The sequence below is a fragment of the Achromobacter sp. genome (genome assembly GCF_057314935.1).
In genome coordinates, this window is the sequence record NZ_DBHKZA010000038.1 from 1 (window position 1) to 55,789 (window position 55,789).

Consider the following 55,789-nt stretch of genomic DNA (forward strand, 5'->3'; position numbering starts at 1 on the left):
GGCCCCGGCTCGAATGCCGTCGGATAGCTTCCGCACTTCGTCCAGCGCCGCGTCGATCCCGCCCGTTGCCAACACGTCCACCAGCCGCGTGCCGACGGCGACCAGGTCGGCATGGCGGCTGACGGCGCGCGCCTGCTCGGCGGACCGTACGCCGAACCCGGCGGCGATAGGCAGCGGCGTCCGGGCTCTTACGCGTTGCAGGGACTGGGCGATGGCGTCATCGGAAGGCAAGGCGCCGCCCGTGGTTCCCGCCAGCATGACGTGATAGACGAAGCCGCTTGCTCCGCGCAACACGGCATCCAGCCTGGCGGCGGGCGTCGTCGGGGCCGTCATCCGGATGATGTCGATGCCGTGGGCTTGCGCCTGCCGGCCGATCTCGCCGGCGTGGTCCGGCGACAGGTCCACGATGATCAGCCCATCCACGCCAGCCCGGCCCGCGTCGGCCATGAAGGCTGCCACGCCGACCTGCAGCAAGGGGTTCAGATACCCCATCAGCACGATCGGGGTTTGCGGATCCTGCTGCCTGAACGCTCGAACCAGATCGAGGGTCCGCCGCATCGTCTGGCCGGCGCGGATCGCCCGGTCGTTGGCCAATTGAAGGACGGGACCGTCCGCCACGGGGTCGCTGAACGGCATGCCGAGTTCGATCACGTCGGCGCCGGCGGCGGGCAGGCGATGCAAGAGGCGCAGGCATTCGTCGTACGACGGGTCACCTGCCGTGAAATACGCGGCCAGTCCCGCTCGGCCGGCGGCCCGCAGCGTGGCGAGCTTATGTTCCAGACGGCTCATGTCGATGCTCCGGAAAATTGCAGGACGGTGTTCAGGTCCTTGTCGCCGCGTCCGCTCAAGCAGACCACGATGGTCTTGTCCGCATCCAGGCGCGGCGCAAGCTGTCGGGCATAGGCCAAGGCATGCGCGCTTTCCAAGGCAGGGATGATCCCTTGCTTCTGCGTCAGCCAACGGTAGGCGTCGACGGCTTCGTCGTCAGTCACCGAGACATAGTTCACCCGGCCCGTGTCGTGCAGCAGGGCGTGCTCCGGCCCGACACCCGGGTAGTCCAACCCCGCCGAAATCGAATGCGCGTTCGTGATCTGGCCGTCTTGATCCTGCAGGAAGTAGCTGCAACAGCCGTGCAGCACACCCATCCGGCCCGCGCCGATGCTGGCTGCGTGATGCGCGGTATGGACGCCATGTCCGGCGGCTTCGACGCCGTACAGCCGGACTTCGGCATCATCCAGGAACGGATGGAATAGGCCGATCGCGTTGGAGCCGCCGCCGACGCACGCGATCATCGCGTCAGGCAAGCGGCCTGTCTTCTCCAGGATTTGCGCGCGCGTCTCTTCGCCGATCACCTTTTGGAATTCCCGGACGATCCAGGGGTAGGGATGCGGTCCTGCGCCCGTCCCCAGCAGGTAGTACGTGTCGTCCGGGTGGGCGATCCAGTCGCGGATGGCCGCATTCATCGCGTCCTTCAGCGTTGCGCCTCCCTCCGGTACGGCCCGCACTTCTGCGCCCAGCATCTTCATGCGGGCCACGTTGGTGGCTTGGCGTTCGACATCGACCGCACCCATGAAGATCACGCATTTCAGGCCGTACAACGCGCAGACCGTGGCCGTCGCCACCCCGTGCTGGCCGGCGCCGGTCTCCGCGATGATCCGCGTCTTGCCCATTCGCCTGGCCAGCAGGATCTGGCCCAGGCAGTTGTTGATCTTGTGGGCGCCGGTGTGGTTCAGGTCTTCCCGCTTCAGGAAGACGCGGGCGCCGCCAAGGGATTCAGTGATCGCGCGGGCATAGAGAAGGGGGCTGGGCCGGCCGACGTAGTCGGCCAGCATCGACCGGTATTCGTTCCAGAATGCGCCGTCGTCCAGAACGTCGCGGTAGGTCCGCTCCAGGTCGTCAAGCGCCGGGATCAAGGTCTCGGGCATGTACCGGCCGCCGTATTGGCCGAATTGCCCAAGGGTGTCGGGGGATGCGGGGTGGGAAGCAAGAGACATGGCGTTAGCCCGTTGAACACGTTGCATCTATAGTATCGAGACGATTTCCTGTGATAAATCATAGATTTCTTGCCTGGGATTATTAGATTTTCTAATATTTAAGGCATGCGTACCCTTCCTCCCATGAACGCGCTGCGTGTCTTCGACAGCGCCGCCCGGCACTTGAACCTGTCTCTTGCCGCCGACGAGCTGCGGGTGTCGCACAGCGCGGTCAGCCAGCAGATCCGGCAGCTGGAAACCTGGTTGGGCGGCAAGCTGTTCGACCGCCATTCGGGGGGCGTGCGGCTGACCGCGGCGGGCCACGACCTGATGCGCGCCTGCCAGCCGGCCTTCGACATGCTCGAACAGCGCTGCGTCGCGCTGCGCGGCAGAACGGGATCCGCCGATGTGGTCATCGGCGCCCCGGCCAGTTTGCTGTCCAACTGGATCATTCCAAGGCTCGAGCACTTCGAGAGCGAGCATCCCGACATCCAGGTCAGGCTGCAAACGGCAACCGATATCGCGTTGTTGGAACGTGGGGTTATTGACGTGCTGATCGTTGCCGAGGTGCACGCGTCCACGACGATCGGCGCCTTGCGGTTGTTCCCCGAGGCGATCGGGCCGGTCTGCGCGTGCGAGCTGGCGCATCGGGTCGCCATGCCGGCCGACATGTTGCGCATGCCGCTGCTGCAGACGTCTTCGCGGCCCCGAGCGTGGGAGCAGTGGGCCGCCGCATGCGGATTGGCAGAGGCCCCGGCGCTGGCGCCGCCCAAGCATCAGTTCGATCAACTGGGCCACATGCTGGACGCCGCGGCAGTAGGTCGGGGCATCGGCATTGCGCCGGAAATGCTGGTGCAGGCCGATATCCAGGCAGGCAGGCTCGTCGCGCCCCTCGGGTTCAAAGAAACGGGAGGATGGTTTAGCCTGTACTTCCGCGCGGACGCCAGTGCCGCCGTGGCAGACCTGAAGCGCTGGTTGAAGACCGAGGCGGCATCGGAAGCCGCTTGCCCTCCATGACCCAGAACATCTACGACACGCCCGAATTCTTCGAAGGCTACAGCCAGATGGCGCGTTCGGTGCACGGTCTGGACGGCGCGCCAGAATGGCCGGCATTGCGTGCGCTGTTGCCGGACGTGCGCGGCAACCGGGTGGTGGATCTGGGCTGCGGCTTCGGCTGGTTCTGCCGCTGGGCCGACGCGCAAGGCGCGGCCGAGGTAGTGGGCATCGACGTGTCCCAAAACATGTTGGATCGGGCTCGGGCGACGACCCAGGCGCCCCGGATTTCCTATGTGCACGCCGACCTGGAGCGCTTGCAGTTGCCCTGGGGCCGCTTCGAGCTGGCCTACAGTTCGCTGACTCTGCACTACATCGAGCATCTGGCAGACCTGTTCGCCACCATCCATCGCGCGCTGGTGCCGGGCGGGCGCTTCGTGTTTTCGGCGGAGCATCCGATTTACACCGCGCCTGCTCGGCCGGGCTTTGCGGAGGATGCGGCCGGCCAGCGGATCTGGCCGTTGAACCAATATGCCTTGGAAGGCCCGCGCACGACCGACTGGCTGGCAAAGGGCGTGATCAAGCAGCATCGGACGCTGGGCACCTACCTGAATCTGATGATCGACGCGGGCTTCGCCATCCGGCATGTGGAGGAATGGGCGCCGACGGCCGAGCAACTCGCGGCGCAGCCGGCGCTGGTTCAAGAGCAGGACCGGCCGATGATGGTGCTGGTTGCCGCCAGCCGATAAGCGGATGTTGCCGCCGGGCATCATGAAATATTTGGTTTCACAATACCGGCTTGCGCTATCTATCTAGTAGTAGGTAAGATTCATCCATCGACGCAGCACACCAAACAAGCCGCTGACGCCGGAACCAGAAATACAGTAGGACCGCTTTTTTATTTCCCTAGTTATCTACCTATAAGTAGATAGTTTAAACCGAAACCCGCATCGAATCCGTTATCTGGAGATCAACCATGAAGACCCTCGTATCCGCCCTGATCCTGTCCGCTTCCTTCATCGGCGCCGCCCAAGCCGGCGAGCTGGACTATCCGCCCGCCCTGAATACCGAAAGCACGGTCACCCGCGCCCAGGTGCAGCAAGAGTTGGCCGCTGCGCGCGCCAATGGTGAGCTCGTGTCCGGCGAAGAAGGCTACGCCGCTACCGCGTTTGCCGCCGTCGGCAACGATAAGACCCGTGCCCAAGTGAAGCAGGAACTGGCCGCCGCCCGCGCCCAAGGCCTGACCGAAAGCGGCGAACTGGATTACCCGCCCGTTCAAGGCTGAGTTTTTGAAGTCTTATTTTTGAGGCCGTATCTATCTAGCGATAGATAGCTTTCAGCCCAACGCCCTGATGCAGCACTAATCCTTACTGGAGATCAACCATGAAGACCCTCGTATCCGCCCTGATCCTGTCCGCTTCCTTCATCGGCGCCGCCCAAGCCGGCGAGCTGGACTATCCGCCCGCCCTGAATACCGAAAGCACGGTCACCCGCGCCCAGGTGCAGCAAGAGTTGGCCGCTGCGCGCGCCAATGGTGAACTCGTGTCCGGTGAAGAAGGCTACGCCGCTACCGCGTTCGCCGCCGTCGGCAACGACAAGACCCGTGCCCAGGTGAAGCAGGAATTGGCCGCCGCCCGCGCCCAAGGCCTGACCGAAAGCGGTGAACTGGACTACCCGCCCGTGCAAGGCTAAGCAGGATGCCGGCACATGCGGACCCCGGGGGCGGGATGTTTCCCGGCCGGGGTCCGCACGGGCGTTTTGGACCGCACCTAGGGCGGCCCCCGATGACGAACCGACCTATTAGTAGGTAATATTCAGCCATGGACACTCCGACCCCCAACACCACTCGAGACCTGCTGCTGGCCCACGCCGAGAAGCTGATCCGCACGCGCGGCTGCAATGGTTTCAGCTACCGCGACCTGGCGGAGCATGTGGGCGTGAAGACGTCCAGCATCCACTATTATTTTCCCGGCAAGGACGACCTGCTCTATGAAGCGGTCGAGGCGTACAGCGCACGCGCGCTGGGCACGGTGCGCGCCATCGACACCACGCAGCCCGCGCAGGCGCAGCTGGAGCAATACCTGTCGATGATGGAATCGCGCGCCTGCGGCGCCGGTGAGCTCTGTCTGGGCGGCATGCTGGCCGCCGACATCATGAGCTTGTCCGATCGCGTGCGCGGCGCTCTGCAGGGCTTTTTCCGTGCGCACGAAGCGTGGCTGGCCCGCGTGCTGGCCGAAGGCGCTGCGCAGGGCACGTTGAAATTCTCCGGCACGGCCGACGCCGCGGGCCGGGCCGTATTCGCCACGGTGCAAGGCTGCCTGCTGGTGGCGCGCCTGTTCCAGCAGCCGCCTGCGTTGTGCGAGGCGATCAGCGCCTTGTATGTGGAATGCGATAAGGTGAACGGCAACCAGGCGGCGCAGCCCGCCGTGGACGCATAGCGAAGACGCGCTCCGATCACCGCGATAAACCGTACGGCCGCCCGGCTCCCGCAGGCGGCCGTTGCTTTTGGCGGGCTCAGGCTTGCAGCGCCCGCGCCATGTCCACGCTGGTGCGCTCCTGCATGCCCAGATCGCGCATGCGTTGCAGGAAGGTGGCTTGCGCGTCGGTGAAACCGGCGACGGGGCTCATGCAATCGGTCAGGAGCACGATGCGCGACAGATTGCCGCCGGGCAGGTGTTCGGCCAGGTGTTCCACCGTGGCGCGCACGCAATGGCTGCCGGCTTCTCCGCCAATGATGATCAGGTCCGAGCGGTCCAGCGACCCCAGCAGGCTGCGGTTGAGCTGGCTGCGGGGATCATCGGGATCTGGCACTTCGGCCATCAGCGCGCTGTAGTGTTCCGTCCAGGGGTTCGTGCCTTTGGGCACCTTGCGCACGATGAACTGGTCCGCGTCTTCCCAGCGGCTGTACGCCGCGCGCACGTCCGCATGCACGTTGTGCCCCCAGGTACCGATCTCGCAGTGCACTGGCCACACCATCAGCGTGTAGCGGCCGCGCACCTCCAGTTCGTCCAGATAGGTGAGGGTGCGCGGCAGGTCGTCGATGTGGCGCGGGTGGAAGGCGCCGGCGCGCACTTCTGCGGCGGTGATCGGCGTGAATGGCGCGACGGGCTGGCCGTCGCCTGTGCGCCAGAACGTGGGGTGCGCGACATCCAGCCGGTGGTGCGAATCCAGCGTCACCGTGATGGAAGTCAGCGCATGCGCGGTGGCATCGATGAAGCGCGCCAGCCGTTGCATGTCGGCGTGGGCACCCGCCACCGGCAGCGCGGGCTGGCAGGGGTTTCCGGTCAACGGGTCCGTGGGCAGATAGGCCTCGGGCAGGTCGCAGAAATCGTTCTGCGGATCGACGATCAGTAAGTGGACGGAACGCGGCATGGCTGGATTCGATTGGGCTATCCCGGAATATAGACCGGGATGCCGCTTGTTCACTAGAACAGCACAAGGTGTTCGGCGCAGTCGGGCAATTGGCGCAGCAGCGCGCGCCATTGCCGCCACAGGTGGGCCAGGGCGCCGGCGGCGATGGCTGCGATCAGAATCCACATGGCAAGCTCCGAATATAAATTCGCACGGTCGTGCGAAATTAGGGCCAAGAAACGCCGGCCTACGCCGGCGCGGTTCAGTTATTCAACGTAGGTGAAGCTGCGGTAGGTCGAGATCAGCCGCTCATACGCCGCCCGCACACGCGCGGGCGCCTTGGGGTCCCGCAGGAAGCGGGCGTCGTGCATCAAACCGATCATCAGGCTATAGACCTCGAACACCAGTTGCTCGGGGTCGGTGTCCGGCCGCACGTGGCCCGCTTCCAACGCCTGGTTGACGGTGCGGACCATGGCCGCGCGCCAGCGCCGCAGATTGTCTTCCAGCACGGCGCGCAGCGGCGATTCCACATCGTCGTATTCGAAGGCGCCGGCGACATAGATGCAGCCGGTAAGCAGTTCGACGTTGCTGGCGCGGTCCACCCATAGCGAGACGAGCGCGTTCAGCCGGGGCAGCCCACGGGGATGCGCCATGGCCGGCGTGAAGACGGCGGCCACGAAGCGGCGGTCGTATTCGTCCAACACCGCTTGCTGCAAGGCTTCAAGCGACCCCACGCGTGAGAACACGCCGCTCTTGCTGATGCCCAGATGCTTGGCCACCTGGCCGAGAGACAGGCTTTCCATGCCTTGCGCGGCGGCCATGTCCACGGCCGCGTCCACAATGGCCGCGAAAGTCAGTTCGCTCTTCTCGGTTTTGGCTGTCATGAACGTGAATTTAGCACGACCGTGCGAAATAACGGGATTAATTAATCGGGGCAGGATCGGCAGCCGAAAAAAAACGGACCGCCGAGGCGGTCCGTTTCGATGGCAGAGCGGCGTGGTGCCGTCAGGCGGCCGCGGCCTTGAATTGCAGGCGGTACTTGTGCAGCAACGGTTCGGTGTAGCCGTTGGGCTGGGTCAGCCCTTCGAACACCAGCGCGCACGCCGCCTTGAATGCCAGCGAGGTGTCGAAGTGGCCGGCCATGGGCTGGTAGGCTGCATCGCCGGCGTTCTGGCCGTCGACGACCTTGGCCATGCGCTTGAACGTTTCCATGACCTGGTCCTGGTTGGTCACGCCGTGGCGAATCCAGTTGGCGATGTGCTGGCTGGAGATGCGCAGCGTGGCGCGGTCTTCCATCAGGCCCACGTTGTGGATGTCGGGCACCTTCGAGCAGCCCACGCCCTGGTCGATCCAGCGCACCACATAGCCCAGAATGCCCTGGACGTTGTTGTCCAGTTCTTGCTGGATGTCGGCCGCGGACCACTTGGAGCGGTCGCCCACCGGCACGGTCAGCAGGCCGCCCAGCAGCTCGTCGCGGACGTCGGCCAGCTTGGTGCGTTCCAGCTCTTTCTGGACCGCCTGCACGTCGACCTGGTGGTAGTGCAGCGCGTGCAGCGTGGCCGCCGTGGGCGAGGGAACCCAGGCGGTATTGGCGCCGGCCTTGGGATGCGCGATCTTCTGTTCCAGCATGGCGGCCATCAGGTCCGGCATGGCCCACATGCCCTTGCCGATCTGGGCGCGGCCGCGCAGGCCGCTGTCCAGGCCGACCAGCACGTTGTTGCGTTCGTAGGCGGTGATCCAGGCGGTGGACTTCATGTCGCCCTTGCGCAGCATCGGGCCGGCTTCCATGCTGGAGTGCATTTCGTCGCCCGTGCGGTCCAAAAATCCCGTGTTGATGAAGGCCACGCGCGAGGCGGCCGCGCCGATGCACGCCTTCAGGTTGATGCTGGTGCGGCGCTCTTCGTCCATGATGCCCATCTTCAAGGTGTTGCGCGGCACCTTGATCAGGTCTTCGACGCGGTCGAAGAGTTCGCTGGCGAATGCGGCTTCAACGGGGCCGTGCATCTTTGGCTTCACGATGTAGACGGAACCGGTGCGCGAATTCAGCTTGTTCTTGCGGTCTTGCAGCGCGGCCAGGCTCGTGACCACGGCGTCCAGGATGCCTTCGGGGATCTCCAGGCCGTCGCGGTCCAGGATGGCCGGATTGGTCATCAGGTGCCCGACGTTACGCACGAACATCAGCGAACGGCCGTGCAGGGTCAGCGAGGAGCCGTCCGGGCGCGTATAGACGCGGTCGGCGTTGAGCTTGCGCGTGAAGGTCTTGCCGCCCTTGGTGACGGCTTCGGTCAGGTCGCCCTTCATCAGGCCGAGCCAATTGCGGTAGATGTGGACCTTGTCGTCCGCATCGACTGCGGCGACCGAGTCTTCGCAATCCATGATGGTGGTCAGCGCCGCCTCGACCAGCACGTCCTTGACGCCGGCGGCGTCCGTGCTGCCGATGGCATTGGCGCGGTCGATCTGGACTTCGAAGTGCAGCCCGTTGTTCTTGAGTAGGATGGCGGTGGGCGCCGAGGCCTCTCCCTGGTAGCCGGCGAATTGCGAGCCGGACTTCAGGCCGGTGGCACCGTCGGCCAGCGCCACGCGCAGTTGGCCGCCTTCGACCGTATAGCCGCGGGCGTCGGCGTGCGAACCTTGGGCAAGCGGCGCGGCGGAATCCAGGAAAGCGCGGGCGCGCGCGATGACGGCGGCGCCGCGGTCGGCGTTGTAGCCCTTGCCGGTATCGCCCGGGGTGGCGGGAATGGCGTCGGTGCCGTAGAGCGCGTCATACAGGCTGCCCCAGCGCGCGTTGGCGGCGTTCAGCGCGTAGCGCGAGTTCGACATCGGCACGACGAGCTGCGGGCCGGCCTGCTGCGAGATTTCGGTGTCGACGTTGTCGGTCGTGGCTTGCACGCTGGCCGGCTGCGGCAGCAGGTAGCCGATGCCTTCCAGGAACTTGCGGTAGGCGGCGGGGTCGGCGATGGGGCCGGGATGGGCGCGGTGCCAGGTATCCAGTTCGGCTTGCAGGCGGTCGCGTTCTGCCAGCAGCGCGCGGTTCTTCGGGCCCAGATCGTGGACCAGGGCGGCAAAGCCTTGCCAGAAGCCGTCGGCATCCAGGCCGGTGCCGGGCAGGGCTTCCCGTTCGATGAATTGGTTGAGATTGGCCGCCACTTGCAGGCCGTGGTGCTGGATGCGTTCAGTCATGCGGATCTCTAGCGTAAAAAGGGCTGGCCGACGCCGGGCGCCGGGCGAATCTGTCCTGACATCATCGTTCGCACCTGCGGCAATGTCCATATCAAAACCAGCTGGTCATACCAGTTTATTTTTACGCGCTCCGGCAAGGTGGCTATTTTTATGGTTTTATATCAGCTACTTACAGAGGCAGGGCCAAGCGGCTGGGACCGGAAGAACGCTTGGTCATACCACTGGTCCGGAGAGTGCATGTACGCGGAAACCGAAGAAAAACCCCGTCAGGTGGCGGACGAGGTCGCTGAACGGATCGAACGCCTGATCCTGGACGGCGTGCTCAAGGCGGGGCAGGCCCTGCCGTCCGAACGGCGCTTGACCGAAAAGCTGGGCGTGTCGCGCACGGCGTTGCGCGAAGGGCTCAAGCTGTTGCGGGCGCGCGAGATCATCCATACCGCGCAAGGCAAGGGATCGTTCGTGGCCCACATCTCGAAGGTGGATGCCGGGCCGCTGATGCACTTGTTCAACTCGCAGCCGCGCACCCTGTACGACCTGCTGGAAGTGCGTTCGCTGCTGGAGGCGGAATCCGCGCGACTGGCGGCCATCCGCGGCACCGAGGCGGATTTCATCATGATCCGCCGCCGCTATGACGAGATGGTCAGCGCGCAAGGCACCGCCACCGACACGGCCACGCACGCGCATCTGGACCACGCGTTCCATCTGGCCATTTGCGAGGCTTCGCACAATCCGGTGCTGGTGCACACCCTGCAGTCGCTGACGGATTTGCTGCTGGGGTCGGTGTTCGCGTGCGTGAACAACCTCTATCACCGCGAACCCGAAAAACGCCAGATCGACCGCCAGCACACGCGTCTGTTCAATGCCGTGATCGGGCGCCAGCCCGAATTGGCGCGCAAGGCCGCCGCCGACCATGTCGACAGCGTGCGCCAGAGCCTGGCCGAAATCGAACAGGAAGAGCAGCGCCTGGTGCGCGCGACGCTACGCCTGGAAGGCTGGACGTAGCGTCCGCGCCGCGGCGGGAAAGTCCCGGCGCTTAACGGTCGGCCGTGGCGCAGCCAGCCAACGCCAGCGGCTTGCCCGCGTAGATGCGGCCGAAGCGGTTGTTCAGCAACGCGTCCAGGTCGATGGCTTCCTGGCCCACGAATCCCTGCTGCGGCAACGCGCCTTGCGCCACCAGATCCAGCGCGGCGCAGATGCCTGCGGCCGTCGACAACTGGATGGCGCTCAAGCGATGACCGTCCACGTCCGCGCCGAACACGCGGATCGGGTACGACTCTTCTTCCAGGCGCCCGTGGCGGTGGCCCGATGCCGAGGCCTGGATCACGATCACATCCTGTTCCGTGGTGGGAATGGCCGACTCGAAAATGTCCTTGAGCAGATCGCGGCGGTCGCGCAGGCGCAGGTCATTGAGCAGCAGCTTCATGATGTTGCAATGGCCGGGATAGCGCACCGACTTGTAGTCCACGTTGCGCGCGCGGCCCAACAAGGTGGCGGGCAGGGTGCCCAGGCCGCCCGAGGTGTTGAAGGCTTCGTATTCCACGCCGTCCAGCGCGAAGGTCTCATAGCCCTCCAACGCGGGCACGCTGGTCAATTGCCCATCGACGATGGCTTCGCACGGGTTGCAGTATTCGTTGATCAGCCCTTCGGTGCTCCACGTCAGGTTGTAGCGCAGGCTGTTGGACGGATAGCGCGGCAGGGCGCCGACGCGCATGCGCAGATCCAGCAAGGTGTCGAAGCGTCGCGCCAGCGCGTTGCCGACAATGCCGATGAAACCGGGCGCCAGGCCGCATTGCGGCATCAGCACGCTGCGCGCGTTCTCCGCCAGCGCCTGGATGGCATGGGTGCTGGCGACGTCTTCGGTCAGGTCGAAGTAATGCACGCCGGCTTTCGCGCACAGGCCGGCCACTGCGGTGGCGCGATGGAACGGCAGGGCGTTGACCACGGCATAGGCGCCTTCGATCGCACGCGCCACCGAAGCGTCGTCGCTGATCTGGCGCGTCTCGCAGCCCAATTCGGCCAGGACGGCCAGGCGGGCGGGGTCCTGGTCGGCAACCAGCACGGAATAATCGCCGCTGCGTTCCAGCATCAGGGCGATGGCGAAACCGATTTTTCCGGCGCCCAGCAGAACGATGGGACGGTTGAGGGTGGACATGGTGCGACTCCTGCGATGAGGGGGGATGGGTTGGCCTCATCCTATGCGGGAGCGCTGTCGATTTGTAGATCTGAAAGTGTCGTAACGGCTTAAGTTAACGTCGTTATGACTTAATACGATGTCGAAACGTCAAAAACAAAGCCCTCCGGCTTGGGGCCGAAGGGCTTTCGAGGGGTGATCACAGGGCCTTTGGCGGCCCGGGGATCAGCTGCCCATGGGGGGGTAGTCCATGTTGCCGAAGGTGACCAGGCCTTCTGCCTTGGCTTGCGCCAGTTGCGATTGCACCTGGGCGCGGGTCAGCGACGTGGCGGCTTCAGCGGAAGCGACGGGCGGGTAGTCCAGGTTGCCGAAGGTGACTTCGCCAGCGGTCTTGGCTTGCGCCAGTTCGGCTTGCACTTGTTGCGAGGTCAGGCTGGACTTCTGGGCGATGGCGGCGGGGTAGCCCTCTTCGCCAAACGTGTATTGGCCCGAAACCTTGGCTTGTTGCAGTTCGGCTTGAACCTGGGCGCGCGAGGGGCCTTGGTCGGCTTCAGCGGCTTGGGCGCCAGCAGCCAGAACGGACATGGACAGCATCAATGCGGTAGCAAGGGTTTTCATAGCAGACCTCCGGTGTCTTGTGAGCTTGGGATCCGAACCTCTGGCCTCATTGCTGGGGGTTCGCTTGCTGTGTCCCGATGAGATGCATTCTGTGCTCAAACAACCCTGGGATAAACCCTTATTACCTGAAAACATCTTTCCAAAATCTGTACTAATTGATTTGGATTCTTCCAAATGACACCATAGGTGGCGATATTTCCATTTGATGACGCAATAGGTGGTGGTCCGGATGGGGCCGCGCGACGCCGTCGGGGGGAGCAAAAAAGACGCAGCCCCGGGACGGGCCCGGGGCTGGCAGGGGAAACGGCCTGGCGATGCAGGCGTTAGCGGTTCAGTTCAACCAGCGCGGCGTTGTATTCGGACTGGGCTTCTTCCAGCTTGCGTTGCGCCTTGTCGATCTTGTCCTGCTTGCCCTTGGCGCGCGCTTCCTTCAGTTCCTGCTCGCGTTCGGAGACCTTGGATTGCTTGTCGCGCACGTCGGCCTCGCGCTGCGACTGCAGGCGGCTGTCGGTGCAGTGGGCTTTGGCTTCCGCCAGGGCCTTGCGCAGGCCGGCTTCGCGGCGGGTGTTGTTCTGCGCCTGGGCGGCGGCGATGTCGTTCTCGATCTCGCAGAACTTGGCCGCGCAACCGCGCTGCGCCGAGCAGTCGGTGGCGGCTTGCGCGGGCAACACGCCGAACAGGGCGCATGCGGCCGCGGCGGCGGTCAGGGATTTGATCAAAGAGGGCATGCGGTGTCTCCGTAAGCGTGGCGGGGACACCATGATCGCGCGATCGGGCGTTGCCGGCAATGCGCGGGGTCAACCGCGCCGCCGCCGGCAACGGTTCAAGGGATCAGCGTGCCGGCGAGCGCGGCCACCACCAGCAGCGCGCCCAGCCACAGGTTGGCGCGGAACAGCATGAAATTGCGGTCGGGGCGCTGGATGTCGAACACCTTCAATTGCCACGCCAGATGCACCGCAACGGCGGCCATGCCGACCTGATACGCCCACGACAGGCCCATGGCGTAGCCGCCCCAGGCCCACAGCACGACGGTGGCGACATAGAAGCCCCCGATCCACAGCTTGCCCTGGTCGCCAAAGCGCATGGCGGTGGAATGCAGTCCCAGGCTGCGGTCGTCGCGCACGTCGACGTAGGCGTAGATGCTGTCGTAGCCCACCTGCCAGAGCACCGCGCCGAACCACATGGCCACGGCGGCCAGCGGCACGTGGTTCTGCGTGTCGGACCAGGCCATGAGCATGCCCCAGTTAAAGCAGATGCCCAGCACCACCTGCGGCCAGTAGGTGACGCGCTTGCACAGCGGGTAGATGAAGACGAAGGGCAGTACCGCCACGGCCAGCCAGCGGCTCATTTCGTTCAGGAAGAACAGCAGCGATCCGCACACCACCAATTGGCCCAGCAGGAACCACACGGCGTTCTTCATCGTCAGCTGGCCGCTGGTCAACGGCCGAAAGCGCGTGCGTTCGACGTGCTTGTCGAAGTTGCGGTCGCACATGTCGTTGACGGTGCAGCCGATGCCGCGCATCAGCAGGGCGCCCAGCGAGAAGACGATCAGCCGCTGCAAGTCGGGCACGCCGCCCGCGCTCTGGACGAGCGCGGCGATGGCCGGCAGCAGCGTCAGCCACGTCCCGATGGGGCGGTCCAGGCGGCACAGGCGGGCGTAGGGCCGCCACGACTTGGGCAGCCAGCGTTCGACCCAGTCGGTGAAGACGATGTCGCTCAAGTCGACGGGAGGTTGTTGCGGAGCGCTCACTGTCACGGTCGGAAAATGGTCGGGAAAGCCGACAGCATAAAACAACGGCCGGGCATTCCGCCCGGCCGCCCCAATATTCCGCCGTGCCGAGTGCCCCTACGAGGCACTTCCCCCATAAGCCGCCATTGCAACGTAAGCGGGGCCGCACGGATCCGGCTCCGCCGGTCCGTAGCGGCGCCCCCTGGGGGGAGGCGCCGCAGGCGCTTCGGGGGGGCTTACTCCCCTTTCAGCAGCTTGCCCAGGATGGCGATGCCGGTGCGGATCTTGTCTTCCGGCACGGTGGCGAAGCTCAGGCGCAGGGTGTTGGCGCGGGCGGCGCCGCTGTAGAACGGGGCGCCCGGCACGAAGGCCACGTTCTGCGCGATCGCCTTCTCCAGCAGCTTGGTGCTGTCGATGTGCTCGGGCAGCGTCAGCCAGATGAACATGCCGCCTTCCGGCTTGGTCCAGGTGACGGTGGACGGGAATTCGCGCTTGATGGCTTCCAGCATGCAGCTGCCTTGGGCACGGTAGATTTCGCGTACGTTGGGCAGGTGCTCTTCCAGGAAGCCGTCCTTGACGATTTCATACACGGCCATCTGCGTCAGCGTGGGCGTGTGCAGGTCGGTGGCTTGCTTGGCCTGCACCAGCTTGTTGATCAGCGGACGCGCGGCGGCGATGTAGCCCAGGCGCAGGCCCGGGGCCAGCACCTTCGAGAACGTGCCCAGGCGCACCACGTTGGCGCCGTGCTCGGCGGCCAGCGCGATCAGGCCCGGCTGCGGTTCGCCGGCGTAGCGCAGTTCGCCGTAGGGATCGTCTTCGACGATGGTCAGGTTCAGTTCGGCGGCGCGTTTGACCAGCGCGATGCGGCGCTCCAGGTTCAGCGTGCGGCCCGTGGGGTTCTGGAAGTTGGGCAGCGCATACAGGAAGCGCGCGCCGTCGGCCAGTTCAGGGGTGATGGCTTCCGGGATCAGGCCGCCTTCGTCGGTGGGCACCGGCACGAACTTGGGCTGATACAGGCTGAAGGACTGCAGCGCGCCCAGGTAGCTGGGGTCTTCGACGAGGACCTTGCTGTCCTTGTCGATCAGTACCTTGCCCAGCAGGTCCAGCGCCTGTTGCGAACCCGAGACGATCAGGATCTGGTCGGCGGCGACATTGGCGCCGGCGCGGTTCAGGTCGTCGGCAACCCATTGGCGCAGCGGCGCATAGCCTTCGGTCGGGCCGTATTGCAGGGCCGCGCGGCCGTTGGTGGCCAATACCTTGTCGAATGCAGCACGTACCACTTCTACCGGGAAGCCGCCGGGCGCCGGCAGGCCGCCAGCGAACGAAATGACTTCGGGGCGCTCGGTGACCTTGAGGATCTCGCGGATGGCGGAGCTGGTAAGTTGCTGAGCGCGTTCCGAGAAGGAAAACGCAGGTTCGAAAGGCTTGTCCATGGATTGCTTCTTGATCAAGAAGGGTAAAAGGGAGAGGCTTGTGAGGGGGACTGCGGTAAAAAACTATTGTCCCATACGGTAGCAGCCCGGCCCCTTTAACGCGCGGAACCCCTAAAATCACCTGCATCGATAACCGCCTGTACAGTTACATTTGACGCCATGTTTGAAGCTGCCCCGATCGTCGCCGATTCCAAAGCTGCCCTGTACGCCGAGCTGGCCCTCCAGGCTCGCGCCCTGCTGGAAGGCGAACCCGACCGCATCGCCAACGCCGCCAACCTGAGCGCGCTGGCCTACCAGGCCCTGCCCGACCTGAACTGGGCGGGCTTTTATTTCTTCGACGGCACCGAGCTCGTGCTGGGTCCGTTCCAGGGCAAGCCGGCCTGCGTGCGCATTCCGCTCGACCGCGGCGTGTGCGGCGCGGCCGCCAGCCAGCGTCAGACCCAACTGGTGCCTGACGTGCACGCGTTTCCGGGCCATATCGCCTGCGATGCCGCCTCGCGTTCCGAAATTGTCGTGCCGCTGGTGCATCAGGGCGAACTGATCGGGGTGTGGGACGTGGACAGCCCCGTACCCGGCCGCTTTGACGAAGACGACCGCCAGGGCATGCAGGCGCTGTGCGCCGTGTTCCTGGCCAGCCTGGGCTGAACGAGCGGTGCGTTTGCGGCCGTTGACACGGCGGCGGGCGCCCGGTAGATTTCTGCATCCGTCGCTTATCGCGCGTTCCATTCATTCATGATTCATCAGGCCTTCCAATCCGCTTCCTGCATCCGCGCCCTGGGCGTGGTGCTGGCTGCTGCCGGCCTGAAATCCAAAAAACAGCCGCTCATCTGACCGGAGCATGCTGTTCCGTCAGATGGGCGACGGAACAGCGGCCTCCTGGCGGCGCATTGGCGCCTCCGCGCGCACCCCCTGATATCCCGAGCACTTCTGTACGGCACCCACCACGGTCCGCTTACATCGAAGGAGTGTTCCCATGTCATCGCAATCTTCACTTTTCCAGGGCGTCTGGGTACCGCTGGTGACGCCGTTTTCCGGCGGCGCCGTGGACGGGGGCGCCTTGCGCCGCCTGGTGCGCCACTATGCCGCCGCCGGCGTGGACGGGCTGGTCGTGTGCGGCAGCACGGGCGAAGCCGCGTCGCTGGATGACGCCGAGCAGCTGGCCGTGCTGGACGCGGTGCTCAACGAGGCCGGCCGCCTGCCTGTCGTCATGGGCCTGGCCGGCAACCACCAGGGCCACGTCATGCAGCGCCTGTCCGCATTCGGCACCCGGCCGCTGGCCGGCATCCTGGCGCCCGCGCCGTACTACGTGCGCGCCGGCCAGGAGGGCGCCGCCGCGTATTTCCGCTGCCTGGCCGACGCGTCGCGCTTTCCCCTGGTGCTCTACGACATTCCCTACCGCACCGGCACGACGCTGGACACGGCGACCCTGCTGGCGCTGGCCGCGCATCCGAACATCGCCGCCATCAAGGACTGCGGCGGGTCGCTGGAGAAGACGCTTGCGTTGATCGCTGACGGCCAGATGAACGTGCTGGCGGGCGAAGACCTGCAGTCGCTGTCGACGCTGTGCCTGGGCGGCACCGGCATGATCGCCGCCGCGGCGCACATCCGGCCCGATCTGTTCGTGGCCATGCACCAGGCCGTGCGCGCGCAGCAACTGGACCTGGCCCGCCGGCTGTTCCAGGCGTTGGTGCCGGTGATCCAGCTGGCGTTCGCCGAGCCGAATCCGGGCCCGCTGAAGGCGCAACTCGGGCGTCAGGGGTTGCTGAGCGAGGAACTGCGCCTGCCGATGCCGGCTGCAAGCGCGGCTTTGGCGGCGCGCATGGATGCGGCGGTTGCGGGCTTGAACCGCCTATATCCCTGCCAGTAGCCGGAAGTTAGGCCGTTGCCGGGGCGCCGTCAGCCAGCTTTGTGGTGCCCGGATTCATTTTGTAATAAATGGCTTACCGGGATGCTGACGGATTGCTTATGATGCGGCCATTCTCAGGGTGAAACCAAACGTTTATGGCCCAAGCTTTTGAAGCCTTGTCCGCCTGGCAGGTAATGCTGGCGGGGCTGCTGTTTTTTGGCGGCATCTATCTGGTCTTCGGCGCGGCGACCTGGCTGCTCACGCAGCACGTGTTGCCGGCGCTGGGCATGGGACGGCCGCTGGACCCGCGGCCGCTGGCGCCGGGCCAGCTGCGGCGCGAGTTCGCCCAGTCGGGGCTGTCCATCCTGTTGTTCGGCACGGGCATGATCTTCCCGTGGGGCCTGCTGCAACTGGGCTGGGCGCACCTGGACCCGGATCCCAGCTGGCAGAAGGTCGTGGTCGAGATCCTGGTGCTGGTGGCCTGGAACGACGTGCATTTCTGGGTCAACCACCGGCTGCTCCACACCAAGCCGCTGCGCCGCTTTCATCTGCCGCATCACCGTTCGGTTGTGACGACGCCGTTCTCCACCTACAGCTTTCATCCCATCGAAGCCCTGATGCTGGGCAACGTGATCCTGCTGCCCATGCTGCTGCATGATTTCAGTTTCTGGGCGTTGGCGTCGGTGCCGCTGTTCAGCCTGTTCTTCAATTGCATCGGGCACGCCAATTACGACTTCTTCCCCAAGGTGTCGTATGCGCACTGGTTCGCCGCCAGCCGCCGGCATCATCTGCACCATGCCTGCTACAACGGCAATTACGGTTTCCAGTTCACGTTCATGGACCGCCTGTTCCGCACCCGGCTCAACGCCGAGGCGGCGGCCCCGCAGCTGGACGCGTTCCAGCGTCGAGAATCGCTTGGCGGACGGGCGTAGTCCAACGCTTCGGCTGCCGTCGCTGCGCAACGGACGCGACTGGCAAAGCCTGGCTTATCTGGCGGCGCTGCCCGCGTTGGCGGCGTGGCAATGGGTCTACGGATTCTGGTGGCCGCTGTACGCGCTGATGCTGTTTTTGACGCTGGGCATCGGCGTCATCCATCACAACCACACGCACATCAGGATGTGGCGCGGGCGCTGGACCAACCGTGCCACCGATTTCTGGATCACGCTGCTGCAGGGGCATCCCACGTTCGTGTTCTACCCCGCGCATGTGGCCAATCACCACCGCTTCAAGCACGGTGCGCGCGACGTGGCGCGCACCTACCGCTTCGGCGGCGACACGAACCACCTGTGGGGTTACCTGATCCATCCGCTTCAGGCCGGCTGGGTGCTGTACCCGCTGTTCTTCGCGTGGCTCGCCCGCTTGCGCCGCCATTGGCCGGGCGCATGGCGCTACTGCATGGCGCAGTACGGGGTGTGGCTGGGCTTGTGGGGTGGCCTGATGGCGGTGAACCCCGTGAAGGCGCTGGTGTTCGTGATCGTGCCGCAGCTGCATGGGCTGCACTGGCTGCTGGCCACGAACTACCTGCAGCACGCGCACGCCGACGGGGGGCCGCGGGCGGTCGCCGGGCTGAACTACGCACGCAATTTCGAAGGGCTGGTCAACCCGCTCCTGTTCAACATCGGCCTGCACACCGCGCACCACGAGCATCCGCGCGCGCACTGGTCCGACCTGACCCGGCTGCACCGCGAGCACTATCGCCAACACGTCGATCCCGCGCTGAACGAAAAGGGCCTTACGCCCTACATGTTCCGCGTCTTCGTGCTGGGCACCTTCGTGCCGCGATTGCGCAGCCGTTCCCGCATGGCGCCCGAGCACATCCGCTAGCGCCGCATCCACACTCCCACTAGAGACCCGCCACATGCCTATCGCGTTCAATCGTGTCTACCTGGAGAGCGCCGGCTATTTCATGCCGGGCGAGCCCGTGTCCAACGACGCCATGGACAGCTACATCGCGCCATTGAACCGGATGTCCAGCCGCATCAAGAGCCGCATCCTGGCCGAGAACGGCATCAAGCACCGCTACTACGCCATCGACCCCGAGGGCGCCACCGTATTCACCAACGCCCAACTGGCCGCCAACGCGATCCGGGATTGCCTGCGGCGCAACGACAGCGACCTGTCCGCCGTGTCGCTGCTGACCAGCGGCTCGTCGGGCGGCGACGCGTTGATGCCGGGCTTTTCGAACATGATCCAGGGCGAACTGGCCGCGCAGCCGATGGAGACGCTGTCGGTGCATGGCATCTGCGCCGCCGGCGTGTCGGCGATCCAGGCGGCCGCGCAAGGCGTGGAAATGGGCGGACACGCCAGCGCCCTGGCCGTGGCCAGCGAACTGCCGTCGCGGCTCTTCAAGCGTTCGCGCTTCGCGGCGCGTGGCTACGACGCGGATTTCGATGCGCACTTCCTGCGCTGGATGCTGTCGGACGGCGCGGGCGCGCTGCTGTTGGGCAATACCGGCCGCGCGCTGCCTGGCGCGTCCAATGGTGTGCGGCTCAAGCTGAAGTGGGTGCACCAGCGATCGTTCTCGGGCGACTATCCGGTGTGCATGCAGCTGGGGCTGTCGGCCGACCGGCAGAAGGGCCACCTGGACTATCCGTCCTGGAACGAGGCCGAGGCCGATGGCGCGCTGTCCTTGCGCCAGGACATCCGGCTCTTGCCGCACCTGTTCGACATCGGCATCCACGAGTACGCGAAGCTGGTGCGCGACGGTTGGCTGGACCCGGATCAGGTGGACCATTTCCTGTGCCACTACTCGTCCGAAAAGTTCATTCCGGTGGTCGAAGACCTGATGGAGAAAGCGGGGCTGGTGATTCCGCGCGAGCGCTGGTTCAGCAACCTGGCGTGGCGCGGCAACACCGGCGCGGCGTCCATCCTCATCATGCTGGCCGAATTCCTGGAGACGCGCGAGGTCAAGCCGGGCGAGCAGATCTTCTGCTACATCCCTGAGTCCGGCCGGTTCATGGCCGCCTACATGCTGCTGGAGGCCGAAGCCGTGCATGCGCCGCTGGCCGTCGCGGGCGCCAAGGCAGCGGGGGCGCCTGCGGCTGCGCGCGATGACGCGCAAAGCGGCGACGCCGATGCGATCGCGCCGCCGCATGACCCTGACCTGGCGCCGCAAGGGCTGGGCCAGTTGCTGACCGAGCTGGCCGCCATCTGGCACGACTACCGTTCTCGCGTCTGGCGCACGCCGGTGGTGCGCCGTTTGCGCAACCGCCAGTTCCAGACAGCGGATTACCTGAACTGGATGGAGAACTGGATCCCGCAGGTGCGCGAAGGCAGCAAGTGGATGCGCGAAGGCGCGGCCTCGCTCTCCGAGCAGTACGCGCCGCTGGCCGCGCTGATCGACATGCATGCGGGCGAAGAGCAGAACGATTTCCAGATCCTGTTCCAGGATTACCGCAACGCGGGCGGCGCGGTGGACAGCATCGACGCGCTGCGCCGCAATCCGGGCGGCGAGGCGTTGAACGCCTATCTGCACAGCCTGGCCGCCACGCGCGACCCGATCGGCCTGTTGGGCGCGATCTACATCATCGAAGGCACGGGCCAGCGCATCGTGCCCGCGCTGTTGCCGCTGCTGAAGGCCAGCCTGACGCTGCCGCCCGACGCCTTCCGCTTCCTGGAGTACCACGGCCACAACGACGAGCACCACCTGGCGCGCTGGCTGTCGGCGGTGGAGCTGGCGCTGGACTGCGACGAGGACGGCCGCGCCGAGCAACGCATCGTGGATACCGCGCGCCGCACGGCCGCGTTGTACCTGATGCAATTCCATCACGTGATGGAGGGCGAGACGGCATGAGCAAGGAACCCGAATTCCTGACCCGCGCGCACGATCCGGCTGACCCCAGCCCCTGGCTGGCCTTGTACCTGGACCGCAGCACGCCCTTGCCGGACAAGGTAAAGAAAGCCTGGCTGACGGATTCCAGCTGCGCGTCGCGCCAGTACCTGCTGCCGTTCCTGCGGCCGCTGGCACGCGCCTTCATCATCCTGATCCAGGTGGTCAAGACGTTCCTGCCGCGCCGCTGGTCGCATTCGAAGCTGCTGCACCGCATCCTGGCGTGGGGGCTCAAGCGCTTCGTGTCGCCTGAGGCCAACTGGCTGATCCTGCGGCACTTCCATCTGGGCGCGCAGGCGTTGGCATTCATCGCCGCGAATTCGCCCGTGCCGATCACGACGCACCCGCTCGAACCGCTTGAAATCGACGACCTGAAGGACGAGCTTTTCGTCAAACACGACCTGAACCTGTTCAACTTCGTCATCCGGCTGAACCAGGCGCTGCGCGAGGCGGGCGTGGAAATGCATGCGCCCGCGTCCGTCGATTTCTCGATGATCAAGGACCCGCCGCTCAAGCTGGAAGACATGCCGCAGGGCAGGCTGAATTTCCTGGACCTGCAAAGCGCCATCGAACTGTTCACGCCGCTCTACCAGCTGATGCTGACCGACAACGATTTCTGGCGCGCGGCCAATTCCCTGCAGCTGGACGAAACCATCGGCATCTATGCGGCCAAGCTGCTGGGCGCGCCGCAGCATCTGATCCTGGTCAACAACAGCCATCCGCTGGTGCCCATGTCGACGTTGCGCGCAGGCTACCGCCTGGTGCTGCACGGCCTGTCGACCGAGATGCTGCATAGCCTCCTGATGGAGATGAAGGCCGCGCAGCAGGGGGCCGAGCCGCCGGCGCCGATCGCGTAGGCGCGCGGCGCGCCGCAAGCGCCGGTTTGCGCCAGGGCGACTTGGTGTAGACCCTGCGTTACACGGAAAAACGCCTGCGTTATATTGCGACCCTTGTTCGGCGAGCCGCGCCGGACCGCGTTCGCATCGCGTGATTCTCCGTTGCGTGAGTCTTTCTTTCCGGAAGTCCCTCTTATGCCGCAGCCTATTGAAGTCATCGCCACCGTCTTGTTCGCCGTGGCGGTCCTTCATACCTTTTCGGTTCCCGTTTTCGCGCGCCTGGCGCATCGCGGCGGCCCGCATGCGGGGTTCTGGCATCTGTTCTCGGAAGTCGAGGCCGTCTTCGGCGTATGGGCCTTTGCGCTGATCGTGACGATGGCGGCGCTGTCGGGGCCTGCCACCGCGGTCAACTACATGGACACGCGCAACTTCACGGAGCCGCTGTTCGTCTTCGTGATCATGGTGGTGGCGGCCAGCCGGCCGATCCTGGAACTGGTGGGGCTGCTGGTGCGCATCGTGGCGCGCGTGCTGCCCCTGCCGCGGGAGCTGGCCACGTTTTTCGTCGTGATGGCGCTGGTGCCGCTGGGCGGCTCGTTCATCACCGAGCCGGCCGCCATGACGCTGGCGGCCATCCTGCTGCGCGACGCGTACTTCCGCACCAGCGGGCGCGCCGGATTCAAATACATGACCTTGGGCGTGCTGTTCGTGAACGTGTCGATCGGCGGCGTGCTGACCTCCTACGCCGCGCCGCCGGTGCTGATGGTGGCGTCCACCTTCGGCTGGGATTCGACCTTCATGGTGCAGCACTTCGGCTGGCGGGCCGCCGTCGCCGTCTGCCTGAATGCGGCCTTGCTGACCTTCATCTGCCGCAAGGCGCTGATGGAGCGCTCGGTGGGCACGGGCGGCGGCGTGGACGCGCCGGAGGGGGCGGATTCACGTCCCCCGGTGCCGGCCATCGTCATTCTCGTGCACCTCGCCTTCCTGGTGGCCGTGGTGCTGACCGCGCATCATCCGGCGATCTTTCTGGGCCTGCTGATGATGTTCATCGGTTTCTCGGAAGCCTACAAACGCCACCAGAACCGCCTGCTGATCAAGGAAGGCCTGATGGTCGGCTTCTTCCTGGCCGGGCTGGTGGTGCTGGGGGGCCTGCAGAAATGGTGGTTGCAGGACCTGCTGGGCGGGCTGGAGCCATTCGTGCTGTTCTGGGGCGCCACGGCGCTGACGGCCATCACCGACAACGCGGCGCTGACTTACCTGGGGTCGCTGGTGGAAGGCACCAACGAGGCGTGGCGCTACATGCTGGTGGCCGGCGCCGTGACGGGCGGCGGGTTGACCGTGATCGCCAATGCGCCCAATCCGGCGGGTTTCGCCATCCTGAAGAACCACTTCCCGGACGGCAGCATTTCGTCCGGCCGGCTGTTCCTGTCCGCCCTGGGGCCGACCCTGGTGGCGGCCGCCATGTTCCTGCTTCCCGTCTAGGGCCACGGCGCCGCCATGCCTGGGGAGGGCCCCCCGGACGGCGCTTGCCGCCCGCCCGGCGGGCCGGACACCGACGGTTCATGAAAAACCGCTAAAATTCAAGACTTTCCCCGTATTTTTTCCGGCCTCGCCCACCCGCCGCCCCGGACGTTCCCGTCCGGCGACTGACGGCTTTTGATTTGCCGGGCCCGCGCCTGGGAGCCCTTGATGCCCATCTACGCTTATAAGTGCAGCGCCTGCGGCCATGCCAAAGACGTTCTGCAGAAGATTTCCGATGCGCCGCTTTCGGTTTGCCCCGAATGCGGCCAAAGCACGTTCTCCAAGCAGGTGACCGCAGCTGGATTCCAGCTCAAGGGCTCCGGCTGGTACGTCACCGATTTCCGTGGCAACGGCAATGGCGGCGGCAGCGCGGCCAGCACGCCCGCGCCCGCTGAAAGCGCCGCGCCCGCTGCAGCACCGGCTACGCCGGCCCCTGCCGCAGCGCCGGCTGCCGCATCACCGGCCGCCGGATCGTCTACCGCGTAGATCGCACGCCATGCGGATGCGTCTCATCAAAAAGTACTTCATCACCGGCCTGCTGATCTGGGTTCCCCTGGTCATCACGGTGTGGGTGCTGGGGCTGCTGGTCGCCACCCTTGAAGGGTTCGTGCCTGGCTTCCTGTCGTCCGAGTCGCTGTTCGGCATCGACATCCCCGGCTTCCGCTTCGTCCTGGTCATCGTGGTGGTGCTGATGACGGGCGTGTTTGCGGCGAACCTGATCGGCCGTACCATGGTGGACCAGTGGGAAAACCTGCTGGGCCGCATTCCGCTGGTGCGTTCGATCTACAACTCGGTCAAGCAGGTCAGCGATACCGTGCTTGCCCCGAACGGCCAGGCGTTTCGCCGCGCGGTGCTCGTGCAGTACCCGCGGGCGGGCTCCTGGACCATTGCTTTTGTCACCGGCACGCCCAGCGGTGAAGTGGCCAGCCTGTTGCCCGGCGACCACATCAGCGTGTATGTGCCGACGACGCCGAACCCCACGTCCGGCTTTTTCCTGATGGTGCCTCGCGCTGACGCGATCGACCTTCAGATGAGCGTGGACGCGGCATTGAAGTACATCGTTTCCATGGGCGTTGTCGCCCCGGCCCAGGCGCCCGCGCCCGTGGACCGGCCGGCCCCGCTCTCTCCGGCGCCTGGCGTGCAAGACGCGCCTCGCGCCGATTCGTAACCCTTACGCTCAAACTAAGCACACAACGGAGTCATCCCGCATGCGTACCTGCTACACCGGCCAGGTTTGCCGTGACCATCTCGGCCAGACCGTCACCCTGTACGGCTGGGTGAACCGCCGCCGCGACCACGGCGGGGTCATCTTCATCGACTTGCGCGACCGCGCGGGCCTGGCCCAGATCGTGTTCGATCCGGACAACGCCGCCTTCGCCACCGCCGAACGCCTGCGCAACGAATTCTGCGTGCGCGTCACCGGCCTGGTGCGCGAGCGTCCGGCCGGTACCGCCAACAGCGAACTGGCTTCGGGTGAAATCGAAGTGCTGTGCAAGGAAGTCGAGATCCTGAACGCATCGGTCACGCCGCCGTTCCAGCTGGACGACGACAACCTGTCGGAAACGACCCGCCTGACGCACCGCGTGCTGGACCTGCGCCGTCCGCAGATGCAGCGCAACCTGATGCTGCGCTACCGCGTGTCGATCGAAACGCGCAAGTTCCTGGACCAGTTGGGCTTCATCGACATCGAAACGCCGATGCTGGCCAAGAGCACGCCGGAAGGCGCGCGCGACTACCTGGTGCCCTCGCGTGTGAACGCCGGCCACTTCTTCGCGCTGCCGCAGTCGCCGCAGCTGTTCAAGCAGATGCTGATGGTGTCGGGCTTTGACCGCTACTACCAGATCACCAAGTGCTTCCGCGACGAAGACCTGCGCGCCGACCGTCAGCCCGAATTCACCCAGATCGACTGCGAAACCTCGTTCCTGAACGAATTCGAGATCCGTGAAATCTTCGAAAACCTGATCCGCCACGTCTTCAAGGTGGTGCAGGGCGTTGACCTGGCCCAGCCGTTCCCGATCATGCCGTGGACGGAAGCGATGCGCCGTTACGGTTCGGACAAGCCGGACCTGCGCGTGAAGCTCGAATTCACCGACATCACCGACGTGATGCGTGACGTGGACTTCAAGGTGTTCGCCGCCGCCGCCACGGCGCCCGGCAGCCGCGTGGTCGCCCTGCGCGTGCCCGGCGGCGCGGAAATGTCGCGTAGCGAAATCGATGCCTACACGCAATTCGTCGGCATCTACGGCGCCAAGGGCCTGGCCTACATCAAGGTCAACGAAGTGGCCAAGGGCCGTGACGGCCTGCAATCGCCCATCGTCAAGAACCTGCACGACGCGGCGCTGGCTGAACTGGTCAAGCGCACCGGCGCGCAAGACGGCGACATCATTTTCTTCGGCGCGGATCGCGAGAAGGTCGTCAACGACGCCATCGGCGCGTTGCGCGTGAAGATCGGCCACAGCGAATTCGGCAAGAAGACCGGCCTGTTCGAAGCCGGTTGGCAGCCGCTGTGGGTGGTCGACTTCCCGATGTTCGAATACGACGAGGAAGACGGCCGCTACACCGCCGCCCACCACCCGTTCACCAGCCCGAAGGACGGCCACGAAGACTTCCTGGAAACCGATCCCAGCAAGGCGTTCGCCAAGGCTTACGACATGGTGCTGAACGGTTGGGAAATCGGCGGCGGCTCGGTCCGTATCCACCGCGAAGAAGTCCAGAGCAAGGTGTTCCGCGCGCTGAAGATCGGCGCCGAGGAAGCCCGCGAGAAGTTTGGCTACCTGCTGGACGCGCTGCAGTACGGCGCGCCGCCGCACGGCGGCATCGCCTTCGGCCTGGACCGCATCGTCACGATGATGACCGGCGCCGAATCGATCCGCGACGTGATCGCCTTCCCGAAGACGCAGCGCGCGCAGGATCTGCTGACGCAAGCGCCGTCGGAAGTCGATGAAAAGCAACTGCGCGAATTGCACATTCGCTTGCGTAACGTCGAAACGAAGTAACCCCCCCGAGGCGCCGGGGGCGCCTCCCCCCCAGGGGGCGCCTCGCGGGACCGGCGGAGCCGGATCCTCGGCGGCCCGGCTCGCCAGGGTACTTGCTTGCGGGGTGTTGAGTTCTTGAGTGCCAACCTTTGCGGCGAGTGTTTTGTTGCGGCTAGATGTTGATGAATTGGAGTAATCTGGCAGACGCCGCCTTGTTGGCGGTGCTTGCCGGGGCCGCTCTTGGGCCTGGCTAGTGGTTCCTCTGCTTTCAAAGGCGCCATCGCTTTTATGTCGCTCATCCGTGTCGTCAGCTACAACATTCACAAGGGCCGTTCGGCATTGGGCCGGCGCGATTCCCTGAATGAACTGCGCTTAGGGCTCTACGGCCTGCGCCCCGATCTGGTCTTCCTGCAGGAAGTCCAAGGTCGCAACGAGCAGAAATCCCTGCTCGACGCCCAACACGAATCCCTTGCCGCCGCTTTGCGGCTGGATGTGGCCTATGGCCGCAACGCCATCCGCCACGCGACGGACCATGGCAACGCGCTGCTGTCGCGCTATCCCATTCTTGACCATGAAAACCTGGACATCTCCGACCATCGATTGGAGCAACGCGGCCTGCTGCATGCGCGCGTCGAGCTCGATGGCCGCGCGGTGCATTGCTTCGTGGTGCACTTGGGCTTGTTCGCCGGCAGCCGCACCCGCCAGGTCCTGGCGTTGACCGAACGCATCCGGCGCATGGTGCCCGACGGCGAGCCTATCCTGATCGCAGGCGACTTCAACGATTGGAACGACCGCCTGGCGCCGCTGTTCGTGCAGCAGCTGGGGCTGTATGAGGTGTTCTCGCATGCGCCGCGCAGCCATGGCGGCGAACTGCCGCGCCTGCGCGACTCGGTCAAACGGCTGAGCAATGCGCTGCGGGGCTTGCCCAACAGCGGCCTGTCCGTCATGGAACGCAACAATCAGCTGGGCATGGAGGGCAGCTCGCGCCTGCTGCTGCCGCCGCCCCGGACCTTTCCGGCCGTGTTCCCCTGGTTCCGCCTGGACCGCATCTACCAGCGCGGCTTCGCCGTGCGCAGTGCACGTGTGCTGCGCGGCCGCGAATGGGCGCGGCTATCCGATCACTCTCCGTTGCTGGCCGAACTGGAACTCCCGTGAAGGCCGAGCAGGTCAAGCTGGAATGGACCGACGGCAACAGCATCCGCCTGTTGCAGAACGGTGCCGACTTCTTTCCCGCGCTGTGCGCGGCCATCGATGCCGCCCAGTTCAGCGTGCATCTGGAAACCTACATCTTCATGCTGGACCGCACCGGGTCCCGGGTGCTGGAATGCCTGACCGCGGCGGCCCGGCGCGGCGTGAAGGTGCGCGTCGTGCTCGATGGTTTCGGCAGTGCGATGAACGTCGACGCCGTCCGCGCAAGACTGCTTGAAGCCGGCGCGCAATGCCGCATATTCCGGCCCGAACCGCGGTGGTTCGCGCGCCTGATCCCGTCGCGCAGCCGTTTGCGACGGCTGCATCGGAAGGTCACCATCGTGGATGGGCGCATCGCGTTCATCGGCGGCATCAACGTCATCGACGACTACGACGACCTGGATCCCACGGACGGCATTTCGGCGCCGCGTTTCGACTTCGCCGTGCAGGTGGAAGGGCCGCTGGTCACCGATGCGGCCTATGCGCAAGACCTGCTGTGGGTGCGTCTGAACTGGGCGCGCCTGCGACGCCATCCGCGCGACTGGAGCCGCATGCGGCTGACCAAACCGCACCATGCCCCGGTGGCCCCCTGTGGCACGCTGCGCGCGGCGCTGGTGTTGCGCGACAACCTGCGCTACCGGCAGACGTTCGAACGCGCCTACCTGTACGGCATCACGCAGGCGCGCCGCGACATCCTCATCGCCAACGCGTATTTCTTTCCCGGGCGCCAGTTCCGCCGCGCGTTGGCAAAAGCCGCCGCACGCGGCGTGCGGGTGCGGCTGCTGCTGCAAGGCAAGGTCGAGTACCGCATGCAGTACCACGCCACCCGCTCGCTGTACGACCAGCTGCTGCGCGACGGCATCGAGATCTACGAATACATGCCAAGCTACCTGCACGCCAAGGTCGCGGTGATCGACAACGTGGCCACCGTGGGCTCGTCCAACCTGGATCCGTTCAGCCTGCTGCTGGCGCGCGAGGCCAACGTCGTCGTGGACGACCAGCCTTTCGCCTGGGACTTGCAGGAACGCCTGGAGACGGCCATCCGCGACGGCGGCCACTTCATCCGTCCGCTGGAATACCAGCGCCGGGGCTGGGTGCGGCGCTGGGTGGACGCGGCGTCCTACACGCTGCTGCGCATCGGCGTGGCGCTGACGGGCACGTCGGACAAGTACTGAGCGCGCGGCTCGAGCGCGCGGTTTACGCGCGCCGCTTGATCAGGCCCAGCGCCAGCGCGGTGCCCACCAGGATGATGGCGGCGCCCACCGCGATCGAGGGCGTGATGCGCTCGTCCAGGAACCAGGCGCCCCACACCACGCCGAAGATCGGCACCAGGAAGGTCACGCTGACGGCGCCGGTAGGGCCGACGTTGGCAATCAGGCGGAAGAAGATGATGTAGGCCGCGCCGGTGCACACGACGGCCAGCAGGATCGTGGAGATCCACGCCGCCATCGAAGCCGGCGTTTCAGGCCAGGCGGAGATGGCCAGGGGCAGCAGCACGAGCGAGGCCGCGATCATGCTGCCGGTGGCGCTGGCCAGGGCGTCCACGCCGGTGAGGAAGCGCTTGGTCCAATTCGCGGCGATGCCGTAGAAAACCGGCGCCGACACGGCGGCCAGCACCGCCGGCCCCGTGCCGCCCGCCTGGAAGTTCAGCTTGTCCCACACCAGCACGATGATGCCCAGGAATCCGATCATCAGGCCCAGGGAACGCATCCATGGCAGCCTGTCTTTCAGCCAAAGCCAGCCGACGACCGCGCCCCAGACGGGGGTGACCGCGTTGGCCACCGACAGGAAGCCGGCGCCCAACGATTGCGCCGCGTAGGCATAGAGCAGGAAGGGCACGGCGGCGTTCAGGGTACCGACCACCAGCAACGCCTTCCAGTGCCGGGCGATCACGGGCAGCTTGCCGCGCCACAGGGCGGCGGGCAGCAGGAACAGCGCGGCCAGGCCGACACGAAGCTCGATCAGCGCGATCGGACCGAAATCGCCGACTGCGACGCGCATGAACAGGAAGGAGCCGCCCCAGACCGCCGCAAGCAGCAGCAGGTCCAGCAGATTGCGTTGACGCATGGTTTGTCTCGGGTTTGCCTTTAGGGGCGTGTCTGGGCTTGCGCCTATTTCCGGCTGGTGACCAGATTCTTCATCTTGACCCGGTGCGCCAGGAGCGCACAGGCCAATGAAAGGACGATACATAGGACGAGCCCGGCCCGCACTCCGTTTAGTACCGTGCTGTGGGAAATGATGATGCCCACCACTGCCGTGCCCAAGGCGCTGCCAATGGCGCGGGTGGTCTGCACCAGCGCCGAGGCCACGCCCACGTCGCGCCGTTCGCTCAGCATCTGCATGAAGAGCGTCAGGTTGGGCAACAGGAAGCCCAGCGCGCAGCCATTGACGAAGAAGGCGGCCAGGATCCACCAGGCGGAGGTGCCCGGAGAAATCAGCAGCACCATCAGCGTGCCGCCCGCCAGCAGCAAGCCGCCGAACACCATCAGGCGCTGCGGCTCGGTCTGTTTGGGGAACAGCCGCCCGTTGACGATGCTGCCGACCGAGATCGCCGCGACCAACGGCGTCAGCAGCAGGCCGGCCTCGCTGGGCGTGTAGCCCAGCACCTGCTGCAGCAGCAGGGGACTGTAGAAGATCAGCACGAACATCACCGCGCCGACCATCATCGCGGCAAGGTTCAGCAGCTGGGAATCGCCGCCGGCCAGGACGCGCAGCGGAAAGATCGGCGATTTCACGCGGCGCTCGGTGGGGACGAGGATGGCGATGGCGGCCACGCCGACCAGCGCCAGGATGCCCCCCAGCAGCGGGTGCGCGTGTTCGCCCCGCGCAAAAGCCAGCTCCAGGGCCGCCAACGGCGCGCCGACGGCCAGCACCAGCAGGATGGCGCCCAGCCAGTCGATCCGGCGGCTGCCGTCGTGGATGGGGCGGATGCGGGGGAAGTAACGTGCCAGCAGGAAGAAGGCGCCGGCCGCCGCGATGGGAGAAATGAAGAACGCCGCGCGCCAGCCCAGCGCCTGCGTGGCCGCGCCGCCCAGCACCGGGCCGATGCCGCTGGCCATGGCGAAGGCGGCGGACACCAACGCCATCCAGCGCACGCGCTGCTTGGCGTCGGGGAACAGGTCGGCGGGCGCCGCGAAGGCGGTGGCGATCATCATGCCGCCGCCGATCCCTTGCAAGGTCCGGAACACGATCAGCTGGGTCATGGACTGCGCCAGGCCACAGGCGATGGACCCCAGCGCGATGATCAGCACGGAGACCAGCATCAGCGGCTTGCGGCCGAACATGTCGCCCAGCCGGCCGAAGATCAGGATGGAGGCGGCGGTCGCCAGCAGATAGCCGGTACCGACCCAGGCATAGAGAGCCATGCCGTTCAGCGCTTCGGCCACGCGCGGCAGCGTGGTGCTGATGATGGTGGAATCCAGCGCGGCCAGCACCACGGTCGCCGACACCCCCGCCATGGCCATCAAAAGATCCCTGCGGGAGTGGGCGGGGTCGGTGGCTGGCGGGGTCGGTGATGGCGGCGGCGTCATGCCGCCTAGGATATCACCGGCCCACTAGGGTTTTCACTTGTAGAACGAGTGGTAACCCCAGAACACCGCGACGACAAGCAGCACCAGTACCCACGACCAGCGCGAATTGGACAATCCGCGGGGTTCGGGTTCGGGGGGAGGGGGCGGCGGCGCCAGGCGGGGTTGCTTGGCCATGTGGTCGATGAAGGCCGCGAAGAACTTCTGAATGATCTTGTCGCCCGCTTTCAGCAGCAGGCCTTCGCCGCATTCGGCCAGCTTGCCGCCCGCCATGCCAGCCACGGTATAGGCCACGCGGGTGCCCTGGTCTTTGGTGCTGAGGTTGACCTGGGCGGTGCCGATGGCCAGGCAGGCGGCGCGGCCTTTGCCTTCGAACACCAGGGTGCAGCTGTCGGGGGCGTTGACGTCAGAGAGCAGGATCTCGCCCTCGTAGTCGGTATCGATTCCGGCGATATTGGCGCGCAGGGTGACGGCATATTCGGTTGGGCTGCGCATCGCGACTTCCACGCAGCCCGGTATGCATTTCTGCAACACTCTCGGGTCGGTCAACGCATCCCATGTCTGGTGCTGCGTCGAAGGAATCCATTGGGCATCGGCAATGCGCATGGCAGTCTCCTTGGAAGAGTTATATGCACATTCTCGTCCCAATCCGCCCGTTTGGCTACCGGGGCCAGGAAGGGCCCCGCCCCTGCGGCTTACCTGCCCGCCGTCAGCACCGAAATCCAGTGTTGCGTCGACAGATCGTGCGTCGAGCTGCCTGTTTGCCCGTGCAGTTCCTGCAGGATGCCGCTGGCCATCTTCTTGCCGGCTTCGACGCCCCACTGGTCAAAGGGGTTGATGCCCCAGATCAGCGCCTGGACGAAGATCTTGTGCTCGTAGAGCGCCAGTAGCGCGCCCAGCGCGTAAGGCGTCAGCCTGGGCAGCACGATCAGCGTCGACGGCCGGCCGCCTTGATGCTTGCGGTGACGGGACAGCCAGTCGGCCGTGTCCGAAGCCATGCCCTGAGCCAGCAGGCCGGCGCGGTCCGCGTCGGCCGAGGTGCCCTGCAGCAGCGTCTGGCGTTGCGCGAGGCAATTGGCCAGCAGCATGGCGTGCTCTTCCGTCCACTGGTGATCGGCTTCGCGGCACATGATGAAGTCCACCGCCGCCCCGTCCGTGCCCTGATGCAGCCATTGGAAGAACGTGTGCTGGCCATCGGTGCCCGGCATGCCCCAGACCGAGGGGCCGGTGGGCACGCCCACGGGATTGCCGGCCATGTCCACGGACTTGCCCAGCGATTCCATGTCCAGCTGCTGGAGGTACGGCGCCAGGAATTGCAGCCGGGCGTCGTAGGCGGCAATGCTGAGCGACCCATAGCCCAGCACGCTGCGATTGGCGACGCCGGCCAGCGCGAGTTGGGCGGGGGCGTTCTCGGCGATGGGGGCCTGGGCGAAGTGGGCGTCCATGGCGGCGGCGCCTGCCCGGATGCCTTCGATGACGTCGATGCCGACTGCCATGGCGACGGGCAGCCCGACCGCCGACCACAAGGAGTACCGGCCGCCGACCCAATCCCAGAACTCAAAGACCTGGCTGGCCGGGACACCTAGCGCGCGTGCCGCGTTGGGCCGGGCGGTAATGGCGACCACCTGCTCGTACGGTCGTTCAATGCCCGCCTGCGTGAGCCAGTCCACGGCGCGCCGCAGGTTGGCAAGGGTCTCTGTCGTCGTGAAGGACTTCGACGTCACGACGATGAGGGTGTCTTTGGCATCCAGCCCCAGGATCGCGTCTTCCAGCGCGTGCCCATCAATATTGGCGACGAACTTCAACGTCCGGCGCGCGCCGCTGCCGCTGCACGCGTCTGTGGCCAGCCGCACGCCCCAGTCGCTGCCGCCTATCCCGATATGGATGACGGCCTTCCATTTGCCTTGCGCGTCCGCCTGCCGCACGAAATCGCGCACGCGCTGGTGCTCGCGCGCGACGGCGTCGATCGGTTCGGGCGCACGCAGCATGGTGTGCCAGGCTGCGCGGTCTTCGGTCTTGTTGACGTGTTCGCCGGCCAGCAGCGCCTTGCGCGCCTGGTCAAAACCGCGTGCGGCGAGCAGGGCGGCGGCAGCTTTCCGCGCAGTCGGGGAGGTGACGTGGGCGCTCAGGTCGATGGTAAGGCCGGCGGCCTCCACCAGACGGAGCTCGTCGGTGCAGAAAGAGGCTTCCTGCACGGCGAGTCTGAATGCCTGCCATTCTGGCAGTTGCGGCAGATTCACGTGGGCAGCGGGGTCTAAGGGCAGCATGTTTTTGTGAATACGTCTTGATACTGAAGCGTGGCGGCCAGATGGGCCCCGGGCAGGGGCCGGCGGAGTTCGCCTTTTCGCAAAACCGCGAGTTTAGCTGGTCGTCCGTGCTTCATGGAGACCCTTTTTATTTTGCAAGCCGCGTTTCCATTCTTTTTCAAAACTGTCCATATTGTTTTCATGTCTTGTCGACGTCTGACGCTACAATCCCGCCAATTCTCTTCCCGGCGCATGTTTTCATGTTGTACGTTCTAGTAGCGTTTCTGGTTTCGCTTATCTCCACCTTGCTGATCGTTCGCTACCGCTCTTGGCATGATGGCCTAACGGCTGATCACGATTTGGATGGTGTGCAGAAGTATCACTCGGCTCCGGTTCCCCGCATCGGGGGGCTTTCGCTGCTGATCGCCAGTGGGGTCACGTGCGCCCTGGTCGCTGTGCGCGAGCCCGATGTCCTGCCGAATATGGTCTTGCTGCTGGCGGCGGCCATGCCCGCCTTCCTGGGCGGTTTCGCCGAAGACCTCACCAAGCAGGTCCGGGTGCTGGTGCGGCTTGGTTTGGCGATATTGTCGGGAGCGGTCGCGTATTATCTTCTTGGCGCGGCGGTAACGCGTGTCGACATTATCGGAATAGACTGGCTGCTGCAGTTCGGTATTATTTCCCTGATTTTCACTTCAGTGGCGATTGGCGGTGCAGCCAATGCCATCAATATTATCGACGGATATAACGGTTTGGCGGCGGTGGTCTCCGCAATGATTCTGGCTGGCTTTGCCTATGTTTCGTTTTATCTGGGCGACCGGTTCTTGTTGATTGTGGCCCTTAGCACGCTGGGAGGCGTAATCGGCTTCCTGGTCTGGAATTATCCGCACGGACATATATTCCTGGGTGATGGGGGGGCTTACTTCCTGGGGTTCATCATCGGGGAGCTCTCGGTGCTGATGCTGGCGCGGCACCCCGAAGTGTCGGCCTGGTTTCCGTTGCTTCTCTGTATTTACCCCGTATTCGAGACCCTGTTTTCCATCTATCGGAAAAAATGGCTTCGCGGCCGCTCTCCCGGCGCGCCGGATGGCGTGCACCTGCACATGCTGATCTACAAGCGCCTGGTGCGTTGGGCGATCGGCTCGCGGGAAATGCGTCACCAGACGCAGCGCAATTCCATGACGTCGCCCTATTTGTGGCTGCTGTCGTCGCTGGCGGTTATCCCCGCCGTGCTCTTTTGGCAGCAGCCCTATCTCTTGATGTTTTTCACGGCCGTATTTTCCACGACCTACGTGGTGCTTTACCGCCGACTGGTGCTGTTTCGCATGCCGAAATGGATGATCGTGAAGAAGAAAAAACGCCATTGAGGCGACGCTCCTGCCACACCACTATTCTTTGACATTTGAGGGTATTGGCTAGCTGCCTGGGGGCATCGCTGTGAAAGGCAATGTTGTTGTACAGTGCGGGCTGCGTTGAACGGCGCTTGCCACCAGCGGGTCAAGGGCGGCGCCAAGCACGAATCCTTACTCATGCCCACACGAATTCTCATTGTTCGCACGTCCTCTTTGGGCGACCTCGTCCACATGCTGCCGGCTATCACCGACATAGCCCGGCACGTGCCTGACGCACAGATCGATTGGGTCGTCGAGGAAGCGTTTGCCGAGATCCCTTCGTGGCATCCGGCCGTCAATGAAATCATCAAAGTGGCGCATCGCCGCTGGCGCAAGTCCTGGTGGTCATCGCAGGTGCGCGTCGAACGCAAGGCGTTGAAAGAGCGCTTGCGCTCCACCCAATACGACATCGTCCTGGACATGCAGGCCCTGCTGAAGTCCGCCTGGCTGGTGCGCCAGGCGCGCGGCGTGCGGCACGGGCTGGATTGGCGTTCGGCGCGCGAGCCGCTGGCTTCACTGTTCTATAACGTGCGCCATCGCGTGGAATTCTGGCAGCCCGCCGTGATCCGCCAGCGCAAGCTGGCGGGGCTGACCTTCGGCTATCAACCGGCGGGCCTGCCCGATTTCGGCCTACAGTCTTTCGTGCGCCAAGCGGGCCAAGCCGGCCAGGCGGCCACCCCCGTGCATGACGTGGGCAGCGACGGGCTGAACGCCACCGAATTGCCGCGCCTGCACCATTTGGACACCGATCGCGGCTACGCCGTGATCATGCCGTCGGCCAGCCGCGACGATAAATTGTGGCCCGAAGAGGACTGGCGGGCGGTCTTTCGCCGTTTGCGCGAAGCCGGCTGCACCTTGAAACTGCTGGCGGGAAATGAATCCGAAGCCCAGCGCGCGGGCCTGCTGGTGGCCGGCATGGACGGGGCCGAGGTGATGCCCCGCATGGATCTGAGCTCGGTGGCCCGCTTGCTGGCGGGTTCCCGCCTGATGGTGGGCCTGGATAGCGGCCTGACCCATTTGTCCGCCGCCTTGGGCCGACCCACGATCGGCATCTACCGCGCTTCCACGCCCGTGCGCACGCCGCTGGTCGGTTCGAACTACACCGCCAGCCTGGGCGACCGCGGCGCCTCACCGTCGCGCGAGGCCGTGATGGCGGCGGTGGAGCAGGCATTGGCCGCCCAGTGACATGAACCGCGGCGTCTACTCTCTGGCGCTCAGGGCACTGTCACCGCTGGTCTGGCTGTGGATGGCCCGTCGGGCCAGGCGGGCGGGCGGCGAATGGGGAATCTTCTCCCCGGAACGGTTCGGTCATGCCGTAGCGCCGTCTCCGGCGGCAGCCGACACCCTGACCTTTCCGTCCTGGACGGCGCCCGTCTGGGTGCATGCCGTGAGCCTGGGCGAGACCCGCGCCGCCCAACCGTTGCTGCAGGCGTTGCTGGACCGCGGCCTGCCCGTGTTGTTGACGCACATGACGGCGACCGGCCGCGCCGAGGGCCAGCGCCTGTTTCCCAAGGCCATTGCCTGCGGACAATTGCGCCAGACGTGGCTGCCCTATGACTTTCCCGGTGCGACGCGGCGCTTCATGGCTAGCCATCAGCCTCGTTGCGGACTGCTGATCGAACGCGAGATCTGGCCCAATCTGCTGGCCGCGGCCCGGCGCGCGCACGTGCCGATGGCGCTGGTCAGCGCCCGGTTCTCGGCCTCGTCGCTGCGCCAGGCGGGCCGGATGGGCAGCGTGATGCGCGAAGCGCTGGCGGGCCTGGACCAGGTGCTGGCGCAAACCGCCGAAGATGCGGCCAGGCTGGCGCAGGCGGGGGCCTCTGCGCCCATTGTCACGGGCAATCTGAAATTCGATCTGGCCTTGCCGGCTCCGCAGGTGCAGGCAGGGCGCGCATGGCGGGCGCAGGTGGGCCGGCCTGTTCTGGCCGTGGCCAGCACCCGGGAGGGCGAGGACAGCGGTTTCATCGCCGCGATCAAACGGCATGCCGCTGTGCCACGGACGCCGGACGCCCCGTTGTTTCTGTTGATTCCCCGGCATCCCCAGCGTTTTGACGAGGCAGCCCGCCAATTGGCGGAGGCGGGGCTGGTGTTCATGCGGCGCTCTGAAGGCGCCGAACCCGATCCGGACACCGTGGTGGTGCTGGGCGATACGCTGGGCGAGATGGCGTTCTATTACGCGGCGTCGGACGTGGCCATCGTCGCGGGCAGTTTCGCGCCGCTGGGTGGGCAGAACCTGATCGAGGCCTGCGCGGCGGGCGTGCCGGTCATCGTCGGGCCGCATACGTTCAATTTCAAGCAGGCGGCGGAAGACGCGATTGCGGCGGGCGCAGCCTTGCGCGTGCCGGATACCGGGCAGGCGGTGGACAGCGCGATGGCGCTGCTTGCCGACGCGGCGCGCCGGCAGGCAGCGAGTCAGGCGGCGCGCGCCTGGTTCGATTCGCATGCAGGCGCCACTCAGCGGACCTTGGACGCGTTGGCGCCCTGGCTGGCGTGATCGGGCGGCTTGAGCGGGCTCTTGCCAGGGAAAGCGCCTAGGGCGTTTTGCGGGGCACCAGTGTGACCGCGCCGGGGTTCAGCTCCTGGCTGAATCGGCGGGTGTCGCGGCCTTCGTCTTCGGGCCGTATGCCAATCCAGCCCTGGCCCAGCGCCCCTATCCACAGATTGGCCAGCAGGATCAGGATGAAAAGCACTCGCATGGCGGGCCTCGCTCAGGCGTTGGCGTCCAGGGTGGCGCGCGCGACCGCAGCCAGGCCGTCCAGGACGGGGTGATCCAGGTAGACCGGCACCGGCACGGCGCCGAACGCGCCGCCGGCATCGGCCAGCAAGCGCTCGATTTCCTGGTGCACTTCCGGCCAGCCGCCGCCCGCGGCGTAGATCTGCGGGGTCTGGCCATAGCGCTGGCGGCCGGCCAGCCATTGGCGCACGACCGCGCCGGCCTGGGCCGCGGCGATGCCCGAGGCGATGGCCTCATGGGTGTCGACGGGGTAGGCAACGACCTGGCCGTCGGCGATGGGCAGATTGGCAGTGCCGTGGGCGAGCGACGTGCGCATCATGGCCGGGCCGGGCAGGATCAGGCCGCCGGCGAAGACGTTGTCGGGGCCGACGGTGTCGATGGTGGTGGCCGTGCCGAAGCTGGCCAGCAGGAAGGGCGGATGCGCGCCAGGCAGGCGCGACAACACGCCCAGCAGCGAGGCCCAGCGGTCCGCGCCCAGTTGCGTCGGCACGCGGTAGCTGTTGACGAGTCCCAAGGTGCTGGCCTGCGAAGGCGACCAGGTGACCGCGCAGCCGTGTTTTTGCAGAATGGCGGAAATGGCGGCGCCGCGGGCTTCGCCCGCCACGTTCACGCCCACCGCGCGCACCGGGCGGCGAGGCAGCGCGGCCAGCCAGCGGTCCAGCGCATCCAGGTCCAGGCCGTCGAACGCGACTGCCGCCGGCTCGCGCGGCATGTCGGGGTTGCTGGCATCCAGCCAACCTACCTTGAGACGGCTGTTGCCGGAATCGATGAGAATAATCATGCTTGGCGTCGAATCGAAATTTCGCCGACCGAAATCGGTGTGGCGCCCTCGGGCGTGCGCACCAGCAGGCGGCCTTGCTCGTCGACGCCGCTGGCGGCCCCGCTAAGCAGGATATCGCCTTTCTCCAGCACGTTGATCTGGCGGCCCGCCAGGGCGTCCACCTGGTCGAAACGCTGCTGGAACGCCGAGAACCCGTTGCGCTCCAGCGTCTGGACGGCTTCGTGCCAGGCGGTGGCGCTGGCGCAGATCAGGTCGGCGGCGGTGGCCAGACGGGGCGATTGGGCCTGAACCTGCGTCCAGTCGGCGACTTCGCGGTCCAGCGTCCGGGACAGCTCGGCCGCGTCGCTCAGGTTCACGCCCATGCCGATGACGACGGTGTAGCCGGCCTCGCGGCCGCTAGGATTGCGGGTGGTCTCCACCAGCACGCCCGCCAGTTTGGCGTCATGCCATTGGACGTCGTTGGGCCATTTCATGCACAGGTCGCGGGCTTCGGGGCCAGCGACAGCGCGCAGTGCCTCGCAGGCGGCAACCCCGGCCAGCGGGGACAGCGCCGGCAACTGCGCAGCCGGCAGGTGCACGTCGAACGCGCAGGAAAACATCAGGGTGGAGCCCGAGCGGTTCTGCCAGGGGCGGCCGGCGCGGCCGCGGCCGGTCTCCTGCAGATGGGTGCCCAGCAGCCAGGGTTTGCCGGCGCCGGCGCCCGAACGGGCGCGGGCCAGCAGGTCGGCGTTGGTCGACCCGGTGCTGCCTGTCCAGGCGATGTCTTGGAATACGGGCAGGCGCGAGCCTAGCTCCCGGGCCAGGGCTTCCGGCGCGGGCAGGTCGATAGGGCGGACGTGATCGGACATGGCGGCGATTGTAGGGCACGCGGCCCCCCTCACGCGGCCTTTCGGCCTTCAAGCGTTTATGATTGGCGATACATTTTGCATCGGTCCCCCGTCTACATGCCGCAAACCGCTTCACCCGCGTCCGCCGCCGTGCCATTCCGCCAGGACGGCAACGCCTGCCACGTCGCGGGCGATTGGAGCGTCCTGGCCCTGGCCGAGGCGGGCGAAGTCGAACGCCGGCGCTCGGCATTGGCCCGCGCCGTCCAGGACGGCGTGCGCTGGGATCTGCACGGCATCAGCCGGCTCGACACCATCGGCGCCTTGCTCATCTGGCAGGCCTGGGGCGAAAAGCTGCCCGAACGGGTGCGCTGGTCGGCCGGCCAGCAAGACGTTTTCAACGCGCTGGCCATGAACAAGGGCGGCGCCCGCGCGCCCGAGCCCAAAGCCGAATCCTGGGGCTGGGTGCGCGCCCTGGGCGGTGCGATCTTCCGGGCCGCTGAAAACGGCCGGGCGCTGCTGGTCATGCTGGGCCAGTTGGTGCTGGATTTCGGCGGCATGCTGCGCCGCCCGCGCCTGGGTCCCTGGCGCGAGATCTCGGCGCAGGTGTACCGCACGGGCGCGCAGGCGCTGGGCATCACGGCGCTGGTCGGATTCCTGATCGGGGTGGTGCTGTCCTACCTGTCTGCGCAGCAACTGCAGATGATCGGCGCCGACCGCTTCATCGTGCGGCTCCTTGGGGTGTCGATCGTGCGCGAACTGGGGCCCGTGCTGGCGGCCATCCTGGTGGCGGGCCGGTCGGGGTCGGCCATCACGGCCCAGATCGGCGTCATGCGCGTGACGCAGGAACTGGACGCGATGCTGGTCATGGGCATCTCGCACGGCCAGCGGCTGATCCTGCCGCGCGTGCTGGCGTTGGCCGTGACGATGCCGCTGCTGGTGCTGTGGACGGACGCCATGGCGATCCTGGGCGGCATGCTGGCCGCCCAGATGCAGCTGGGCGTATCGGCGCAATGGTTCCTGACATCGCTGCCGGACGCCATCTCCCTGACCAATTATTGGATTGGCATCCTGAAGGGCGTGACCTTCGGCATCCTGATCGCGCTGATCGCGTGCCATTTCGGCCTGCGCATCCAGCCCAACACGGAAAGCCTGGGCCGCGGCACCACCACCTCGGTCGTGACCTCGATCACCGGCGTGATCCTGCTGGATGCGCTGTACGCCATCATCTTCAGTTCGGTGGGCATCTGATGAACGGCGCCGCCCAGCACCGGTTATTCACCGACGACAGCGTCACCGTCGAACCCGTCATCTCGGTGCGCGGATTGCGTACCGCCTTCGGCGACCACGTGGTCCACGACAACCTGGACCTGACCGTCTTCCCGGGTGAAATCCTGGTGCTGGTGGGCGGATCGGGCACCGGAAAAACGGTGCTGCTGCGCCAGATCATCGGCCTGGACCAGCCCGCTGCCGGCATCGTGAAGGTGCTGGGGCATTCCCTGTTTGAGCTGTCGCCCGCCGAACGCAGGCGCCTGTCCTATCGCTGGGGCATGCTGTTCCAGGCGGGGGCGCTGTTCTCGGCGTTGTCGGTGTTCGACAATGTGGCCCTGCCGCTGCGCGAACTGCGCACGGTGCCGGAAGACCTGGTGCGCGACGTCGTCATGTGCCGGTTGGCGATGGTGGGCCTGTCGGCGCAGGACGCCGGCAAGCGGCCGTCGGACCTGTCCGGCGGCATGGTCAAGCGCGTCGCGCTGGCGCGCGCGCTGTCGCTCGACCCCGAACTGGTGTTCCTGGACGAGCCCACTGCCGGCCTGGACCCGTTGCGGTCGGACGAATTCGTGGACCTGGTGCGCAGCCTGCACCGGCAGTTGGGATTTACCGTCGTCATGGTGACGCACGATCTGGACACGCTGCTGGCGTTGGCCACGCGTGTCGCCGTGCTGGCGGACAAGCGGGTGATCGTGTGCGACACGGTGCCGGAAGTACTGAAGGTCGACCACCCGTTCATTCACACATTCTTCCTGGGCGAACGCGGTTTGCGCGCGCTTGGGGATCTGGCGCCGAAGGGATTGCATCATGGAAAACCGTAGTCATGCGCTCATGGCCGGGATCTTTACGCTGGTCTTGCTTGCCGCCGCCGCGTTGGTGGCCGTCTGGATCGGCCGCGACCGGACCAAGCTGCAAACGTACGAAATCGTGTCGGCCACGGCGGTCAGCGGACTGAATCCACAGTCGGCCGTGCGCTATCAGGGCGTGCCGGTGGGCAAGGTGCAGTCGCTGGCGCTGAACCCCGACAAGCCGGGGCAGGTGCGCATCCGCATCGGCGTGGCGCCGAACACGCCGATCACCGAGTCGACCTGGGCAGAACTGGGCGTGCAGGGCGTGACCGGCATGGCCAACGTTGAGCTGCGCGATGACGGCACGTCGCTCAAGCGGCTGGCGTCGTCGGCCGAGCATCCCGCCGCCATTCCGTTGCGTCCGGGTTTCCTGGACCGCATCGAGCAGCGCGGCGGCAAACTGATCTCGAACGTGGAAGAAGCCACCGAGCAGCTGCGCCGCGTGCTGAGCGAACAGAACGTGCAGGCGCTGACTGCCAGCCTGCAGAACGCCACCGACATCACGCAGTCGCTGCGCGACGCCAGCCGCGATCTTGGACCCACGTTGGCCAAGCTCGGGCCGCTGATGGATTCCTTGGGCAACACGTCGCGCCAGGCGGATCGCGCCGCGCGCGAGATCGCCGACCTGGCGCAGCAGTCGCGGCAGGCCCTGGCGCGGTTGAATGCGCCGGACGGCCCCTTGTCGGTGGCCACGCGCAGCTTGAACGACATTGCTCTCGCCGCCGCGCGGCTGGATGGCGAGACCCTGCCCGCCGTGACCAACATGGCCGCCAACGTCAGCGCCGCCGCGCGCGGAGCGACCACCACCCTGCGGCGTGTGGACAGCACGCCGCAATCGTTCTTGTTCGGCCCGGCGCCTGTTGCGCCCGGACCCGGCGAGGCCGGATTCGCCGGCTTCGGGAGACAGCCCAAATGAAGATGCGCCACGCCGTTTTGATCCTTACCCTGACCGTGACCACGACCCTGGCGGGCTGCGGCATCGGCCGCGTTGGGGCGCCGCCCTCCGTGTTCGATCTGGGCCTGGACTCCACGCCCGTGCCGGCATTGCCGGCGCGCGCGCCCATCGCGCTGAACCTGCAGGCGGTGCCGGCGCTGTCGGACACCAGCGTGATCTGGCGGGTGGGCGACAGCGCCGCACCCAAGGCCTACGCGACGTACCGCTGGGCCTCGTCGCCGTCCGAACTGGTGCGCCAGCGCATCACGGACCGCTTGTCGCGCCAGGGGGCGGTGCTGGCTGATCGCGTCAACCTTCAGATGCCGCAGTTGCAGCTGTCCTTGATGCAGTTCGAGCAGGTGTACGCCGAAGACGGCCAGTCCAGCGAAGGCCGCATCCTGCTGCAGGCGGTGCTGGTCAACGGCCGCGCCGTGGTCGACCAGAAACGCATCCAGGTGCGGGTGCCAGCGGGCACGCAGGATGCCGCGGGCGGTGTCGCGGCATTGCGGCAGGCCACCGACGAGGCCGCCGACCAACTGGCGCAATGGCTGGCCAGCGTTCCCGCCACGCCCGCCGCCACGCCCCGGCCGGGCGGTTAACATCGATTCCTTTTTCGCACGCTGAGTCCTGCCATGTCCGCACGTACTGATACCCACGCCTTTGCCGGGGCCGCCGGCCGCATCGATTGCGCCGTCGACTGGCCTGCCGGCACGCCACGCGGCTGGGCCCTGGTCTTGCACCCGCATCCGCTGCAAGGCGGCGCGCGCGAGAACAAGGTGGTCACCACGCTTTCGCGCGCTTGCGTGCAGCACGGCCTGGTGGCGGTGCGCCCCAACTTCCGTGGCGTGGGCCTGTCGGAAGGCGCGTTCGACAAATCGGTCGGTGAAACGCAGGACATGCTTGCCGTCGTGGCGCAGATGCGTGAACTGCACCCTGAATTGGCCGAGGCCCCGTGGGTGCTGGCCGGATTTTCCTTCGGCACAGCGGTCGCCGCACAGACCTATGCGGCGCTGGCCGAGGCTGGCGACGCGGTGTTGCCGGCGGCGCTGATGCTGATGGGGCCCGCCGTGAACCGCTTCCAGTCGCATGAAGTGCAGGTACCTGACGACACGCTGATGGTGCATGGCGAAGAAGACGAAGTCGTGCCATTGTCCGAAGCCATGGACTGGGCGCGGCCACGTTCGATTCCGGTGGTGGTGGTGCCGGGGGCGTCGCACTTTTTCCACGGCAAGCTGCTGGTGCTGCGCCAGCTGGTGCAGGCCCGCCTGAAGGTCGCCCTGGACTGAACGATCGTTGCGGCGGGGCCGCAGGTTGCATCAGGTTGCATGATTTAAATGCCTGCGGAACCCTGCGCGGGGCGGACCGGTCCAATGGGCTGCCTATAATTGTCAGCCATTAGCCCCGCGCCGGCGGGCGTCTTTCCTGGACCCACGTTGCCGATGAAGAATTTGCCTTACTCCGCTCAATCCCCCGTTGTCTTGACCCGCCGCTTGCTGTCTGGCGCGGTGCTGTCGGCGATGCTCGCGGCCTCGATGCCGGTCTGGGCGCAACAGGCTCCCGCCGCCGCGCCCGCCGCGGCAGGCGCCACGGCGCCGGCCCCGACGGCTTCGGGTGCGGTGCCGGTGGGTGACGTGTCGTCCGTGCCGGCGCCCACCATCGCGGCCAAGGCCTGGATCGTGATCGACGTGAACAGCGGCCAGACGCTGGCCGCCTCCAACCCCGACATGAAGGTCGAGCCGGCCTCTCTGACCAAGATCATGACGGCCTACGTCGTGTTCAACGCACTGGATGAGAAGCGCCTGACGCTGGAGCAGACCGTGCCCGTGTCCGAGCACGCCTGGCGTACCGGCGGCTCGCGCATGTTCATCGAACCGCGCAAGCCCGTCACCGTCGACGAGCTGAACCAGGGCATGATCGTGCAGTCGGGCAACGACGCCTCCGTGGCGCTGGCCGAGGCCGTGGGCGGCAGCGAAGCCGCCTTCGCGTCGCTGATGAACCAGGAAGCCGAGCGCCTGGGCATGAAGAACACGCACTTCATGAACGCGACCGGTCTGCCCGACCCGCAGCACATGACGTCCACGCGCGACCTGGCCACCTTGTCGTCGCACCTGATCACCGACCACCCGGACTTCTTCCACTACTACAAGCAGAAGAGCTACACCTACAACAAGATCACTCAGCCCAACCGCAACCGCCTGCTGTGGGCCGATCCGTCGGTGGACGGCATGAAGACCGGCCATACCGACTCGGCCGGCTACTGCCTGGTGTCGACCGCCGTGCGCGGCGACCGCCGCATCCTGGTGGTCGTGGTGGGCACGGACAGCGAGGCCACGCGCGCCGAAGAAAGCCTGAAGCTGCTGAACTGGAGCTTCCAGAACTTCGACACCGTCAAGCTGTTCGACAAGAGCCAGCCGGGCATCGATGCGCGCGTCTGGGAAGGCACGGCTGAAAACGTCAAGCTGGGCCCGCCCAACCCGGTGTCGATCGCCGTGCCGCGCGGCAAGGCCGGCGACCTGAAGCCGGTGGCGCAGCGCACGGATCCGCTGATCGCCCCGCTGGCCAAGGGCCAGCAGGTCGGCACGCTGCAGTTCACGCTGGATGGCAAGGTGCTGCGCACCGAACCGCTGGTGGTGCAGGACGCCGTCGAACGCGCGGGCTTCTTCGGCCGCATGGTCGACACCGTCAAGCGCTGGTTCCAGTAAGCGGGCGCGCCACGGGCGCGGCCACGGGTGTATGCTGGCAGCGGGCGTTTCGTGCGCGAAACGCCCTTTTTCCATTCTGGGACGGACCGGGCGGTTCGTCCTTCGCTATTTGACAGGAGTGCCTCATGATTCCGGGCGTGCCGGGCGAAAGCCAGGTGTATCTCAACGGTGAGTTCCTGCGTGTCGACGAGGCCAAGGTCTCCGTCCTTGACCGCGGCTTCATTTTTGGCGACGGCATCTACGAAGTCGTCCCCGTGTACCAGGGCAACGCGTTCCGCATGGCGGAGCACCTGAATCGGCTGGACCGCAGCCTGGCCGCCTTGCGCATCGCACAGCCTTTCGACCGCGAAGGCTGGGTCAACCTGATCGAGCAGTTGCTGGCGCGCACGAACCTTGAGACCTGCATCGTGTACCTGCAGGTGACGCGCGGCGTCGCCCGTCGCGACCACCAGTTCCCGGCCACGCCGGTCACGCCCACCGTGTTCGGCATGATTTCGCCGTGGGCGCCGCCGTCGGCCGCGCAGCGCGCGCAAGGCCTGACCGCCATCAGCATTCCCGACGAGCGCTGGCTGCACTGCGAGATCAAGTCGGTGTCGCTGCTGGGCAACGTGCTGGCCAAGCAGCAGGCTGTGGACGCCGACGCAGACGAAGTCGTGCAGTTCCGTGACGACTACCTGACCGAAGGGTCGTCCACCAACATCTGGGTGGTCTCGGGCGGCAAGCTGTTGGCTCCGCCGAAGAACAACCTGATCCTGGAAGGCATCCGCTATGGCCTGATGGGCGAGCTGGCGGCCGAGGCGGGCGTGCCCTTCGAGGCGCGCCGCATCACGCGGCAAGAGGTGGAATCCGCCGACGAACTGATGCTGTCGTCGGCCACCAAGGAAGTGCTGCCGATCGTGTCGCTGGACGGCAAACCCGTGGGATCCGGCAAGCCCGGCCCCGTTTTCGAGCAATTGCGTGCGGGTTATGATGCCCGCATCGCCGCGCTGTAGACCGTTGTTCCGGGCGGCCCTCCGGGCCGTCCAGCATCCAGCGGACACTTGCCAACGCACCGTTTGCCCCCATATAAGAACATTCAGGGGCAACACCCACTCTAGGCAAATCATGCATATTCCGCCCGAAGAATCGCTTATCGAATATCCCAGTGACTTCCCCATCAAGGTCATGGGCAAGCACCATCCCGAATTCGCGCAGACGCTGACGGAAGTCGTGCTGAAGTTCGACCCGGGTTTCGACGCCGCCACGGTTGAGATGCGCCCCAGCAAGGGCGGCAACTACATGGGCCTGACCTTCACCGTGCGCGCGACCTCGCGCGAACAGTTGGACAGCCTCTACCAGGCGCTGCACGGCCACCCGATGGTGTCCATCGTTCTGTAAGCAGGATCGCCGTGATCAAGTGGCTCGCGCGGCCGGCGGACTATCTGCCGGTCTGGCAGGAAATGCAGGCGTACACCAACCAGCGCGGCGCCGATACGCCTGACGAGATCTGGCTGTGTGAGCACGCGCCGGTCTACACCCTGGGCCAGGCCGGCCTGCCGCAGCACGTGCTCAACCCCGGCAATATTCCCATCGTCCACTGCGACCGCGGCGGCCAGGTGACCTATCACGGGCCTGGCCAGGTAATGGCATATGCGTTGTTCGACCTGCGCCGCGTGGACATGTACGTGAAGGAATACGTCAACCTGCTGGAGGGCGCCGTCATCGACACGCTGACCCAGCAGGGCGTCGACGGCGCTTGCCGCAAGCCCGGCGCGCCGGGCGTATACGTGCCCGACCCTGATGGCGGCGAATTGGCCAAGATCGCCGCGTTGGGCATCAAGATCCGCAACGGGCGGGCCTATCACGGCGTGTCGCTGAACGTGGCGATGGACCTGTCGCCCTTTTTGGGCATCAACCCCTGTGGCTACGAAGGGCTGCGCACCGTCGACATGGCGGCCTGTGGCGTGCAGCGCACGCCTGTCGACGTGGGCGATGCGCTGGCGCAGAATCTGGCGGCTGCCTGGCGCCGCGCAAGGAACCCGACATGAAGACATTCAGCGCAGCGGACGTCGCCGCGACGTCCCCGGAACAGCTGGCGCGCCTGCGCGAGGGGCCGGCGGAAGAATACGCCGCCTGGATCCGGGCGGCCGCCGAACTCGGTCTGGTCGAAGCGCAAACCATCTACGGGCAGATGCTGCTGGACGGCGTGGCCGTTGAGCGCCAGCCTGAAGACGGTTTGGCGTGGTTCAAACGCGCCGCCAATGCCGATCACCCGATGGCCATCAACATGGTGGGCCGCTGCTACGAGAACGGCTGGGGCGTGCCGCAGGACGATACGGTGGCCGCCTACTGGTTCCGGCTGGCCGCCGACCGCGGGCTGGATTGGGGCATGTACAACTACGCCCACATGCTGCGCAGCGGCCGGGGCGGGGTCACGCAGAACAAGGCTGCGGCGCTGGCCTTGTACCAGCAGGCGGCGCAGACCGGCCACGTGAAGTCGATCGGCGTAGTCGGACGCTTCTATGAAGCGGGCGACGTGGTCGAGCAAGACCTGGAACGCGCTTTCGACTGCTACCAGCGCTCGGCCGAAGGCGGCGACTTCCGGGGCATGTTCCACCTGGGACGCCTGCTGTTGCTGCGTGGCAAGAAGGAAGAAGCGGTGCAGTGGCTCGTCCGCGTGCCGGAAACGTCGACCCCGGCGTTTCTGAAAGAAGCCAACGCCATGCTGCAGGACTGCGGATTTCCGGCGCTGTACGAGGTGTGACGAAGCGCGCCGCGGCGGCCGCTGCCTGATGGGTGGCGCGCGCTGGTCATACCGTGTTTTCGCACGGTCTCTTGCGCGACATCCATCCTACGTGCTCAATCGAGTTTCGAACACCGCTTCCAGCGTGTCGCCCTGACCGACGCCGCGAACGCCGGCCAACCGATCCAGCAGCAGTTGCGCCGCCCGCCTGCCCAGGTCGGCGGCATCCACGCCCAGCGTCGTCAGGCCTTGCGCCCATTGCGCCGCGCTGCCATCGTCCGTGAACCCCAGCACCGCCAGGTCTTGCGGCACGTGCAGGTCGCGGTTGTGCGCTTCGGAGACTGCGGCGGCGGCCAGCAGGTCGGATGTGCAGAACACCGCGTCGAAGATCGTATTGGTGGCCAGCAGCCGCAGGAAAGCCATGCGGCCGTCGTTCATCTGTTGCACTTCAGGCTGCACGATATCGGCGACCCGGTCCAGGCCCAGCGCGGCGGCCGAACTGAGGAAACCGTCGCGCCGCGCCCGCTCCCACGGATTGTCGGCGCTGATGCAGGCCACCATGGCATGGCGCTTTTCGGCCAGATGGCGCGCCGCCGCGCGTCCGGCTTCCTCGTTGTCGACCACGACGGCGCTGTCCAGCGGTCGGGCAGAGGCGCTCCAGGTTTCCACCACCGGTATTTCCAGCGCGGCCAGGCCGGCCCGCAGGGCGGGTTCGTCCAGCGGGCCGACGACCAGCGCGGCGGCAGGGCGCAGGACGGCCAATTGGGGCAGCATGGCGGCGTCATGCCAGGGGCCCGCGGCCAGGTAATAGCCGGCGGGCGCCAGGCGTTCGGCGCAGGCCTGAATGGCGCGGGCGACGGGCCCGGCATCCAGGCGAGGCGCGATGAGCGCGACGGGGCGCAACGTAGGCAGGGAAGACATGGGGAATTTAGGGGATTCGTCAGGCGTGACGATAACCCAGACGGGCAGGCGGCGCCCTGGGGCAGGCACCGTTCGCGGCGGATCCCGGCGCGGGGGGGTAAAATGCCTCTTTTGTCTCAGACCGGGCCCTCTTGCGCCCTGGTTTCGAAGGTGCCCAATGTCTACGCTCGCCGAGTCTCCTGTTCCCTCGAACGAATCCGCCGCCGCGCCCGCGGACTCGGCCTACGATCCGACGCAAAAGCAGAAATCGCAGGCCAAGACGGCACGCATCCCCATCAAGATCGTCCCCGCCGAACGCTTGAAGAAGCCCGAGTGGATCCGCGTGAAGGCCGCCGCGCCCGGCTCGCGCTTCTACGACATCAAGCGCATCCTGCGCGAGCACAATCTGCACACGGTATGCGAAGAAGCGTCCTGCCCGAACATCGGCGAATGCTTCGGCAAGGGCACGGCCACGTTCATGATCATGGGCGACAAGTGCACGCGCCGTTGCCCGTTCTGTGATGTGGGCCATGGGCGCCCCGACCCGCTGGACACCAAAGAACCCGAGAACCTGGCGCGCACCATCGCCGCGTTGAAGCTGTCTTATGTCGTGATCACGTCGGTCGACCGCGACGACCTGCGCGACGGCGGCGCCGCCCACTTCGTGGATTGCATCACGCACATCCGCGAACTGTCGCCCACCACCCGCATCGAGGTGCTGGTGCCTGACTTCCGCGGCCGCCTGGACCGGGCGCTGGCGATCCTGAACGCCGGCCCGCCGGACGTCATGAACCACAACCTGGAAACCGTGCCGCGCCTGTACAAGCAGGCCCGCCCGGGTTCGGACTACCTGCACTCGTTGAAGCTGCTGGCCGAATTCAAGAAGCTGCACCCGGAAGTGCCCACCAAGTCCGGCCTGATGCTGGGCCTGGGCGAGACGGACGAAGAAATCCTGCAAGTCATGCGCGACATGCGCGAGCACAATGTGGACATGCTGACGATCGGGCAATACCTGCAACCGTCGGAGCACCACCTGCCCGTGCTGCGCTACGTGCACCCGGACACGTTCGCGATGTTCGAGCGTGAAGCCTATGCAATGGGGTTCTCGCACGCGGCCGTCGGCGCGATGGTGCGTTCGTCGTATCACGCGGACGAGCAGGCGCATGCGGCTGGGGTGAATTAAGGCGGCAGAGCGCTGAATCACGAGAAAGGGGCTGCATTGGCAGCCCCTTTTTCGTGAGTTGACGCCGTCTCGGACCGCTTGGACGTGGCGTCTGGATATTTGCCCATTACTGGTTGAATAGGGTTTTCCTAGTTGCGTTTTAGGTGCATTTCAGCCTGAATGCACGCTTTGGCGTTAACATGCAGGGCCTTTTGCCGGGGCAGACGAATCCGTCCTCCAAGGTATGCCGCCAAGCCGGTCGGCCGTTTCATCCTTGATGCTTTCCAGGCATACGAAGAAGCCGTCCTGTTTTATATCCAAAGTTCAAGTTTTTTAGCAAAGTATTGATAATGTGGCGCGGCTTATTTGCCTATCCATATGGTTTTCAATGGACTGTGTGTAGGAGTTATTTTTGAGCTTTTCCCCGCCGCTGATAATCGATCTGGATGGCACCCTGATCAAGACCGATATGCTGCATGAGTCGGCATTGCGTGCTCTGCGCGATAGGCCTGGAAGCGTGTTGTGCGTACCTAAATGGTTAGCGCAGGGCAAGGCCGTGCTCAAACAGCGTTTGGCAAGCTCGTTGGTATTTGATCCGGAGTCGCTGCCTTATAACGAAGAACTGTTGAATTGGTTAAAACAACAGAAAAAAGAAGGGCGGACTCTCATCCTGTGCACTGCGTCGGATCGTTCGATCGCTGAAGCCATCGGCGCACACTTGGGCATTTTCGACGAGGTGATGGCAAGCGACGGGAACATAAATCTTTCGGGCTCCCATAAAGCCGATTCGCTCGAGTCGCGGTTTGGCCGTGGTGGATTCGATTATGCGGGAAATTCATCTGTTGATCTTGCAGTTTGGCGTAAGGCTCGTCGGGCCATTGTGGTCAATGCAAAGGCCGACCTGCCAGCCAAGGCAGCGGAGTGCTGCGAAGTCGAAACGGTGTTCCCGCCCGTAAAGCACGGCGTGAGGGTATGGCGCCGAGTGCTGCGCATGCATCAATGGATGAAGAACGTGCTGTTGTTCGTCCCTTTCATCGCCGGGCATCAACTGAGCGATATGGACACTTGGTTGTCCTTGATCGTTGCTTTCATTTCGTTCAGCCTGTGTGCGTCGGCAGTCTATATTGCCAACGATCTCTTCGACTTGGAGAGTGACCGCCAGCATACGCGCAAGCGGACCCGCCCTTTTGCGAGTGGCGCGGTCCCGATCTGGCACGGGGTGTTGCTGGCGCCGTTGCTGTTGGCGTCGAGCTACCTGCTTGCTTTCTTTGTAGGGGGGGCGTTCATTCCCTGGTTGACAGCCTATTTCCTGTTGACCTGCGCATATTCATGGGGCCTGAAGCGGCTCATGCTCGTGGATTGCCTGGTGTTGGCGATCTTATATACCCTGCGGATTATCGCCGGCGCTGCCGCAGCGGGGTTGATTCTGTCCTTCTGGTTGCTCGCCTTTTCCGTCTTCCTCTTCTTGTCGCTTGCCTTCGTGAAACGGTATGCAGAGCTGGAGGTCCAGATTCTTAGCGGAAAGAAAAAGGTGCATGGACGCGGTTATTACACGTCTGATGCTCCTTTGATACAGACTTTGGGTATTACCGCCGGCTATGCGTCGGTACTGGTGTTGGCGTTGTATTTGAACAGTGCCCAAGTGCTGACGCTCTATCAGATGCCCGAGATAGTATGGGGTGCCGTCCCTGTCATGCTCTTTTGGGTAAGCTGGATGTGGATGCAGGCGCACCGGGGAAATATGCACGACGATCCTCTGGTATTCGCGGTGAAGGACAAAGCCAGCTTGTGCGCTGGCGTGGTCTTTGTCGCGGTATTGACGCTGGGCACGGTGATGCAGCCATGGTGACGGTTTCGTCCTGGGGGCGCCTGGATAGGCGCCCCCATGTCGTCTACGACTTGTCCGATCGCTCGCGTATCGCGCAGCAACTTGGACAAACTACGCCGGGTATCGCATTCGGTATGGGACGTAGCTATGGCGACGCCTGCCTCAATCCCGATGGCGCCCTATGGCGAATGTCGGGTCTGGACCGATTCCTATCGTTTGACGAATCTACAGGTCGTGTCTATTGCGAGGCGGGGGTGCTGCTGCAAGATATCCAGCAATTGGCGGTGCCGCGAGGTTGGATGCTGCCCGTCACCCCTGGTACGCAGATCGTTACCGTAGGCGGCGCGATTGCGAATGAAGTCCATGGCAAGAACCATCACATTTTGGGAACGTTTGGCCATCACGTCGTTCGCCTGGTCCTCCAGCGCACAGATGGCGAGCGCATAGAGTGTTCGCCTCAGGCCAACGAAGATTGGTTCGCCGCGACCATAGGTGGATTGGGCCTGACGGGGGTGATTCTGGCTGCAGAGCTACAGTTGCGGCGCGTGGCTGGCCCCTGGCTGGTCACGGAGACGCAGGCGTACCGCACGCTTGACGAGTTTTTTGTCTTGGCGGATGGTGCCGAGCATGATTGGGAGTACACCGTCGCGTGGATCGACTGCCTATCCAAAGAGGGTAAAGGGCTATTCATGCGCGGCAATCATATCGATGGCGGGGTGCGTCCCGACCCGGCGGTTCGAGCAAGAAAAATGCCGTTCACGCCGCCGATTTCACTGGTCAATCGATTATCGCTACGGCCATTCAATTGGGCATACTTCAATTTGAAGAAGAATGCCGGAAGAGAAGTCGTGCATTACGCGCCGTTCTTTTATCCCCTGGATAATTTGCTTGAATGGAACCGCATGTACGGTCCCGCCGGATTTTATCAGTATCAGAGTGTCGTGCCGCGATCAGTGGGGCGTGATGCGATCGGTGCCATGCTGCGTGAGATCTCGCGCTCTGGAGAAGGCTCATTCCTGGCCGTATTGAAGACGTTTGGCAGCCAGCCATCCGTAGGTATGCTGGGTTTTCCGCAACCCGGGGTTACGTTGGCTTTGGATTTTCAGAATAAAGGCCCGGCGACGCATCGTCTTTTCTCACGCCTGGATTCGATTGTGGCGGAGGCAGGTGGGCGAATTTATCCGGCGAAGGATGCGCGCATGCCGAGGGCGCTGTTTGAAGCGGGGTATCCCGCATTAACCAAATTTCTGTCCTACCGTGATCCGGGCGTGAGTTCCGCGCTCTCGCGACGGCTGATGGGGAATTAAAAGTGTCGATTAAAAAGAAACGTATCGTCATCGTGGGCGCTACCTCGTCAATTGCCGAGCATTGCGCGCGGGCATGGGTTGCGAATGCAGAGGTAGACCTGACGCTGATTGGCCGTGACCAGGAAAAACTCGATGGGGTCGCTGCTGATCTGCGGATCCGAAGCCCCCGATCCGATGTGCGGACGGTAATTGGCGATTTCGTCAATCCGACGAGGATCGAGGAGCAGGTCGACGCCATCACGGCAGAAGGGACGGTCGATCTCGTACTGATCGCGCACGGCAATTTGCCGGATCAAGCTGCATGCCAGACGACTCTCAGCGTTTGCGAGCAGGCCCTTCATGTCAATGCGGTTTCCCCAGTGATGTATGCCGAAGCGTTTGTGCGTGGCATGGAGCAGGTAGATCACGGTACCTTGGCTGTGATTGGCTCGGTAGCAGGTGATCGGGGCCGCAAGTCGAATTATGTCTATGGAGCAGCGAAAGGCCTTGTCGAACGTTATGCGCAAGGACTACAGCACCGATTAGCCAAAACGCGAGTCAAGGTCGTCTTGATCAAGCCTGGTCCAACGCAAACGCCGATGACCGTTGCGATGGGCGCCGCCTATGCGCGCATGGCTCGGGTCGAGGACGTGGCTGGCACTATCGTCGCAGGAATCGCTGCAGGCAAGCCTGTCGTCTATGCACCGGGAAAGTGGGCTGTAATCATGCTGGTTATCCGCAACCTGCCCCGCTTCGTCTTCAACAAGATGGATATTTGATTCCCGACCGCCATGTGGAAGAACCAGCGTTTGAATATTTTGGCTGGCCTGTTCGCGGTCGTCATGACTGTATTGGCCGTTATCGGGGCGATCCGCATGTATTCGCCCATTCCTCATTGGGATATGTGGGATGGCACGCTGCAATTCTATCTGGACACCCAGGATGGCATTGCGTCTGCTTGGTGGCGACAGCATAACGAGCACCGAGTATTGCTATCCAGGGTGCTTTTCTGGCTGGATTATCGGTACTTCGGCGGAGTCAGCGTTTTTCTGATCATCATGAACTACGTGATCGTCGCGGCGGCGATCTGGGTGTTCTGGATCGTGTTGCGCGATACCGACAATGGCGGTCGCAGCGCGGCTTCCAGGAAGGCGCTGGCGTTGTTTATCGCCGGGGCACTGTTCTTCTGGTCTCAAGACAACAATCTGGCATGGGGATTCCAGAGCCAGTTCTTTCTCGCCCAACTGCTGCCGATGTGCGGGCTGGTATGGCTTGGCCGTTCGGTTCAGCGCGAGGACAACGCAGCCGACTTTGCATTGGCTTGTCTGTTTGGCGTATTGGCGACGGGTACGATGGCCAACGGGGTATTGGCCTTGCCCCTCATGGTCATATGTGCGGTGGTGCTTCGCCTGAGTGCGCTGCGCATCGTCCTGTTGGCGGCGCTTGCAGCGCTATGCCTGACGGCCTATTTCGCCACCTACGTGCCGCCGCCTTTCCATGGCCACCTTTCGGATGCCCTGCGGGATCAGCCGTTCAGACTCATCGTCTATACGATGATGTACCTCGGCAGCCCGTTTTACTTCATGGCGGGCAAAGGGGTGGTCGGAATGGGTGTGGCCGCGGTTGCCGGGTCTGTGCTGGCTGTGTGCTCGGCATGGCTTTCGCTACGCCTCGTGCGCAATGCCAGGCAGGCATCCCTATCCATCGCACTGCTGTTCTTCATCCTCTATATCGGTGGCTCCGCCTTCGGCACCGCTGGCGGACGACTTATTTTTGGAATGGAATCAGCGACCTCCTCCCGCTATACGACGCCGGCGCTGATGGCATGGTTGGCGTTCACCGTCATTCTCTACCTGAACAGCAGATTGTCGCGCAGCGCACGAAGCGCGAAAGCCGCGGTCTTGGTTTTCGCCGTGGCCGCTGTTTTGATGCTCAGCTACCAAGTGCGTGCCGCAAGAGGCGACGCCGAAATGCTGCAGAACAGGGAGATCGCGGCCTTGGCGTTGGAGTTGGGAATCAAAGACCAGGAATACATTGGGCTGGTCTATCCCAAGATGGAAGAGCCGCTCTCAATGGCGAGGGCCGCGCAGGCAAGGGAGTTGACCGTGTTCGGAAGGTTCCCCTATCGCGGGTTAAAGGCCGGCCTGGGGGCTGAAGTCGCGTCGGAAGCCCTGCCTGCATGCTTGGGTCATCTGGAAAAGACCACTGTCCTGCCCGAAGATACGGGCTATTTGAGGGTTTCCGGATGGATATTCAACGATCAGGCCGGTGCCTCGCCGAAGTTGGTGAAGATCGTGGAAAACAACTCTGTTGTTGGCTTTGCGTTGACGGGAAACTCTCGCGCAGGTCTGGCTTCCTCGATATCTAAATCCGCGGTCAAGGCTGGCTTTGTCGGTTATCTGAAACGCGATGGCAAGGATGTTTCGATTAGGGCAGTAGGTGTGGATGTGCCGTGCCAGCTGGATCTGGGAAAGATCTCGCCTGCCCAAATTGGCGTCAAGTAATCATTAGTCCAAAAAGATGGGCGTGGTGTTTGGCATCTGGTGGCGGATAGCCTTTTCAATAGTGCCAACCCTATTATTCGGTAATTGAAATCATGAAGAAAGAAGCGAAAATTGTGCTGCCCGGTGGGGCTGGTTTGGTGGGGCAGAATCTGGTGGCACGCCTGCAGCAACGGGGTTACACGAATATTGTCGTTCTGGATAAGCATGAAGCGAATCTGGCCATTCTTCGCAAGACCCAGCCGTCGATCACTGCCGAGTATGCTGACCTGGCCAAAAGCGGCGTATGGGAGCGGCATTTCGAAAATGCCGATTCCGTAGTGATGTTGCAGGCGCAAATTGGCGGGATTAACTATTCCGAGTTTGAGAATAATAATGTCGTGTCGACGAAAAATATTCTTGATCAGGTGAAGAAGTATGATGTGCCTTATCTTGTGCACATCAGCTCTTCAGTTGTGGAGTCCGTCGCAGACGATTTCTACACGCGGTCGAAGAAGGAGCAGGAACAGCTGGTTCTGGAGAGTGGCATTCCGTGCC

At 65.0% G+C, this 55,789-nt stretch carries 55 protein-coding genes (1 of these 55 cut by a window edge); 37 read left to right on the plus strand and 18 right to left on the minus strand.

Features of this window, described 5'->3' with window-relative positions:
* Both trpA and trpB read right to left on the minus strand, forming a co-directional pair.
* On the minus strand, nt 1-789 hold a 789-nt coding region (gene trpA / locus ACO6D5_RS15595), incomplete at its 3' end, for a tryptophan synthase subunit alpha (protein WP_485825872.1).
* Nucleotides 786-1,994 (minus strand): tryptophan synthase subunit beta, encoded by a 1,209-nt coding sequence (gene trpB / locus ACO6D5_RS15600; protein ID WP_315527258.1) that lies wholly within the window; start codon nt 1,992-1,994, stop codon nt 786-788. The genes trpB and trpA, both read right to left, overlap by 4 nt.
* A 105-nt stretch (nt 1,995-2,099) precedes the next feature.
* Here trpB and ACO6D5_RS15605 point away from each other — a divergent pair, with 105 nt between their 5' ends.
* From ACO6D5_RS15605 to ACO6D5_RS15625, 5 genes are all read left to right on the plus strand, one after another.
* On the plus strand, nt 2,100-2,990 hold the full coding sequence (locus ACO6D5_RS15605) for a LysR substrate-binding domain-containing protein (protein WP_485825873.1): 891 nt from the start codon (nt 2,100-2,102) through the stop codon (nt 2,988-2,990).
* Nucleotides 2,987-3,715 (plus strand): class I SAM-dependent methyltransferase, encoded by a 729-nt coding sequence (locus tag ACO6D5_RS15610; RefSeq protein ID WP_485825874.1) that lies wholly within the window; start codon nt 2,987-2,989, stop codon nt 3,713-3,715. Before ACO6D5_RS15605 ends, ACO6D5_RS15610 begins: the two co-directional genes overlap by 4 nt.
* 227 nt (nt 3,716-3,942) lie before the next feature.
* Entirely contained in the window at nt 3,943-4,251 is a 309-nt protein-coding gene (locus tag ACO6D5_RS15615; protein ID WP_105555759.1) for a DUF4148 domain-containing protein, read from the plus strand.
* 98 nt (nt 4,252-4,349) lie between these two features.
* Nucleotides 4,350-4,658 (plus strand): DUF4148 domain-containing protein, encoded by a 309-nt coding sequence (locus ACO6D5_RS15620; RefSeq protein WP_105555759.1) that lies wholly within the window; start codon nt 4,350-4,352, stop codon nt 4,656-4,658.
* Nucleotides 4,659-4,786: 128 nt separating this feature from the next.
* Nucleotides 4,787-5,404, plus strand: coding sequence for a TetR family transcriptional regulator (locus ACO6D5_RS15625; protein ID WP_315527270.1), 618 nt, complete (start codon nt 4,787-4,789; stop codon nt 5,402-5,404).
* A gap of 76 nt (nt 5,405-5,480) precedes the next feature.
* Here the strand turns inward: ACO6D5_RS15625 and ACO6D5_RS15630 are convergent, their stop codons facing one another.
* The 3 genes from ACO6D5_RS15630 to ACO6D5_RS15640 all read right to left on the minus strand — a co-directional run bounded on the left by ACO6D5_RS15630 (nt 5,481) and on the right by ACO6D5_RS15640 (nt 9,497).
* On the minus strand, nt 5,481-6,338 hold the full coding sequence (locus ACO6D5_RS15630) for a cysteine hydrolase family protein (protein WP_485825875.1): 858 nt from the start codon (nt 6,336-6,338) through the stop codon (nt 5,481-5,483).
* A gap of 245 nt (nt 6,339-6,583) precedes the next feature.
* A complete protein-coding gene (locus ACO6D5_RS15635) occupies nt 6,584-7,201 on the minus strand; it encodes a TetR/AcrR family transcriptional regulator (RefSeq protein WP_315527275.1) in 618 nt (205 codons plus the stop codon).
* A 121-nt stretch (nt 7,202-7,322) separates the two neighbouring features.
* A complete protein-coding gene (locus ACO6D5_RS15640) occupies nt 7,323-9,497 on the minus strand; it encodes a malate synthase G (RefSeq protein WP_485825876.1) in 2,175 nt (724 codons plus the stop codon).
* 237 nt (nt 9,498-9,734) lie between these two features.
* On the opposite strand from ACO6D5_RS15640, the gene glcC reads away from it, so the two are divergent.
* Nucleotides 9,735-10,499, plus strand: coding sequence for a transcriptional regulator GlcC (gene glcC / locus ACO6D5_RS15645; protein WP_485825877.1), 765 nt, complete (start codon nt 9,735-9,737; stop codon nt 10,497-10,499).
* A gap of 31 nt (nt 10,500-10,530) precedes the next feature.
* Here glcC and ACO6D5_RS15650 read toward each other — a convergent pair whose 3' ends face one another.
* From ACO6D5_RS15650 to ACO6D5_RS15670, 5 genes are all read right to left on the minus strand, one after another.
* The gene (locus ACO6D5_RS15650) at nt 10,531-11,649 is read right to left on the minus strand and encodes a saccharopine dehydrogenase family protein (protein WP_315527277.1); all 1,119 of its coding nucleotides are present in this window, start codon (nt 11,647-11,649) and stop codon (nt 10,531-10,533) included.
* A 204-nt stretch (nt 11,650-11,853) separates the two neighbouring features.
* Nucleotides 11,854-12,246: a DUF4148 domain-containing protein gene (locus tag ACO6D5_RS15655; protein ID WP_315527279.1), complete on the minus strand. Its 393-nt coding sequence runs from the start codon at nt 12,244-12,246 to the stop codon at nt 11,854-11,856.
* A 323-nt stretch (nt 12,247-12,569) separates the two neighbouring features.
* Nucleotides 12,570-12,974 (minus strand): DUF1090 domain-containing protein, encoded by a 405-nt coding sequence (locus ACO6D5_RS15660; RefSeq protein WP_088588594.1) that lies wholly within the window; start codon nt 12,972-12,974, stop codon nt 12,570-12,572.
* A gap of 95 nt (nt 12,975-13,069) precedes the next feature.
* On the minus strand, nt 13,070-13,996 hold the full coding sequence (gene ubiA / locus ACO6D5_RS15665) for a 4-hydroxybenzoate octaprenyltransferase (RefSeq protein ID WP_485825878.1): 927 nt from the start codon (nt 13,994-13,996) through the stop codon (nt 13,070-13,072).
* A gap of 215 nt (nt 13,997-14,211) precedes the next feature.
* A complete protein-coding gene (locus ACO6D5_RS15670) occupies nt 14,212-15,408 on the minus strand; it encodes an aminotransferase-like domain-containing protein (protein WP_485825879.1) in 1,197 nt (398 codons plus the stop codon).
* 159 nt (nt 15,409-15,567) lie between these two features.
* Here ACO6D5_RS15670 and ACO6D5_RS15675 point away from each other — a divergent pair, with 159 nt between their 5' ends.
* The 12 genes from ACO6D5_RS15675 (at nt 15,568) to clsB (ending at nt 28,775) form a co-directional block, all read left to right on the plus strand.
* Nucleotides 15,568-16,053 carry a GAF domain-containing protein gene (locus ACO6D5_RS15675; RefSeq protein WP_315527283.1) on the plus strand — a complete coding sequence of 162 codons (486 nt, stop codon included), beginning with the start codon at nt 15,568-15,570 and terminating at the stop codon, nt 16,051-16,053.
* A gap of 328 nt (nt 16,054-16,381) precedes the next feature.
* Nucleotides 16,382-17,275 carry a 4-hydroxy-tetrahydrodipicolinate synthase gene (gene dapA / locus ACO6D5_RS15680; RefSeq protein ID WP_315527284.1) on the plus strand — a complete coding sequence of 298 codons (894 nt, stop codon included), beginning with the start codon at nt 16,382-16,384 and terminating at the stop codon, nt 17,273-17,275.
* A gap of 134 nt (nt 17,276-17,409) precedes the next feature.
* Complete coding sequence (locus ACO6D5_RS15685; protein WP_315527285.1) at nt 17,410-18,186, plus strand: sterol desaturase family protein; 777 nt, start codon at nt 17,410-17,412, stop codon at nt 18,184-18,186.
* Nucleotides 18,170-19,078: a fatty acid desaturase gene (locus tag ACO6D5_RS15690; protein ID WP_315527286.1), complete on the plus strand. Its 909-nt coding sequence runs from the start codon at nt 18,170-18,172 to the stop codon at nt 19,076-19,078. The genes ACO6D5_RS15685 and ACO6D5_RS15690 overlap by 17 nt, the downstream gene beginning before the upstream one ends.
* Nucleotides 19,079-19,112: 34 nt before the next feature.
* Entirely contained in the window at nt 19,113-21,047 is a 1,935-nt protein-coding gene (locus ACO6D5_RS15695; protein WP_485825880.1) for an iron-containing redox enzyme family protein, read from the plus strand.
* Nucleotides 21,044-21,940, plus strand: a complete 897-nt coding sequence (locus tag ACO6D5_RS15700; RefSeq protein WP_485825881.1) for a DUF6999 family protein — start codon at nt 21,044-21,046, stop codon at nt 21,938-21,940. Before ACO6D5_RS15695 ends, ACO6D5_RS15700 begins: the two co-directional genes overlap by 4 nt.
* 174 nt (nt 21,941-22,114) lie before the next feature.
* The gene (locus tag ACO6D5_RS15705) at nt 22,115-23,398 is read left to right on the plus strand and encodes a putative Na+/H+ antiporter (RefSeq protein WP_315527291.1); all 1,284 of its coding nucleotides are present in this window, start codon (nt 22,115-22,117) and stop codon (nt 23,396-23,398) included.
* Between the two features lie 207 nt (nt 23,399-23,605).
* Nucleotides 23,606-23,923 (plus strand): FmdB family zinc ribbon protein, encoded by a 318-nt coding sequence (locus ACO6D5_RS15710; RefSeq protein ID WP_315527293.1) that lies wholly within the window; start codon nt 23,606-23,608, stop codon nt 23,921-23,923.
* A 10-nt stretch (nt 23,924-23,933) separates the two neighbouring features.
* Nucleotides 23,934-24,605, plus strand: a complete 672-nt coding sequence (locus ACO6D5_RS15715; RefSeq protein WP_088588602.1) for a DUF502 domain-containing protein — start codon at nt 23,934-23,936, stop codon at nt 24,603-24,605.
* A gap of 40 nt (nt 24,606-24,645) precedes the next feature.
* On the plus strand, nt 24,646-26,433 hold the full coding sequence (aspS, locus tag ACO6D5_RS15720; RefSeq protein WP_315527295.1) for an aspartate--tRNA ligase: 1,788 nt from the start codon (nt 24,646-24,648) through the stop codon (nt 26,431-26,433).
* Between the two features lie 267 nt (nt 26,434-26,700).
* Nucleotides 26,701-27,567, plus strand: a complete 867-nt coding sequence (locus ACO6D5_RS15725; protein WP_169273433.1) for an endonuclease/exonuclease/phosphatase family protein — start codon at nt 26,701-26,703, stop codon at nt 27,565-27,567.
* Nucleotides 27,564-28,775, plus strand: a complete 1,212-nt coding sequence (clsB, locus tag ACO6D5_RS15730; protein WP_485825882.1) for a cardiolipin synthase ClsB — start codon at nt 27,564-27,566, stop codon at nt 28,773-28,775. The genes ACO6D5_RS15725 and clsB overlap by 4 nt, the downstream gene beginning before the upstream one ends.
* A gap of 22 nt (nt 28,776-28,797) precedes the next feature.
* On the opposite strand, the gene ACO6D5_RS15735 is transcribed toward clsB, so the two are convergent.
* From ACO6D5_RS15735 to pgi, 4 genes are all read right to left on the minus strand, one after another.
* Nucleotides 28,798-29,667, minus strand: a complete 870-nt coding sequence (locus tag ACO6D5_RS15735; protein ID WP_485825883.1) for a DMT family transporter — start codon at nt 29,665-29,667, stop codon at nt 28,798-28,800.
* Between the two features lie 44 nt (nt 29,668-29,711).
* The gene (locus tag ACO6D5_RS15740; protein ID WP_485825884.1) at nt 29,712-31,064 is read right to left on the minus strand and encodes an MFS transporter; all 1,353 of its coding nucleotides are present in this window, start codon (nt 31,062-31,064) and stop codon (nt 29,712-29,714) included.
* A gap of 99 nt (nt 31,065-31,163) precedes the next feature.
* Entirely contained in the window at nt 31,164-31,733 is a 570-nt protein-coding gene (locus ACO6D5_RS15745; RefSeq protein ID WP_169273429.1) for an SRPBCC family protein, read from the minus strand.
* An 89-nt stretch (nt 31,734-31,822) separates the two neighbouring features.
* On the minus strand, nt 31,823-33,394 hold the full coding sequence (pgi, locus tag ACO6D5_RS15750; RefSeq protein ID WP_485825885.1) for a glucose-6-phosphate isomerase: 1,572 nt from the start codon (nt 33,392-33,394) through the stop codon (nt 31,823-31,825).
* A gap of 239 nt (nt 33,395-33,633) precedes the next feature.
* Here pgi and ACO6D5_RS15755 point away from each other — a divergent pair, with 239 nt between their 5' ends.
* The 3 genes from ACO6D5_RS15755 (at nt 33,634) to ACO6D5_RS15765 (ending at nt 37,255) form a co-directional block, all read left to right on the plus strand.
* Entirely contained in the window at nt 33,634-34,737 is a 1,104-nt protein-coding gene (locus tag ACO6D5_RS15755; RefSeq protein ID WP_485825886.1) for a glycosyltransferase family 4 protein, read from the plus strand.
* A gap of 162 nt (nt 34,738-34,899) precedes the next feature.
* The gene (waaC, locus tag ACO6D5_RS15760) at nt 34,900-35,946 is read left to right on the plus strand and encodes a lipopolysaccharide heptosyltransferase I (RefSeq protein ID WP_315527305.1); all 1,047 of its coding nucleotides are present in this window, start codon (nt 34,900-34,902) and stop codon (nt 35,944-35,946) included.
* Nucleotide 35,947: 1 nt separating this feature from the next.
* The gene (locus ACO6D5_RS15765) at nt 35,948-37,255 is read left to right on the plus strand and encodes a 3-deoxy-D-manno-octulosonic acid transferase (protein ID WP_485825887.1); all 1,308 of its coding nucleotides are present in this window, start codon (nt 35,948-35,950) and stop codon (nt 37,253-37,255) included.
* A 37-nt stretch (nt 37,256-37,292) separates the two neighbouring features.
* On the opposite strand, the gene ACO6D5_RS15770 is transcribed toward ACO6D5_RS15765, so the two are convergent.
* Genes ACO6D5_RS15770 through ACO6D5_RS15780 form a run of 3 tightly spaced genes read right to left on the minus strand, consistent with a single transcriptional unit; the run spans nt 37,293 to nt 39,124 of the window.
* Nucleotides 37,293-37,457: a hypothetical protein gene (locus tag ACO6D5_RS15770; protein WP_315527307.1), complete on the minus strand. Its 165-nt coding sequence runs from the start codon at nt 37,455-37,457 to the stop codon at nt 37,293-37,295.
* 12 nt (nt 37,458-37,469) lie between these two features.
* The gene (locus ACO6D5_RS15775) at nt 37,470-38,276 is read right to left on the minus strand and encodes a type III pantothenate kinase (protein ID WP_485825888.1); all 807 of its coding nucleotides are present in this window, start codon (nt 38,274-38,276) and stop codon (nt 37,470-37,472) included.
* The gene (locus tag ACO6D5_RS15780; RefSeq protein WP_485825889.1) at nt 38,273-39,124 is read right to left on the minus strand and encodes a biotin--[acetyl-CoA-carboxylase] ligase; all 852 of its coding nucleotides are present in this window, start codon (nt 39,122-39,124) and stop codon (nt 38,273-38,275) included. The genes ACO6D5_RS15775 and ACO6D5_RS15780 overlap by 4 nt, the downstream gene beginning before the upstream one ends.
* A 96-nt stretch (nt 39,125-39,220) precedes the next feature.
* Here ACO6D5_RS15780 and ACO6D5_RS15785 point away from each other — a divergent pair, with 96 nt between their 5' ends.
* The 10 genes from ACO6D5_RS15785 (at nt 39,221) to ACO6D5_RS15830 (ending at nt 47,596) form a co-directional block, all read left to right on the plus strand.
* The gene (locus ACO6D5_RS15785) at nt 39,221-40,351 is read left to right on the plus strand and encodes an MlaE family ABC transporter permease (protein ID WP_485825898.1); all 1,131 of its coding nucleotides are present in this window, start codon (nt 39,221-39,223) and stop codon (nt 40,349-40,351) included.
* Complete coding sequence (locus ACO6D5_RS15790; RefSeq protein ID WP_315527312.1) at nt 40,351-41,190, plus strand: ABC transporter ATP-binding protein; 840 nt, start codon at nt 40,351-40,353, stop codon at nt 41,188-41,190. The genes ACO6D5_RS15785 and ACO6D5_RS15790 overlap by 1 nt, the downstream gene beginning before the upstream one ends.
* Nucleotides 41,177-42,133, plus strand: a complete 957-nt coding sequence (locus ACO6D5_RS15795) for an MlaD family protein (protein WP_315527314.1) — start codon at nt 41,177-41,179, stop codon at nt 42,131-42,133. The genes ACO6D5_RS15790 and ACO6D5_RS15795 overlap by 14 nt, the downstream gene beginning before the upstream one ends.
* Nucleotides 42,130-42,750, plus strand: a complete 621-nt coding sequence (locus ACO6D5_RS15800; RefSeq protein ID WP_485825890.1) for an ABC-type transport auxiliary lipoprotein family protein — start codon at nt 42,130-42,132, stop codon at nt 42,748-42,750. Before ACO6D5_RS15795 ends, ACO6D5_RS15800 begins: the two co-directional genes overlap by 4 nt.
* A 33-nt stretch (nt 42,751-42,783) precedes the next feature.
* A complete protein-coding gene (locus ACO6D5_RS15805) occupies nt 42,784-43,437 on the plus strand; it encodes an alpha/beta hydrolase (RefSeq protein ID WP_169273413.1) in 654 nt (217 codons plus the stop codon).
* A 153-nt stretch (nt 43,438-43,590) separates the two neighbouring features.
* Nucleotides 43,591-44,853: a D-alanyl-D-alanine carboxypeptidase family protein gene (locus ACO6D5_RS15810; RefSeq protein ID WP_315135821.1), complete on the plus strand. Its 1,263-nt coding sequence runs from the start codon at nt 43,591-43,593 to the stop codon at nt 44,851-44,853.
* Nucleotides 44,854-44,978: 125 nt separating this feature from the next.
* A complete protein-coding gene (locus ACO6D5_RS15815; RefSeq protein WP_315527318.1) occupies nt 44,979-45,845 on the plus strand; it encodes an aminotransferase class IV in 867 nt (288 codons plus the stop codon).
* A 112-nt stretch (nt 45,846-45,957) separates the two neighbouring features.
* Nucleotides 45,958-46,230, plus strand: a complete 273-nt coding sequence (locus ACO6D5_RS15820) for a YbeD family protein (RefSeq protein ID WP_006224847.1) — start codon at nt 45,958-45,960, stop codon at nt 46,228-46,230.
* Between the two features lie 11 nt (nt 46,231-46,241).
* A complete protein-coding gene (lipB, locus tag ACO6D5_RS15825; RefSeq protein ID WP_485825891.1) occupies nt 46,242-46,880 on the plus strand; it encodes a lipoyl(octanoyl) transferase LipB in 639 nt (212 codons plus the stop codon).
* Entirely contained in the window at nt 46,877-47,596 is a 720-nt protein-coding gene (locus ACO6D5_RS15830) for a tetratricopeptide repeat protein (protein ID WP_485825892.1), read from the plus strand. The genes lipB and ACO6D5_RS15830 overlap by 4 nt, the downstream gene beginning before the upstream one ends.
* 87 nt (nt 47,597-47,683) lie before the next feature.
* Here ACO6D5_RS15830 and ACO6D5_RS15835 read toward each other — a convergent pair whose 3' ends face one another.
* Nucleotides 47,684-48,496, minus strand: a complete 813-nt coding sequence (locus tag ACO6D5_RS15835; protein ID WP_485825893.1) for a substrate-binding domain-containing protein — start codon at nt 48,494-48,496, stop codon at nt 47,684-47,686.
* A gap of 157 nt (nt 48,497-48,653) precedes the next feature.
* Between ACO6D5_RS15835 and lipA the strand changes: the two genes are divergently transcribed.
* The 6 genes from lipA to ACO6D5_RS15865 all read left to right on the plus strand — a co-directional run.
* Nucleotides 48,654-49,658, plus strand: a complete 1,005-nt coding sequence (gene lipA, locus ACO6D5_RS15840; RefSeq protein ID WP_315527326.1) for a lipoyl synthase — start codon at nt 48,654-48,656, stop codon at nt 49,656-49,658.
* 391 nt (nt 49,659-50,049) lie between these two features.
* Nucleotides 50,050-51,486 (plus strand): UbiA family prenyltransferase, encoded by a 1,437-nt coding sequence (locus ACO6D5_RS15845; RefSeq protein ID WP_315527327.1) that lies wholly within the window; start codon nt 50,050-50,052, stop codon nt 51,484-51,486.
* Entirely contained in the window at nt 51,480-52,772 is a 1,293-nt protein-coding gene (locus ACO6D5_RS15850) for an FAD-binding oxidoreductase (RefSeq protein WP_315527328.1), read from the plus strand. The genes ACO6D5_RS15845 and ACO6D5_RS15850 overlap by 7 nt, the downstream gene beginning before the upstream one ends.
* 2 nt (nt 52,773-52,774) lie before the next feature.
* Nucleotides 52,775-53,530: an SDR family NAD(P)-dependent oxidoreductase gene (locus ACO6D5_RS15855; RefSeq protein WP_485825894.1), complete on the plus strand. Its 756-nt coding sequence runs from the start codon at nt 52,775-52,777 to the stop codon at nt 53,528-53,530.
* A 12-nt stretch (nt 53,531-53,542) separates the two neighbouring features.
* Entirely contained in the window at nt 53,543-55,255 is a 1,713-nt protein-coding gene (locus ACO6D5_RS15860) for a hypothetical protein (protein WP_485825895.1), read from the plus strand.
* A gap of 92 nt (nt 55,256-55,347) precedes the next feature.
* Nucleotides 55,348-55,789 carry the 5' end (the start) of an NAD-dependent epimerase/dehydratase family protein gene (locus tag ACO6D5_RS15865; protein WP_485825896.1) on the plus strand. Its footprint extends 500 nt past the window's final position, so 442 of the gene's 942 nt are visible here — the first part of the coding sequence; it begins with the start codon at nt 55,348-55,350; the stop codon falls past the right edge of the window.

Coding starts and splice junctions, on each gene's coding strand:
- trpB (WP_315527258.1), bottom strand. CDS start 1,994: ATGTCTCTTGCTTCCCACCCCGCATCCCCCGACACCCTTGGGCAATTC.
- ACO6D5_RS15605 (WP_485825873.1), top strand. CDS start 2,100: ATGCGTACCCTTCCTCCCATGAACGCGCTGCGTGTCTTCGACAGCGCC.
- ACO6D5_RS15610 (WP_485825874.1), top strand. CDS start 2,987: ATGACCCAGAACATCTACGACACGCCCGAATTCTTCGAAGGCTACAGC.
- ACO6D5_RS15615 (WP_105555759.1), top strand. CDS start 3,943: ATGAAGACCCTCGTATCCGCCCTGATCCTGTCCGCTTCCTTCATCGGC.
- ACO6D5_RS15620 (WP_105555759.1), top strand. CDS start 4,350: ATGAAGACCCTCGTATCCGCCCTGATCCTGTCCGCTTCCTTCATCGGC.
- ACO6D5_RS15625 (WP_315527270.1), top strand. CDS start 4,787: ATGGACACTCCGACCCCCAACACCACTCGAGACCTGCTGCTGGCCCAC.
- ACO6D5_RS15630 (WP_485825875.1), bottom strand. CDS start 6,338: ATGCCGCGTTCCGTCCACTTACTGATCGTCGATCCGCAGAACGATTTC.
- ACO6D5_RS15635 (WP_315527275.1), bottom strand. CDS start 7,201: ATGACAGCCAAAACCGAGAAGAGCGAACTGACTTTCGCGGCCATTGTG.
- ACO6D5_RS15640 (WP_485825876.1), bottom strand. CDS start 9,497: ATGACTGAACGCATCCAGCACCACGGCCTGCAAGTGGCGGCCAATCTC.
- glcC (WP_485825877.1), top strand. CDS start 9,735: ATGTACGCGGAAACCGAAGAAAAACCCCGTCAGGTGGCGGACGAGGTC.
- ACO6D5_RS15650 (WP_315527277.1), bottom strand. CDS start 11,649: ATGTCCACCCTCAACCGTCCCATCGTTCTGCTGGGCGCCGGAAAAATC.
- ACO6D5_RS15655 (WP_315527279.1), bottom strand. CDS start 12,246: ATGAAAACCCTTGCTACCGCATTGATGCTGTCCATGTCCGTTCTGGCT.
- ACO6D5_RS15660 (WP_088588594.1), bottom strand. CDS start 12,974: ATGCCCTCTTTGATCAAATCCCTGACCGCCGCCGCGGCCGCATGCGCC.
- ACO6D5_RS15670 (WP_485825879.1), bottom strand. CDS start 15,408: ATGGACAAGCCTTTCGAACCTGCGTTTTCCTTCTCGGAACGCGCTCAG.
- ACO6D5_RS15675 (WP_315527283.1), top strand. CDS start 15,568: ATGTTTGAAGCTGCCCCGATCGTCGCCGATTCCAAAGCTGCCCTGTAC.
- dapA (WP_315527284.1), top strand. CDS start 16,382: ATGTCATCGCAATCTTCACTTTTCCAGGGCGTCTGGGTACCGCTGGTG.
- ACO6D5_RS15685 (WP_315527285.1), top strand. CDS start 17,410: ATGGCCCAAGCTTTTGAAGCCTTGTCCGCCTGGCAGGTAATGCTGGCG.
- ACO6D5_RS15695 (WP_485825880.1), top strand. CDS start 19,113: ATGCCTATCGCGTTCAATCGTGTCTACCTGGAGAGCGCCGGCTATTTC.
- ACO6D5_RS15700 (WP_485825881.1), top strand. CDS start 21,044: ATGAGCAAGGAACCCGAATTCCTGACCCGCGCGCACGATCCGGCTGAC.
- ACO6D5_RS15705 (WP_315527291.1), top strand. CDS start 22,115: ATGCCGCAGCCTATTGAAGTCATCGCCACCGTCTTGTTCGCCGTGGCG.
- ACO6D5_RS15710 (WP_315527293.1), top strand. CDS start 23,606: ATGCCCATCTACGCTTATAAGTGCAGCGCCTGCGGCCATGCCAAAGAC.
- ACO6D5_RS15715 (WP_088588602.1), top strand. CDS start 23,934: ATGCGGATGCGTCTCATCAAAAAGTACTTCATCACCGGCCTGCTGATC.
- aspS (WP_315527295.1), top strand. CDS start 24,646: ATGCGTACCTGCTACACCGGCCAGGTTTGCCGTGACCATCTCGGCCAG.
- ACO6D5_RS15725 (WP_169273433.1), top strand. CDS start 26,701: ATGTCGCTCATCCGTGTCGTCAGCTACAACATTCACAAGGGCCGTTCG.
- ACO6D5_RS15735 (WP_485825883.1), bottom strand. CDS start 29,667: ATGCGTCAACGCAATCTGCTGGACCTGCTGCTGCTTGCGGCGGTCTGG.
- ACO6D5_RS15740 (WP_485825884.1), bottom strand. CDS start 31,064: ATGGCCATGGCGGGGGTGTCGGCGACCGTGGTGCTGGCCGCGCTGGAT.
- ACO6D5_RS15745 (WP_169273429.1), bottom strand. CDS start 31,733: ATGCGCATTGCCGATGCCCAATGGATTCCTTCGACGCAGCACCAGACA.
- pgi (WP_485825885.1), bottom strand. CDS start 33,394: ATGCTGCCCTTAGACCCCGCTGCCCACGTGAATCTGCCGCAACTGCCA.
- ACO6D5_RS15755 (WP_485825886.1), top strand. CDS start 33,634: ATGTTGTACGTTCTAGTAGCGTTTCTGGTTTCGCTTATCTCCACCTTG.
- waaC (WP_315527305.1), top strand. CDS start 34,900: ATGCCCACACGAATTCTCATTGTTCGCACGTCCTCTTTGGGCGACCTC.
- ACO6D5_RS15765 (WP_485825887.1), top strand. CDS start 35,948: ATGAACCGCGGCGTCTACTCTCTGGCGCTCAGGGCACTGTCACCGCTG.
- ACO6D5_RS15770 (WP_315527307.1), bottom strand. CDS start 37,457: ATGCGAGTGCTTTTCATCCTGATCCTGCTGGCCAATCTGTGGATAGGG.
- ACO6D5_RS15775 (WP_485825888.1), bottom strand. CDS start 38,276: ATGATTATTCTCATCGATTCCGGCAACAGCCGTCTCAAGGTAGGTTGG.
- ACO6D5_RS15780 (WP_485825889.1), bottom strand. CDS start 39,124: ATGTCCGATCACGTCCGCCCTATCGACCTGCCCGCGCCGGAAGCCCTG.
- ACO6D5_RS15785 (WP_485825898.1), top strand. CDS start 39,221: ATGCCGCAAACCGCTTCACCCGCGTCCGCCGCCGTGCCATTCCGCCAG.
- ACO6D5_RS15790 (WP_315527312.1), top strand. CDS start 40,351: ATGAACGGCGCCGCCCAGCACCGGTTATTCACCGACGACAGCGTCACC.
- ACO6D5_RS15795 (WP_315527314.1), top strand. CDS start 41,177: ATGGAAAACCGTAGTCATGCGCTCATGGCCGGGATCTTTACGCTGGTC.
- ACO6D5_RS15800 (WP_485825890.1), top strand. CDS start 42,130: ATGAAGATGCGCCACGCCGTTTTGATCCTTACCCTGACCGTGACCACG.
- ACO6D5_RS15805 (WP_169273413.1), top strand. CDS start 42,784: ATGTCCGCACGTACTGATACCCACGCCTTTGCCGGGGCCGCCGGCCGC.
- ACO6D5_RS15810 (WP_315135821.1), top strand. CDS start 43,591: ATGAAGAATTTGCCTTACTCCGCTCAATCCCCCGTTGTCTTGACCCGC.
- ACO6D5_RS15815 (WP_315527318.1), top strand. CDS start 44,979: ATGATTCCGGGCGTGCCGGGCGAAAGCCAGGTGTATCTCAACGGTGAG.
- ACO6D5_RS15820 (WP_006224847.1), top strand. CDS start 45,958: ATGCATATTCCGCCCGAAGAATCGCTTATCGAATATCCCAGTGACTTC.
- ACO6D5_RS15830 (WP_485825892.1), top strand. CDS start 46,877: ATGAAGACATTCAGCGCAGCGGACGTCGCCGCGACGTCCCCGGAACAG.
- ACO6D5_RS15835 (WP_485825893.1), bottom strand. CDS start 48,496: ATGTCTTCCCTGCCTACGTTGCGCCCCGTCGCGCTCATCGCGCCTCGC.
- lipA (WP_315527326.1), top strand. CDS start 48,654: ATGTCTACGCTCGCCGAGTCTCCTGTTCCCTCGAACGAATCCGCCGCC.
- ACO6D5_RS15850 (WP_315527328.1), top strand. CDS start 51,480: ATGGTGACGGTTTCGTCCTGGGGGCGCCTGGATAGGCGCCCCCATGTC.
- ACO6D5_RS15860 (WP_485825895.1), top strand. CDS start 53,543: ATGTGGAAGAACCAGCGTTTGAATATTTTGGCTGGCCTGTTCGCGGTC.